Below are 56538 nucleotides of genomic sequence, written 5' to 3'. Positions count from 1 at the left end.
GTACCTATAGGGAGATCCAAGATCCGCTGTGGAGGCGTGGTGGACGAGCAAGCCGATGAACCATACAACACATGTGATGACCGGCGCGGAGGGAGAAGTCCACTACGGCCGCCTCGCTTCCACGTTACTGGGGAACACTTTGTAGAGCACGCTCACTCTCTCATATCACTTACCCCGCCCGACCATCACATGTGAGCGTGACGGTGCTTGTACAGTTCGAACGTACCATCTTAGAACCTAGGAAAACTATTAACGACACACTCTTGCTTCGAGGTGTACTGTTCGAATGTGGCGGTAATTATCCACCAAACGTTCATGTTATTCGCCCCTCTTCTGAACTATCTTCTTTTACAGAGAGAAACAGCGAACACTACCGGCCAATAAACATCATTCTGAGTTTAATTCTTCCCCTCCATCTGTAATCGTTTCTATCGGTCTAGTGATTTGGTCAGTCTCCGTTTTAATAGCGTTCTCTTCCGGTTGGCCATCGAAATCGCCATTGGAAAATTTCTCCAGAACACGCTGTCGATCGTCATCAGTTACTGCATTCATAGCCTGACGGCTCGGACCTGTGACGTCGTCGTACTGGTTAGGGAATTTTGAGCGCACGATCCGATTATCGAGAAGTGGTTGATCAATCTGGTTAGGAGATATATTGGCGTCACTGCAGAACTCATGGACGTGCTTCACCGCTTCATCAATCCACTCTTCGTCTGGTCTTGCTTCTAACGCTCCGTTCGTCCCGGTATAGCGAAGCATCAGCCTCCCGTTGTGGGCCCCGTATTTGAAGTTAGGGGCCTCTCCGGCCAATTCCATCAGTTCATAACAGTAATCGTTACTTGGTTTTTCCTCAAAGACATTATCTCGAACCTGATTATAGTCAACACCAGCCGCAGACACCTTTGATCGAGCCCGAACTGCATCTCTGAGATATTCCACGCGATCTTCCTTGTCCATCAAATACCAATCAAGGCTAGAGTCTATCTCCTGATTTTGAACCAGTTCTTCTGCTCGTTCCGGTGTTGCATATACTCCATCACTCGTCTCTACGGACACGAAGCCGAGACGTTCGATAACACGATCTGCGAAGTCATTTCGAACGTCCTCAGAATGCACATCTAGTACCCTATCGACAACTTCTCTAATTGTCTTGATATTGTAGTAATCACGATCGTCAGTCTTCTTCAACTGTTCAACGACAGCACCAACCCGATCTTCAGAAACCATGTCTACGCCATCCTGCAACTGTTCGTAGTAGCGGCGAACACGGGCTGCTTGGCCACCATCCCGGTATTCGTCCAATGCGACTGCTACGTATTCACCGATCACGCCTCGAACCTTTCCCTCTTGATCGTAGACGTATTGTTCGAGTGCATCCTGTACATCCTCGGCAACCCGATACGTGAGCTTGACCGTTTCACTACTGGTGGAGGTGTGATTCCCGTTCAATGAAGAACCGTCAGTCAGGAGTCCCACCTCATCTAAATCAGCACGCAAGTCAGCTTCGAGTTCATCCAGATCGTCACGGAAACGTTCCGGTCGATATCGTGGTGGGAGATACTCAAGGATTGCCTGCTCTGCGTTTCGGCCCTTATCGCCGCCGTTTACGTGTCCTTCTCGCTCACACCAGTCATCGAAGTCAGTTACGGCTGTCGCCGGAACCTGCCGGCTCAACTGTGGACGACGACTCATCTGACCCACCACCTCAACACTCGTAGACGATTACGGAGTGAACCAAGCTGGTTCTTTTCTACTTCTTCTCGAATCCAGCTAGTAGTAAGTAATCGATATGGTCCTTTACAGAAAGAAGAAGGCAGGCAACCTCTCGGCAATGGCTTCCGGTCGTTGAGGAACGAACTCACGAAATCGGCCGCATAACGCCCATGAGACGAGGCCGTTACCACCGGCTGTGATTCTGCTACGGACCTTTTCCGACTTTCTTCATCGAAACCAGTTCGAGACGGACTAGCCGTGGTCGTGAGTCGGACCCCGGTATGGTTTGCAGACCGAACCGTGGCTTGTTCACAATGAAGGAGCGCCTCGATGAAATATTCCCCAACTAACAGGAACTTATCAGCAATGCTAAGAAAGGTTAATATATGGTATGGGGTCGGAGGGATTTGAACCCCCGATCGACTGATATCTCCGGTGCGCCTCGGAACTCCAGAGGGTCGTCAACGCAGTCGATGATCAGTCGACCGCTCGGTATATCAGCTGGAGTTTCGTCCCGGGCGCGTAGCCTCTGGAGTCAGTCGCCATCCCTGACTTGGCCACGACCCCGCAGGCATTCGTTGGTCCATCCGCATTAAAGGGGTTTCGATTGCTTACTCGCGGTCGGTGTCCGACCAGTCACAACCCTGACACTTCCACCCGGTGACGAACGCGGTCACGCTGGGCATGTAGCCGACTTCGAGCACGTCGCCGCCACACTCCGGACACTCGCGGTCGGCGGCTTCGATGGCTTCGGCGTCCATTACGTCCTCATCCTCGATCAACTCGGCGAGGGAGTTCGGCGTAACCATCCGGCCCTGCACGACGCGGTTGTCTGGCATACGCGATGCAACTCGGTCCGGCGGGGTAAGCTTTCCCGTCCGGGTCACAGCCACGGTTCGCGGGTGTCGTCGGCCTCGCCGGGGTAGCCGTAGGAGGGCTCGTCGGACGGCGAGTCGCCCGCGCCGTCGGTCGCGAGCGCGCCGGCGCCACCGCCGGCCACCCCGGAGTCGTCGGTCGCCCCCGCCGCTTCGGTCTCGGTGACCGTCCCGTCGACGACGTCGTCGGTGTCATCGTCCTCGCTGGCATCGCCCGGGTCGAACGCGAGCAGCGTGGTGACTCCGAGCACTGCCAGCGGGGCGTTGCCGGGCGCGAGGCCGAGCAGGCTCAGCGGCAGCACGCCCAGCGCGACCGCGCTCCCGAACCGGAAGCGGTCGATGTCGACCACGCCGCGGAGCCACGGCGAGGTCAACGCGACCAACAGCGCGAACCCGACCCCGGTCGCGGCCGCGCCCGTGGCCCGGAGGATGAGTCCGTAGTTCACGATCCCCACCTCGAACCCGGACGGTTCGAAGGTCGCGATCATCCCGAGACCGACGATGACGCCGGGTCCGGGCAGATACTCTCCGATGCGGGAACTCGCGGTCTTCGCGGCGATCGCCAGCATGACCAGCGCGGCGAAGCGCTTGAACGTCTCGGTGTCGAGCACGCTCTCGATGGTCGGCGCGAACGCGGCTTCGAGGGCCGCGAGCGCGATGACCCCGACGCCGACCGTCAGGACGATTCCGGCCTGCTCGCGAGGCGTGCCGTCCATCTCGGCGAGGATGACCGCGACCGTGGCGCTCCCGCCGAAGACGAGGAGCCCGACCTGCAGGACGCCGGTGACGGTGTCGACGCCCCCCGCAAGCACCAGCGCCGGGAAGATGCCGTCTAACAGCGGGAGACCCATGACGGTGGCGAGCAGTTTCGTCGCGCCACCTACCTGCCGCTCCAGGCGAAGTGCGACCGGGTGCTGTGAACTACTCATGACCCGCTAGCTGGGGTGGCCGTAACCATCGGCCGAGTGGTGGTCGCGGTATCTGGGGCGGAGGTCTCGGGCGTCAGTCCGCCGTCGTCCCGCGAGAAGGTTCCCTACCAGTGTAAAAATCGACGTGCATGTCCATTTAAATGGAGCGCCGGAGTCGGAACTCGTCTGACCGGCAATGCACGGTGCAGTGGGACTGGCAGAGTCCATACCTCTACCGAATCGCGTTTTGAGCATAAAAGTTGCGTGAGAGTGAACCTCAGGCGAAACAATACTGTAGATTTACCCCCGATCTAATTGAACAATCGAAGTTCCGGCCGCATTTATTTCTACGATAATAACTTAGAGTAGAAGTACCCCATGTTTTTCAAAGTCAATTCATATTCATGTACAATCTCGGAGTGAGAACCCGCCGAAGGGACAGCATCTCGCAACGTTTTTGAGTCGGGGGTGCGTTCGGCTTATATGGCGAGAGATTCTCACCCCGAAGGGCAGTACACCGACAAGCTGCGCGTCCCCGAGGCACTGACGTTCGACGACGTGTTACTCCGACCGAAAGAGAGCCGCGTCGAACCCGACGACGCCGACGTGAGCACGAAGGTCTCGACGAACGTCGAGCTCGAAGTGCCGGTCCTCTCGGCGGCGATGGACACGGTGACCCGGAGCGAACTCGCGATCGCGATGGCCCGCCACGGCGGACTCGGCGTGCTCCACCGGAACATGGACGTCGACGAGGTCGTCGCCGAAGTCGAGCGCGTCAAGCGCGCCGACGAGCTCATCATCCGCGACGTCGTGACCGCCAGCCCCGACCAGACCGTCCGGGCGGTCGATCGGATGATGGAGTCCGAGGGTGTCTCCGGCGCCCCCGTCGTCGACGAGGACGACGAGGTGCTGGGGATCATCTCCGGGACGGACATCCGCCCGTATCTGGAGGTCGGCGAGTCCGACGAGGTCCGCGAGGCGATGACCGACGAGGTCATCACCGCCGGCGAGGACGTGACCGCCCGCGAGGCGCTCGAACTGATGTACGAACACAAGATCGAGCGCGTCCCGGTCGTCGACGAGGAAAACCGACTGCTCGGGCTGGTCACGATGCAGGGCATCCTCCAGCGCCGGGAGTACGGCAACGCCGCCCGCGACGAGACGGGTCGGCTCCGGTGTGGCGTCGCCGTCGGCCCGTTCGAGACCGACCGCGCGGTCGCGGTCGACGAGGCCGACGCCGACGTGCTGTTCATCGACTGTGCGCACGCGCACAACCGCAACGTCATCGACGGCGCCCGCGAGATCAAAGCCGAGGTCGAGGCCGACGTGGTCGTCGGCAACATCGGCACCCGCGAGGCCGCCGAGGAGATCGTCGACTTCGCCGACGGGCTCAAGGTCGGGATCGGCCCGGGCTCGATCTGCACGACCCGAGTCGTCTCGGGCGCGGGGATGCCCCAGATCACCGCGGTCGCCGAGGTCGCGGACGTCGCCGCCGGCCGCGACGTGCCGGTGATCGCCGACGGCGGCATCCGGTACTCCGGGGACGCGATCAAGGCGATCGCCGCCGGCGCCGACGCGGTCATGCTCGGCTCGTACTTCGCGGGCACCGACGAGGCGCCGGGGCGAGTCATCACCATCGACGGTAAAAAGTACAAGCAGTACAGGGGCATGGGGTCGGTCGGCGCGATGGCGTCGGGCGACGGCGACCGCTATCTCAAAGACGAGCCCGAGGACGACGACGAGTACGTCCCCGAGGGCGTCGAGGCCGCAAAGCCCTACAAGGGGAGTCTGGAGAGCGAACTCCACCAACTCGTCGGCGGGATGCAGTCCGGGATGGGCTACGTCGGCGCGGCGACGATCCCGGAGTTCAAAGAGCGCTCGGAGTTCGTTCGCGTCTCGGCGGCCGGCCAACAGGAGAGCCACCCCCACGACGTGATGATCACCGACGAGGCGCCCAACTACAGCCCGGGCGAGTGAGCGACCTCCGAGGCGACGCGGTCTGAGAGCGCGGCCGAACTCCCGTCGAGGAGCGAAGCGTTTTCGGCGTCGGACCCCTCGGTCCGCCCGTGATCCTCATCGTCTGCGGGCCGCCGGGCGCGGGCAAGACCACGATCGCGACCGGACTGTTCGACCGACTCGACGACGGCGACTTCGAACTTGTCCACTCCGAGGACTTCTCGTGGAACACCTACGATCGGCTGTACGATCGGGTGAGCGCCCATCAGAGCGCCGACTGGCTCCTCGACGGCACCTTCTACGACCGGGCGACACGCGAGCGGTTCCGAACCCTCCCCGACGCCCATCTGGTGTCGGTCGCGGCGAGTCTGGAGACTTGCCTGAAGCGAAACCGAAACCGCGAGGACTCGATCGATCGCCGGGGCGTCCACGCGATGCATGCCGACTTCGAGGTGCCCCGCGACCCGGATCTGACACTCGACACCGAGCGACGGTCGGTCGAGGACGCGATCGACGCGCTGGCGCGGTACGTCCGGCGGACCCGGTCGTGAGACCGACCGCACCCGTCGGTCGAAACACTCTCCGCCGTACGATAATTTAAGTATGCTTAGTCCTAAGACCGTCGACAGATGGCGATTTCGAATATCTCGGGGCCCCTTCTCGTCTACGCGCTCGCGTTCGGAACTGCCGCGGTAGCGTGCGGGGTGAGCGTCCTGCGCGCCCGCAAGGTCGAAGACCCCGAGACGAGGCGAGGGCTCACCTGGCTGTTCGCCACCACCGGCGGCTGGGCGGCGTTTCAGGTCGGAACTCTCGTCGCGCCGACGCCGGACCTGATGTATCTCTCCTATCTCCTGAGCCTCACCGTCGGTCTCGCGACGGTCGGGGGATGGCTGTACTTCTGTTCGGCGTACACCGACCGGATGTTCCACCGCAAGTCCGCGTACCGACGCGGCGCGCTCGCGGCGTATCTCTCGATCGTGGCGGTGAAAGCGACCAACCCGATCCACCAACTCTACTTCACTACCGAAGTCGTCGACGCTCCGTTCACCCACCTCGCGGTGTCTCACGGCACCCTCCACTGGATCGTCTCCGGACTGTCGTACGCGCTGGTCGCGGTCGGGTTCTTCATGCTGCTGGAGATGTTCCTCGAAGTCGACTACGACACCCGAGGGCTCGGCGGGGTGGCGGCCCTCACCGGCCTCCCGGTCGTCTTCGACGTCGTCGGGGCCGCGACGCCGATCCTCCTCGACATCAACTACGAGCCGATCGGCGTCGCGGTGTTCGCGATCGGCGTGCTCTACCTCTTCGAGGAGCGATTCCTCGCGATCCAGCTCACCGACGGTGTCGACGACGCGGTCGTCTATCTCGACACTGACGGCCACATCCGGGACTTCAACGGGTCCGCCCTCGAAATCTTCCCTGAGCTGTCCGACCACCGCGAGGACCCGATCTCGACCGCGCTTCCGGGGATCTCGGCGGTGCTCGGCGACGAGGAGCCGATTCTCGAATGCGACAGCGAGGACGGAACCCGGTACTACCTCGTCAGCGACACCGCCTTCTCGCTCGGGCAGGCCGACATCGGCCAGCTCGTCGTGTTCACCGACGTGACCGAGACCGAGCGCCAGCGCCGGGACCTCGACCGCCAGAACGAACAGCTCGAGGGCTTTGCGGCCGCGATCAGACACGAACTGCTCAACACCCTCCAGATCGTCGCGGGACAGGTGTCGATCGCGAGCCGGTCGCTCGACGACGGCGACGTCTCGGCCGCCCGCGAGTCGCTCCGGTCGGCGTCGTCGGCCGGCGACCGGATGGAGAACATCGTCGAGGACCTCTCGGCGCTCGCGAGACACGGTCAGACGGTCGAGCGCACCCAGTGGGTCGATCTCGACGCGGCGGTCTCGACCGCGTGGAACCGCGTCGAGGCCGAGGACCTCTCGCTGTCGGTCGACGGAGAGGGCGAGATCGAGGCCGACGCCGGCCGACTGGCGGCGCTGTTGCGAAACGCGTTCACGTTCGCGGCGCACAACGACGCCGACGAGGTGACGGTCTCGCTCCGCGAGGACGGGTTCGCCGTCACCGACGACGGCGACCCGCCCGGCGACGCCACCGCCGAGGAGTTCATGGAGTACGGCGGCGCGGTCCCCGACTCGGAGGCCGGGATGACCCTGCCGAATCTGAAGACGATCGCGCGGGTCCACGGTTGGAACTCGACGATCGACACCGACTACACCGACGGGGTCCGGATCGTGATCTCGGACGCCTCCGTGTCGCAGGCCGCCCCGCAGGCGGCCTGACCCGCGGACGGGGCCGCGGCGAGTCACTCCGTCTCGGATCCGGCGCTTACCGGCGGCGATACGTGCTCGCCCAACTCCGCCATCACTTTCGCCTCCGCGCGGGTCAGGTGTTTCCACCCGGTCGTCGGCGCGATTCCAACGTCGTCGGCGATGTTCTCGATGGTGGTCTCGCGTTTGTGCTGGTAGTAGCCCGACCCGATGGCGGTCGCCAGCACCTCGCGTTGGCGGTCCGTGAGTTCGTCGAGGACGGTCGAGAGCTGGATCTGTTCGGCGCCGTCGACCGCTCCCAGCGACACGTCCCGGACGAGTTCGACGTCGTTGTCGCCCTCTTCCAGCGACGCGATGATCTCGCCGAGGTAGTCGGAGTCTTGGAGGTACAGCGTCCAGCGCTCCCATCCAGCCGTGATCGTCGTTCCGGTACGGAAGTGGATCCCCATGTCGGTCAGCCGCTGAGCGATGCTGTCCCACCGGTCGCTGTCGAACGTGAGCGCGACGAGGACCCGGGGCACGTCGAGCGGCGTGAGTCGATCCACCGCCAGGTCGTGACCGTCGCGGGCATCCAGCTGGCGCTCGTGCTCGTCGGGAACGTCACCGTCGAGATCGTCTTCGGGATCCAGGGGCTCGGCCAACTGCTCGTCGACTCGATCCTCGACCGGAACTACCCGGTCACGCAGGCGGTCATCCTCGTGGTCGCTGGCGTGATGGTGACGACGAATCTGCTCGTCGACCTGACCTACACCGTCATCGACCCGCGAATCGGCTACGGGGGTGAGAGCGCGTGACCGGTCCGAACGACGCCCGCGAGGGCTCCGGGGACGGCTGGACGGCCAGCCCCGATTTCGACGGGCGAACGCGATCGGACGGCGGGACGACCGACTCGGGTGTCGGCTCCGATCCCGAACCGGCGAGCGTGCCCCCGGAGTACCGCGACAACGAGGAGTACGTCGAGGAGCACAAGTCGACGCTCGAACGGCTCAAAGACGGTCTGCTGGCCGACAAGATGGCGCTGTTCGGGGCCGGGGTGGTGTTGGTCTTCGTGTTCGCGGCCGTCTTCGCGCCGATGGCCGCGCCGTACGACCCCGAGGCGACCTACACCTTCATGCAACCGCCGGACAGCCACTCGGAGGGCGACTTCGACGGCGACGGCGCGACCGAGCGTGTCTGGCACCCTCTCGGGACCGACTCGTTCGGCCACGACGTGCTCTCGCGGATCGTCTTCGGCGCGCGTCTCGCTGATGGTGGCGCTCGCCACGGTCGCGGTGGCGTTCTCGATCGGGACGACGATCGGCCTGCTCGCGGGGTTCCACGGCGGGGGGATCGACAGCGTCCTGATGCGGTACGTCGACTTCCAGTGGGCGTTCCCCGAACTGATCCTCGCGGTCGGCATCATCGCCGTGACCGGGGGCCTCGGCGTGCTCAACGTCGTCATCGCGATCGGGATCGCGTACATCGACGACTTCGCGCGGCTGGTCCGGGGGGAAGTCCTCTTGATCCGCGAAGAGGAGTACGTCATGGCCGCCCGGGCGGTGGGGATGGGCGACCGCCGCATCATGGTCCGCGAGATCCTGCCGAACGCGGTCGCGCCCCTCATCTTCCAGGGGACCTTGATGATCCCGCTCGCCATCCTCGCGGAAGCGGGCCTCTCGTTTCTGGGCCTCGGAGTCACGCCCACGACGCCGACGTGGGGGCTGTTGCTGTCGGACGGCCGGCAGTTCATCGATCAGGCGTGGTGGATCAGCGTCATGCCCGGACTGGCGATCATGGTCACCGTCCTCGCGTTCAACATGCTCGGGGACGGACTCCGAGACATCTTCGACGTCAGCGAAGCGGGGGTCGACGACTAATGACGCTGTTGTCGGTCGAAGGCCTCCGGACCCAGTTCCCGACCCAGCGCGGGGTCGTCGAGGCCGTAAACGACGTCGACCTCACGATCGAGTCCGGGGAGATCGTCGGGTTGGTCGGCGAGTCGGGGTCGGGCAAGACCGTCTTCGCAGAGAGCGTCGTCGGAATCGTCGAGGAGCCCGGAGAGATCGTCGGCGGCGACGTGCGACTCCACGGCGAGTCGCTGCTCGACAAGTTCGAGGCCGAACTCCGAGAGATCCGGGGCGGCACCATCTCGATGGTGTTTCAGGACCCGATGAACAGCCTGAACCCGACCCTGACCGTCGGCGAGCAGATCGCCGAGGCGGTACGACTCCACCAGGACGTCGGCGAGTCGGTCCGCCTGCCGGCCGAGGTCAAGCGCAAGATTCTGGGGGTCGCGAAGAACGGCGAGGCGTGGCGACGCGCCATCGAAATGCTGGAAGCGGTCGAGATCCCCGAGCCCGAGAGCCGGGCCGAGGACTTCCCCCACGAGTTCTCAGGCGGGATGCGCCAGCGCGCGATGATCGCGATGGCGCTGGCGAACAACCCGTCGCTGCTGATCGCCGACGAGCCGACCACGGCGCTCGACGTGACCATCCAGGCTCAGATTCTCGACGAGCTCCGGGACCTCAAGGACGCCTTCGACGCGTCGATCCTCATCATCACGCACGACCTCGGCGTGGTCGCGGAGGTCTGCGATCGGGTGAGCGTGATGTACGCCGGCGAGATCGTCGAGCGCGCGCCGGCGGCGGAGCTGTTCGGGAACCCCCGACACCCCTACACGCAGGGGCTCATCGCGAGCACGCCCCGAATCGACGATCCCCGCGACCGACTCGAACCGATCGGGGGGACCGTCCCCGAACTCGTGGACATCCCGTACGCCTGCCACTTCGCGCCGCGGTGTCCGGAAGCCCGGCCGGAGTGTTACGAGATACACCCGGAGTTTCGGCCGGTCGGACGAGTGCTCGCGCCCGCGGACGGTGGCTCCGATCGGGGCCGCGACTCGCGACCGGACCACGAGGCGGCCTGCCTCCGGCGCGGCCCCGAGGAGGACCGACTATGACGGCCCAGACCACCGAAACCAGCGGCGAGTCGAGCACAGAGAGCGACCCCGTCCTATCGGTCTCCGGCCTCAAAAAGTACTTCGACCAGTCCCAGGGCGTCCTCGACAGGCTCGTCGGCCACACCGGAACGGTGAAAGCGGTCGACGGCGTCGACCTGACTCTCCGGGAGGGCGAGACGCTGGCGGTCGTCGGCGAGTCGGGGTGCGGGAAGTCGACGCTGGCCCAGACCGTCCTCAATCTCCACCGACCGACCGCAGGGTCGGTCCGGTACCGCGGCGACGACATCGCGGGGCTCACCGGCCGGGAGATGCGGCCGTATCGGCGCGAGATGCAGGTCGTGTTTCAGGACCCGCTCGCGTCGCTCAACCCCAGACAGACCGTCGGGGAAATTCTGACAGCCCCGCTCGAAGTCCACGACATCGGAGCGAGCGACGACGATCGGCTCGCGCGAGCGAAAGAACTGCTCGAACGCGTCGGTCTCAAGCCCGCCCACGTAGACCGCTATCCGCGCCAGTTCTCGGGCGGGCAACAACAGCGGATCGCGGTCGCGCGGGCGCTGGCGGTCGAACCTGACGTGCTGGTGGCCGACGAGCCCGTCTCGGCGCTCGACGTCTCGGTGCAGGCCCAGATCCTCAATCTGCTCGAAGAACTCCAGGCCGACCTCGGGCTGTCGCTGCTTTTCATCACGCACGACCTGAGCGTAGTCCGTCACATCGCCGACCGAGTGGCGGTGATGTATCTCGGGAAGATCGTAGAGACCGCGCCGGCCGCGACCCTCTTCGAGGACCCCGACCACCCCTACACCGAGTCGCTGCTCTCGGCGGTGCCCCGGATCGACCCGGACGACCGTCCGAACCGCATCATCCTCGAAGGGACGGTCCCGTCGCCGCTCGATCCGCCGTCCGGGTGTCGGTTCCACACGCGCTGTCCGGCGGTGATACCGTCTTCGGACTGGCGGGGCACTCAGGCGCAGTTCCGGGCGGCGTTCACGTTCCGAAATCGGGTGCTCGACGGCGAACTCGACCCGGACGCGGCCCGGACGCGGTTAGAGTCCGAGGACCGGGACCCGACCGAGGAGAACGTGAGCGCGTACCTCGTGGCGCAGGCGCTCCCCGGCGACCCGGCCGACCTGCCGTCGAAACCGGCCGACGCGGTCCGATCGGCCGCCGACGCGCTCGCCGCCGGGGACCACGAGCGGGCCGAGCAGGCCGTGACTGACGCCTTTCGATCGCCGTGCGACCAACAGGTCCCCCGCGACGTCGAGACGGGCGATCGACTCGTCGCGTGTCACCGGTACGACCCCGACGCGCCCGGCGGGACCGAGTGGTAGTCTCGCCGGCGGTCGCGACCGGCGGCCGGGGTCGCCCTCAGTCGAAGATCCGTCCCTTCGAGTCCTCGCTGAACCCATCGCTGGCCGCTTTCGCGGCGTCGTAGACGCGACGGAGCTCCGCGACCGGCTCGTCGTGGTAGTCGACCCGGAGGTCGTGATACGCCTCGGTCCGTGGAGCCGTCACCAGCACGGCGGCCGAGGAGTGGCCCCGCTCGTCGCCGCCGCCGGCCTTTCCGGCCGCGAGAGCGTCGATCAGTCCGGCGACGACGTCCTCGCGGTCGTCGGCCGACTCCTCGTACCCCGAGATCGCGGCGTCGAGGGTCTCCGGGCCGGTCAACATGTTACCCGCCGCCGTGATGCCCTCGTCCTCGCGGACTCGATGACCGAACCAGCCGTCGCAGTTGTCCCCCGAGAAGGCAAAGGCGTTGCCTCGCGCATCGAGCCCGTGGACCTGTCGGTTCTGGCTGTGGTCGTCCGCCGCGAGGAGCCCCTCTACCGCGTGGTCGATCGGCATATCGCCGAGCAGTTCGACGCCGCGCCTGCCGAGTCGGACGTTGACGAAGCTCTGCGTGCTGATGACGCCGTCGCGGCCGACGTGCGGGGCCAGCGCGCCGACCGCGGGGGCGTCGGTGGCGACGCCGACGCCGAAGATCGGGCCGCGGTCTCGCTGTTCGCCGACGCAGATAGAGAAGGTCATACGCGGGGTGCGAGAGCCAGTCACAAATTTGACGACCCGAATATATCCGGGCAACTGTCGATCGCGTTCGGTGAGGGGGGTCGATTTCGCCCACAGGTGAGCAGGGACGCAAGCGGCGCTCGTCGGATTACTCCCCGGCGACGCGGCGTCGAACGCGATGGCGCCGGCTCGTGAGGTGGTAGACCCTCAGAACACGGGCCGGGCGCGATTTGAACACGCGACCGTCTGATTAAGAGTCAGACGCTCTGCCTAACTGAGCTACCGGCCCAACGCATTCACGACTTGCCGCGTCGGACGTAAATACGTTTCCGTTTTCTCGGCCTGTTACCCCTTTCGATTCGAACCGAAACTCCGCGACGGAGACGCTACGAATCGGTACCGGCGGCCCTTTCATTACCAAGAATTGGATCGTAAATAGGTGGCCGATACGTCGCTCGGCCCTATAGTTCGGGACTGTTAAGTGTGGTCCGAGGCTACCGGTCAGTAACATGAGCGCCGGGATCACTATCTCCTCGATGTCCGATTACGCTATTCTGGGGTGTGGGAGCGTCGGACACGCGGTTGCCGAGGAGCTCGTCGAACAGGGCAAAGACGTTCTCATCATCGACCGCGACGAGGACCGCGTCGAAGCCCTGCGCGATCAGGACCTGAACGCTCGCACCGCCGACATCCGCGAGGACGACATCTACGAAACCATCTCGGACAACGAGGTGGTCTTGATCCTCTCGTCGGACGTCGAGGCCAACAAGGCGGCGGTCCGGAACATCCGGGAGAACGACGGCGACCAGTTCGTGGTAGTCCGGGCCAGCGACCCCGTCTCGGAGGACGAGCTCACCGAACTCGGTGCCGACGTGGTCATCAACCCCTCGACGGTGATCGCCGACTCCGCGCTCCGGGCGCTCGAAACCGGCGAGCTCGAGTACAAGGCCGACCAGCTCGCGTCGGTCATCGAAGACGCCGGCGACCGGCTCGCCATCGTCACCCACGACAACCCCGACCCCGATTCGATCGCGAGCGCGGTCGCGCTCCAGGCGATCGCCGACAGCCTCGGCGTCGGCGCCGACATCCTCTACATCGGCGACATCGGCCACCAGGAGAACCGCGCGTTCGTCAACCTGCTCGGCATCGAGTTGCTCTCGTACGACGAGGTCGACGTCGACGAGTACGACACTATCGCGCTCGTCGACCACGCCAAGGCGACCGAGGCCACCTTCGACCGGCCGGTCGACATCTTCATCGACCACTTCGAGCCCGACGAGGCCTACGAGGCGGAGTTCGTCGACATCCGCCCGAGCGTGAGCGCGACCTCCACCATCCTCACGAAGTACGTTCAGGAGTTCGACATCAACGTCTCCGAGGAGGTCGCGACCGCGCTGTTGTACGGCATCCGCGCCGAGACCCTCGACTTCAAACGCGACACCACCCCGGCCGACCTGACCGCCGCCGCCTTCCTCTACCCGTTCGCGAACCACGACACCCTCGAACAGGTCGAGTCGCCGTCGATGTCCCCAGAGACCCTCGACGTGCTCGCGGAGGCCATCACCAACCGCGAGGTCCAGGGGAGCCACCTCGTGAGCAACGCGGGGTTCATCCGCGATCGGGACGCGCTCACGCAGGCGGCCTCCCACCTGCTGAATCTGGAAGGCATCACGACGACGGCCGTCTTCGGGATCGCCGACGACACCATCTACCTCGCGGCCCGGTCGAAAGACATCCGGATGAACATCGGGAAGGTGCTCCAGGACGCGTTCAGCGAGATCGGCGAGGCCGCCGGTCACTCGACGCAGGCCAGCGTCGAGATTCCGCTGGGCATCTTCACCGGCATCGAGACCACCGACGACAACCGCGACACCCTGCTCGGGCTGACCGAGGAGGCGGTCAAGCGAAAGCTGTTCGACGCGATGGGCGTCGAGAGCGGCGAGGGGAGCAACGGGAGCTAGGGCGGGCGAACCCCCGGCGCTCACTCCCCGGATTCGAGTTCGTCGACCAGTTCGCAGACGCCCGCGACCGCCGCCTCCACGAGCGCCTCGCCCTTCTCCTCGGTGGCGACGGTCGGGTCGCCGATGTTGCCCGCAGGCGTGAGTTCGGCCATGTCCGCCGCGGTGAGCGCCCACCCGACCTCGTTGTCCCCGAGCGCGTCGTAGTCGGTCAGGGCCAGCGATTCCTCGGGCGGTTCGACCGCCTCCGCGGCGTCCATGTCGACCAGCTCGGGAAACAGGTCGAGCATGATGCTCGTCTCGAACTCCGAGGCGTGAAAGGAGACGTCGCCGGTCCGGATCTCCTCGGCGACATCCCCAAAGAGGTTGACGAGCGGAACGTGGAACGCTTCGACGTCGCGCTCGGTCCGGAGTTCGCGGACCACGACCTCCAGCTCGGGGTCCTGTGCGAGGTAGTGGCCGTTGAGCAACAGGACGTTCTCGATCCCCCAGTCGGCGGCCGACGCACAGACGTCGAAGACGTACCGCTGGAAGGTCTCGGTCGAGACCGTGAACGTCCCGGGTTTGAACGTGTGGTGGGGGCTGACGCCGTACCAGATCGGCGGCGCCAGCAGTGCGGGACTGCGCTCGGCGATCAGTTCGCCGATGGCCTCGGGCATGAACACGTCGACGCCGAGGGGCATGTGGGTGCCGTGCTGTTCGGTGCTTCCCACCGGCACCAACAGCGTGGTGGTGCGTTCGAGCGCCGTCTCGATCTCGCGCCAGGTCATCTCGGCGACGCGAGTCGTCTCGGGCGCGCCGTCCTCGTCGGCTTCGGGAGTCGGGTCGCTGGTCATACCGGCGCTTCGGAGTGCTCCGACAAAACTGGCACGGCGATCGGTCGGGGCTCCCGACCACCGCCGACTCACAAATACCGCGAGACGAAGGCCCTGTGTTCGGCCGCGCGCTCGTCGCGTTCGGTCGGGGTGGCGTCCTCGTGCCACAGCGGGAGGCAGGCCATCGCGTCGATCCGGCACGCGAGCCGGTAGGCGTCGATCCGCTCCTCGACGGCCGCGTCGAAGGCCCACCCGTCGCGACGGTCGGCGTAGGCCCGCCGGAAGGCCGCCCGGAGCGCCGCGGTCCGGCGCTCGCCGTCGTCTTCGGGCCTCAGCAAGTGCGATTCCGCCGTCGCGAGGTTGTAGGCCGGATCGCCCGACAGGAGGTTCGCCCAGTCGAGCACCGCCCGGGTCGCGCCCGTCTCGGGATCGACGAGCAGGTTCCCGTAGCGGTAGTCCCAGTGGCAGTAGGTCGGCGCCTCGGGCGCCGGGAGCCCGGAGATTAGCTCACGGACGCGCTCGCGGAGGTCGGGGACGAGGTCCGCAAACCGCCCGGGCTCGTCGGCCCGGTCGGGGTACCACCCGCCGTCGGCGATGCCGTCGAGGGCCTCCTCGCAGTCGTCGACCAGCCACTCGCGGAAGTCGGCGTATCGCGGGTGGGCGTCGGCGTCGAGGACGGCGAGTTCGCCGTCCCGGACGCCGACCCGGCCGACCGCCGGCAGGGGGCCGAGGTCGTGGAGTTCGGCGAGATTCCGGCCCGCCTCGCGGACGACTCGCTCGCGGGCGCCGGCCGAGAGCTCTCCCGGTCGCCCTTCGAAGTTGTCGCCGCCGACGTGGTCTGCGAGGTAAAACGGCGCCGGATACTCCCCGTGGCGGTCGCGGTAGCCGACAACCGACGAAACCGGAATCTCGGTCGTCCGCCCGATCAGTTCGAGCAGTCGGGGCTCCGACCGGGCGATCTCCGGCGGGACGAAATCGGCGGTCGTCGCCTTCAGGACGACGAGGCGGGACCCGTCGGGCGATCTGACTCCGAGGGTCGCGACGAAATCGGTTCCGTGGTCGCTCCGGTCGACGGACTCGACGGTCCAGTCGGGCTCGATCGCCCGTACCATGCCTCCCACCGCGGCGTCCGACACGTCACCGTCGACGGGTGACTGGCTCGTCATGGGCGCTCTACTCGGCCGGCCGACAGAAACGTTGGGGTGGCTTGCGAACTGGTCCCACGGTCGAGCGGACTCCGCTCCGGGCGGGCTCAGACCGCCGCCTCTTGCTCGTCGGCCTCGGGGCGCTGGAGTCGCTCGATGATGTCGTTGATCAGCACCACGTCGCCGACCGCCCGTACCCACCGGTAGGGTATCATCACGCCGTTTCGGCGTCCGACGACGTCCGAGAACAGTTCGCGGTTGAGTTCGCCCACGGCGAGTCCGGTCACGGTGTTGCCGTTCACGTCCAGACGGACGTCTTCGATCTCCCCGACGAAGACGCCGTTGTTGGAGTACACCTCCCGACCGACCAGCGTGGTTATCTCCTGCGGTGTTCCGTCCATGTAGAGACGGATTGTGTGGGTGGGTCTTAACTTTTGGTAGACGGCGGGGCGGACTCGTCGCCGAATCAGGCGGTCGGCAGGTCGTCCAGCGCGGTCCCGAGGGCGTCGAGCCCGGCCCGGACGGCCGCGGGCTCGCCCGCCACGCTGAGTCTAAACCGTTCGTCGACGTCGAAGAACCGCCCCGGGACCACCAGCACCCCCCGATCCCACGCGGCGTCGACGACGGCGTCGCCGTCGGCCGCCGCGTGTTCGAGGAAGGCGTACGAACAGCCGGGTTCGACGGTTCCCGAGAGATCCTCGCGCGCGTCGAGGAACTCGACCAGCGCCTCGCGGTTGGTCCGGACGCGCTCGCGTGCGTCGGCGGCCAGTTCGTCGGCGCTCGCCAGCGCCCGCCGGGCCAACTGCCGACTCGGCTCCGCGACGGCGTGGACGTGGCGGCTCGCCGACCGGGCCGCCTCGACGAACTGCCTGTCGGCGACGAGCCACCCGATCCGCAGTCCACCGAAGCCGAGGAACTTGGTCAGCGAGTTCGTGACGACCGTGTTCGGCAGGCCGACCGCCGAGGGGCCGCCGAACGGGCCCTCGCCCGCACGGTCGTCGAACGGGGCGTACACCTCGTCGACCAACAGGGAGACGCCCTCGTCTTCGACGGCCCCCGCGACGTCGGCCAGCGTCTGGCGGTCGGCCCGTCGCCCGCTGGGGTTGTGGCGGTTGGTGGCGACGACCAGCGCGGTGTTCTCGCGGACCGCCGCCCCGACGCGCTCGGCGTCGAGCGGGTAGCCCGCCTCGGCGGGCCGGCGGAACCGATCGACGGTCGCGCCGAACCCCCGTGGCGTCGCGAGCAGGGGCTCGTAGCCGGGTTTCTCGACCAGTACGCGGTGGGCCGACGCGTCCGCCTCCTCGTCGGGCGTCTCGTCGTCGGCGGCGATCCGGAGCGCGGCCGAGGACGCGAGCGCGTTCGCCTGGGTCGCGCCCGCCGTCACGAGCACGTTCTCGGGCTCGACGCCGTACTCGTCGGCCAGCTGGGCTTCGAGACTGCGGTCCGCGGGCGGATCGGGGCGTTCGGTCAGGTCCGCCGGAATCACCGCCGACCGGTCGTCGGGCGTCCGCCGGAGGTCGCTGGAGCCGAGGTCGTGGTCGGCCGCCTCCGGGCGGCCGGCGATCCACTCGATGTACTCGATGTCGGGAAGCACGTCCCGGCTTCGAGGCTCGGGCAGTTCAACGTTCGGGACCGCGCTCGGCGCCGCCGACCGGTGAGATACATTCACGAACGAACCCCTCATAGTAGTCTTTTCCACCCTCGGGGATCGACCTCGACTCGATGGACGCTCAGACTGAAGGCTACGCCGCCGCGGTCAGTTCCGAAACGGAGACGTACCTCGATCGGGTCGCCGACTGCGCGGGTCGGTTGCCGGGCGCGATCAACGCGTACGGGGTCGACGACGACGCGTTCGCGACTGCGGTCGACGACATCGCGGCCGCGGAGTCCGACTGCGACGACGCGCTCCGGGAACTCCGGAGGCTCCTCTCCGAGCGGTCCCGGCCGAACTACACCGACGTCTACCTCCGGGCCGACGACGTCGCGCGCCTCTACGCCGCGGTCGACGAGATCCCGAACGCCGTCGAGCGCTTCGCGCGCGAACTCCGGGCGATCGCGCCTTCCCTCGGCGGCGCGCGGGCGATCGTCGAGGAGATGGCGTCGCTGGCCGTCGAGGCGACGGAGGCACTGGCGGCCGCGACCGGCGAGTACGTCGAGAGCCTGCTCGTCGAAGGCGGGACCGCGAGCGTCGGACCCGCCGTCGAGGAGATCCGCGCGCTCGAGAGCGCGGCCGACCGACTCAAGTACGAGGGACTCGCCGCGGCGTTCGACGAGGCGGCGACCCCAGACGCGCTGGTCGTCCGGGAACTCGTGGTCGGCCTCGACGCGGCGATCGACGCGGTCGAAGACGCCGCCGATCAACTGCTCGTGTTGCGAAGCGGCAAGCCCTGATTCGGGCCGACCCGTGGGGTCGGACGGTCGCCCGCCGGGACCGTAGAACTAAGTCGGACCGCTCGGAAGCGCCGAGTACAATGGCCGACGGCGACGACGAGGAGCTCGCGGACGTACGAGAGCGCAAGAAGCGCGCGCTGGTCGAAGAGCACGGACTCGGGACGCCGCCCTCGCCCGTCTACGTCGACGGCTCGCAGAACTTCGAGCAGACGGTCGCGGCCCACGACGTCGTGTTGGTCCACTACTACGCCGGTCGGGGCGCGGGCCAGCGCGTCCACCCGATCGTGGAGTCGGTCGCCCGCGAGACGTTCGCGGCGGTGGCGAAGGTCAACGTCGTCCACCACCAGAAGCTCGCGCTCGAACGGGGCGTCGAGGGGACCCCGACCTTCGACGTGTTCGCGGGCGGCGAGCGCGTCCAGCGCGTCGAAGGCGCTCCCGACAAGGCCGAACTGATCGAGATGGTCGGCGAGTACACCGACTGAGCTCCGGCCCGTGGGTGGGGGCCGCACACCGCAACATCTTTTAGGCCGGCCTAATCTAAATTAGGGTAGCCTAAACCATGGCCGAACCACTCGACCGACTCCGCGAACAGATCGACGACCGAGCCGACGAGGACGGGGAGTTCTACGTCGCGTGTGCCGACACCGATCGGCGGCCGACGCCGCTCGCCGGCCGGCGATTTCCCTCGGAGTCGGCCGCTCGCGAGGCCGCCGACCGGGCCGCGACGTATCGCGCGCTCCTCCGGGAGTCCGACCCCGCGCTCCCCGAGTACCGGCTCGCGGTGTACGAGACCCCGCGGGACGCCCCCACGATGGTCTCGACCCGCGAACCCGCCGCCGGGCGCCGGTCGAACGGCCTGCCCCGGAGCTCCCGATCGGTCACGCTCTCGGGCGAGCGCGAGCGCGAGTGGCTCCGGATGGACAACGCCCCGCTGGTCCACGTCCGTCACGACGGCGAACCGCTCGACGACGACGCGGTCGCGCGCCAGCTCGACGCCAAGCTATGACCGTCGAACTCCGCACCCACGCCGCGCGCGACCGGGCGGCCGCCGAGTCCGACCGGATCGAGCGGAAGGTCGCGGCCTTCGAGTCGTTCGAGCGCCGGGTCCGAGACGTCTCGGCCGAGGCGGCCGGGCGCGCCGGATCGTCGGCGCCGGCCGGACCGTCGACCGGGGGCGCGCTCGCGGTCGGGACGCCGACGGACGGCGCCGCGACCGACCCCGTCCGCGAGGCGTTCGAGGAGACGGTGTTGGCTCTCGCCGACGCCGACGCCACCGCGGAGGCGATGGCCGACGAGCTCTCACCGGACCTCGCGGCGGCCCTCTCGCCGGCCGGCGCCGGCTTCGCGCCCGGGCTCAAGACCCGGCTCCTCGAACGGGTCGGCGAGCGACAGTCCGAGTGTCGACTGCTCGCCGACGCGGTCGCGGCCGAGCGCGATCGGCTCGGGGCGCTCGGCGACGACCTCGACGACGTGACGGCGTGGCTCGCCGAGGCCGACGAGACTTCGCTCCTCGAACTCGGCTTCGAGGAGCTCCGGGCCCGCCACGATCAGCTCGCGGCCCATCGGGAGACCTGCGACGAGCTCGCCCGCGAGCGCCAGCGGTCGCTCGACGACATCCGGTACGGCGGCGCGATCGGGATCCGCGAGCGCGAGGTACTCGATCTCCTGTACGCCGACTTCCCGGTCGACCATCCGGTGTTGGCCGACATCGCCGCCCTCGACTCGCTGCTCGACGACTGTCAGCGCGCGGTCCGGCGCCACCTCTGTGCGCGGGTCTGAGCCCTCGCTTTCCTGTCGTGTCACCGTCGGTGTCGATGCGGAAACCGAAACCGCTTACCCGCTGGTGTGTCGGGTTCGGTGCGATGGCCGACCGCCTCGAAACCCTCCACCGCCGAATCGACGCCCTGACCGACCCCGACGGCGAGTACGCCGTCGTCTGCCCGCTGTCGGGCAAGCGACCCGTGCCGGTCCGGGACGCGTCGTTCGGGACCCCGGACGACGCCGAGGCCGCCGCCGACCTCGTGATCGACTACCGCGAACTGCTCCGGTCGGTCGACCCGCATCTGGAGCACGTTCCGATCGTGGCGGGCGAGGTCGGCGCCGACCCGCTGGCGCTGGCCGACTCCGATCGGGGTTCGGCTCGGTCGCGCACCGTCGTCCTGTCGGGCGAGGGCGACGGCGAGTGGCTCACCGTCGACGGCGCGCCGGTGGTCGAGGTCCGGCGGGACGGCGAACCGCTCGACGACGCCAGCGTCTCGCGCCAGCTCCGGTCGGGGCTCTAGAGCCGATCGGAGTCGCGGATCTCCCGGCGTAGCTCCGGGATCAGATCGAGCGCCGGGTCGGTGTCGCCGAGGACGAACAGCGCGTGGTACCGGACGAACGACTGAACCGGGGCGACGACGATCGCCATCACGGCCCCCATCGCGAGCAAAAACGCCGAGACGACCGCGACGACGACCGCGAGCGCGACCGGGTTCGACGCCAGAACCGCGAGATCGAGCGCGGGCCGGACGAACCACGCGACGAGCGCGACCGGCGCCAGCAGGATCGCGCCCACCGCGCTCCCGACGACCGACGCGACGATCCCCGCCCCGATCCCGAGGACGATCCGGACCGCGGCGTAGACGCCGTACTGCTTCCACTCGCCGGTCAACGTCGACCAGAACCGCCGCCACCCCGCGAGCACGCCGTCGTTCCGGTGGATCATCACCGGGACGACGAAGTGGGTGGTGAACACGTCGATCGCGGCGGCGGCCGCGCCCAGCGCCACGACGAACGGAATCGACAGCGCGAGCAGGCCGAGCGACACCCGCGGCTCGCCCCCGACCGCCGACAGCACGGCCAGAACGAGGCCGACGAACGGCACCACCGCGAGCATCCCGAGGACGATCCGGAAGCCGAACAGCCGGAGCCCCCGGCCCAAGTGGCGGCCGACGTACTCCCGAATCCGGACCCGGCGGCGCCGAAGCGACTCCACGAAGACGAACTCCATCACCGAGCCGACGAACGCGTACAGCGCCGCGAAGACGAGACTGATCGCAAGGATCGCGAGCGCCGCCGTCAGGATCGTCTCCGAGGAGTACGGCACCTGGAGGCCCGCGCCGAGCTGGCCCGGCGCGGTCACCGTCGTCCCGCCCGACGAGCCGCTGGCGGTCGCCGACGGCCCGGAGCCGGCGCCGGCGATGAAAAACGCCACGAACGCGAGCGCGAGCCACTGGCGGGCGTCGACCGGGAGAAACAACGCCTTCGTCGCGTCGAGCGCGTCGTCGACCGCCTCGACCGCGTGCCACGTCATGGGACGGGGTACGAAGCCGACCGAGAAAACTGTCGGGGTTGACAGGTGGATTCGGGCTCAGACGCCGCCGATTTCGCCGAGCCCGCTGTCGATGAGTTGGATGAGCACCGCCGCGATGCCCGTCCGCGACGACCAGATCGCCGTCTCCTCGTCGAGTTCCAGATCGTCGCGCTCGTCGCGGACGCTCAAAAGCACCGTCGCGCCGTCGACGACCACCACCCGATCGACCGGCCCGTCGTCGTGGGGGTGGTCGGCCGGGAAGTGGTAGACCGAGACGTCGGTGTCTCCGAACCGGTCTTCGAGGGCGTCGGCGCCGACCGCGTTCACCGCCACGCCGTCGGCCGCCCGCTCGACGAGCAGGTCGGCGACGGCGTCCTCGAGCGGGCCGGCGTCGGCGCCGACCGCGAACAGGATCCGGTCCTCGGCGTCGTCGAGCAGTTGGGCGATCCGGCCGTTGATGCTCGCCCGGCCGTGGACCGTCCAGATGTCCTCGCGGCGCTCGCCGGTGTCCCCGCGCTCCTGGCGGGCGGTTTCGAGGTAGTCGAACGCCTGCTCTTGGGTGCGCTCGAACTCGCCGCGGAGGTGGGCGCGCGCGGCGTCGAGGCTCACCGGCCGGTACTGGATCGGCTTGGACTGTTGGACCTCGACGAGCCCCCGGTCCTGGAGGGACTCGGCGGCGCCGTACACCTGCGACCGGGGCACGTCGGTGACCCGGTGGACGTCACGGGCGGTCCCGGTGCCGAGCCGCTGGAGCGCCGCGAACACCTTCGCCTCGTAGTTCGACAGCCCCAGCCGTTCGAGGGCCTCGATGGCGTCTGCTTCCTCCATCAGTCGTCGTCGACACCCCCGTTGGCGACCGCCGCGGTCGGGCCCGACGATTCGGAGAGGTCAGGCCCGAGGTAGCGCGCCCACAGCGTCAGCAGGCTCGGCAGTACGAAGACGCTGGCGAGGAACGCGTAGATGATGGTGAGCCCGGTGATGATGCCGAACTGCTGGAGCGCGGGCAGGATGGCGAAGTACAGCACGCCGAACCCGCCGACCGTGGTCGCCGCGCTCCCCAGCAGCGCGCCGCCGGTGCCGGTGACGCTCTTGTGCAGCGCCGCGTCGACCGATCCCCGGCGCTCGAGTTCGACGTTGAACCGCTCGCTGAGGTGGATGCTGTAGGCGACGCCCAGCCCGACCGTGAGGCTGGTGATCATCCCCGTCAGGACGTTGAACGGCATCCCGAGCAGGTACATCGACCCGAGGATCCACGAGACGCTGAACGCGACCGGGAGCAGGGTGACCGCCCCGAGCACGGCGCTCCCGTGGGCCAGCCGGTAGGCGATCATCAGGAACGCGAACACCGCGACCAGCGTGATGAGCAGGCTCTCGATCACCGTATCGAGGAGCTCTTGCTGGACGATTTCGAACGTGATCGGCTGGCCGGTGGCGGTCGCGGTCAGGCCGTCGCCGTCGATCTCCTCGGCCACGGCCCGCATCTGGTCGGTGACGTCGGCCGACGACGCCCCGCCTTTCACGGAGACGACCATCCGGACCGCGCGGTACTCGCCGTCCTCGCGGTGGATCACGCCTTCCGCCTCGTCGGGCGCGACCGCGAACAGTTCGTCGAAGACGCCCTCGACGTTCCTGTCTGGCACGCCGTCGCCGTCGGTGTCGGCGGCCGCGAGCGTCGCGTTGAACGTCTCGTTCCGGGCGGCGACGCTGTCGATCACCGACGCCGGACTCCGGATCCGGGCCTCGTCGTTCGAGAGGACGACCGCGACGTCGGTCTCGGCCGCCCGGTCGTTGGCCCGCTGGAGTCGATCGAGCGCCTGTGGCGTCGCCACGTCGCCCTCGACCAGAATCTGGGCCTCGGAGTCCTCGCGGATGAAGTTCTCGTTGACGTATTCGAGGTTGGCCTTCGCGGTGTACTCGCCCGGCCGGAACGGCTCGGGGAGGTTGTCCATCCAGCCGGGCGGGTCCTCGGCGAGGAAGTCCTCCTGGCTGAAGCTGGTGTCGACCTGCGTCGCGCCGTACGCGCCGCCGGCCGAGAGCACGAGCGTGATCGCGAGCACGACGATCGGAGCCTTGCGCGCGGCGACCGCCCCGCCCGAGAGGAGCGAGCCGAGCGCGCCGCCGCCGGTGCCGAACGCCCGCTTGCGCCGGTCGAACCCGCGCGATTCGAGGAAGCCGTCGATCTCGACCTTGAGCGCGGGCACGAGCCCGCCGAAGATGATCATCGCGGCGACGATGCCGACCGAACTCACCACGCCGAAGTCCTGGATCGGCGGGAGCGGGCTCACGAGGTTCGACAGGAAGCCGATGACCGTGGTGGCGGTCACCCACACGAGCGCGACGCCGACGCTGGCGAGCGCGACCCGCATCGACCCGCGAACGCCGCCGTCGACGTCCGTGTCACCGAGGCTCCCCTGCTCGGCGCGCTCCTCGCGGTGGCGCATGAAGACGTGGATCGCGTAGTCGATCGACAGCCCGATGAGCAACACCGGGACCGCGATGAAGATCTGGTTGAACGTGATCTCCATCCAGCCCATGAAGCCGAACGTCCAGACCAGCACCACCAGGATGCCGAACACCCCGAGCGCGATGTCGAGGAGATCGCGGTACGCGACCAGCAGGGTCAGGACCACGAACAGCAGGGCCATCGGACCGACGATCGCGATGCTGTCGGCCATCGACTGGTCGGTCTCCTCGCTGATGATGCCCGACCCGAACACGAGCACGTCGTAGTCGGTCGAGGACGCGACGATCTGCTCGATGGCGTTCTGGGAGTCGACGATGCGGTCGCTCGCCATTCCCTGAACCGTCTGGCTCTCCTGGCTCTGGAACACCAACAGCATCGTGGCGTTGGCCTCGCCGCTGTCGGGGTCGTAGGAGGTCGGCATGAACGAGAACGCCTGTCCGCCCGAGCCGTCGTCGCTCTCGGTCAGCACCGCCGAGACCGACTCGTCGATCTCCGAGTCGTTCATCGACCGGAGCTGTTCGAGCTGTTCGTCGAGGGTCGGCTGGGAACCGTTCTGGAGCTGTTCGCGCTGGTCGGCCAGCCGCTCGCCCCGGTCGCCGAGTTCGGCGAACTCCTCGCGGAGGACGCCGGGCAGGCCCCGTTCGTACACCTGCTCGAAGCCGTCTTCGACGGCGCCGGCGCGTTCGCGGTACGTCGATTCGTCGATCTCGTCGCGCTGATAGGTGGCGTTGAGCTGATCGAGCTGGGTCTGGAGGGTCCGGACCTGCGCGATCTGGCGGTCGAAGCGCGCCGACTGGGTGTCGGTCAGCGTCTCGTCAGCCCGACCGCGGATCGCGGCCAACTGCTCGTCGAGTCGGGCCGCACGCTGGCGGTACGTCGAGTCGTTCAGTTCGCCCTGCGCCCGCGAGCGGTTCAGCCGGTCGTACTCGCGCTGGACCTCGCGGGTCTCGTTGAGCAGATTCCCGAGGCTCTCGACGGTGGCGTTGAGCCGGGCCTGCTCGCGCTGAATCTCGGCTCCCTCGCGCCTGATCTCGGCCGCCCGCTCGCGCTGGATCGCGACCGTCGCGACGATGTTCGCGACGCCGGTCGTCCGGGTCCCGTTCGCCAGCGTCCGGTTGACCGTCCGGTTGGCCCGGAGCGACTGTTGGAGTTCGAGCGATTCGGTCAGCGCGTCCTTCGAGAGGACGTCGTCCCCGCGGAGGATGAGCTGGACCGTCGTGGTGTTGTCCTGCCCCGACGAGAAGTTCGCGTCGATGTACTCGAGCTTCTCGGCGGCGGTGCTGTCGCTCTGGAACTGATCGAGCGACGAGGACTGTTCGACCATCGGCGCGCCCGTCCCGACGAGCACCGTCGCGACGAGCAACACCGCGATGACCGCGCGGCTGTGCTCGGTGACCGCCGAGAAGAGGTCACGTCCGTTCAAAGCGTCTCCCTCCGTATCGCTGTTTGTAGGATCATACTATCAGTGATGTTGTTAGTAGCATACTAACAGCACGACCATAAATCACGCGGATCGGGACCGTCGGCCCGACCCGACGTTTCGACCCGTCAAAAGCCCGTTAGATCGCACGTCGGATCTTTCATCAGATCTTTGAAGCTCGAGCGTCCTACACGCCGGTGATGAACACCCTCGAGATCGGAGCCCGACTGATCGCGGGCGTGGGTCTCATCCTGGCGAACGGCTTTTTCGTCGCGATCGAGTTCGCCCTGACCCGCGCCCGGCAGTTCACCGAAGCCGAGTTCGTCGATCAGACCCCCGCGCTGGAGCGCGCCTGGGAGATGACCCAGAACCTCGAAATATATCTGACGACGTGTCAGGTTGGTATCACGGCGTCGAGCATCGCGGTCGGCATCGTCGCCGAGCCCGCGCTGGCGGCTATCTTCGAGCCGCTGTTCGAAAACACCGTTCTGGCCACCGTCGGGTCCGGCGCGATACTCGCGTTCCTCCTCATCAACCTCGTCCACCTGACCCACGGCGAGCAGACCCCGACGTACCTCGGCGTCGAGCGCTCCCGGCTGGTGTGTCGGTACGGCGCGACCCCGCTGTACTGGTTCAACCGTCTCATCTCGCCGCTCATCACCCTCGGCGACGGGGTCGCGAAGTGGACGCTCCGGCTGTTCGGCATCGAGATGACCGGCGCGTGGCTCGAGACCGAGACGGACGCGATCGAGTCGCGGGCCGACCTCCGCAACCGGCTCGGATCGGTGCTCGAACGCGGCGACCTCCCCGCCGAGCGCCGCGACGAGGTGATGAACGCGCTCCGAATCGGCGAGCAGTCGGTCCGGGAGGTGATGGTCCGGCCCGAGGAGATCGTCGCGCTCTCGACCGCGGACGACTCCGCGGAGAACTTCCGGCGGCTCGAAGAGCATCCCCACACCCGGTACCCGCTCGTCGGTGAGGCGGTGACCGACTTTCTGGGTGTCGTCTACTCGCCGGTGTTGCTCAGGCACCGCGACGAACTCGCGACCGGCGAGATCGACTTCGCCGAACTGGCGGCCCCGCCGATGACGCTCTCGCCCGACGCGGACGTCAGCGACGCCATCGACCAGTTCCAGACCGAGAGTCAGGAGCTGGCGCTCGTGATCGAGGACGGCGAGGTGGTCGGGCTGGTCACCGTGACCGACCTGCTGGAGTCGGTGACCGGCGATATCGAGGACCCGATCGACCAAGAACAGTTCGACGCGGCCGAGCGCTGAGTCGGCACCCGCTCGGGTGGTCCGGCACCCGCCGACCGCGAGCTACCCCTCGATCGTTCCCGACGAGAGCTCCGCCAGCGTCCCCTCGACGGTGTACTCGGGGGTCTCGATCCGGATCGGCGAGTCGGCGGCCACGTCGTAGAACCCGAGGTGGAGCTCGTAGCTGCCGTCGGGCGCGATGTCGGTCGACTCCATCTGGCCGGTCGGGTCGTGGTGGCCCCACGCGACGCCGCCCGCCGCCGCGGGCGAGACCTCGCCGGCGACGACCCAGCGGTCGGGCATCCGCGTCGTGTCGCTGCCCGCCATGGGGTAGTCGCGGTCGTTCCACTCCCGGAACCCCTCGTCGATGACGTAGACGTTCTCGTAGCCGTCCTCGATGAGCTGGGCCGCCCGCATCGACGAGAGGTGGTGGGGACACCCGCAGTAACAGACGATGCGGTCGTCGGTCGGCCAGTCGCCGACCGGGTCGTCCTCGCTTCGACGACTCTCGGCCGCGGGGCTCAGGACCGCCCCGTAGACGTGGGCGTTCCCGTAGGCGGTCTCGCTCCGGGCGTCGGCGAACCGCGCGTTCCCGGTGGCGTACCAGTAGTAGGTGTCTTCGATCGGCGCGAGCGGCACCGCGGTGCCCTCGACGTCGGTGGTCTCGTAGGCGTCGGTGTCGATCGACCGCTCGTCGGGCGTCGAGTCGAACGCCGGCGGGTAGCCGTCGTCGGGGTCGTCGTCCGACGGGAGGTCGTCGCCGTGCTTCGGTCCGCTCGGACTGTCGGCGCCGCTCAGACACCCCGCAATCGAAGACAGGGTGGCCGCGCTGGCCGCGAGAAACGTGCGACGGTGCATCTGTAACCGGAGGTTGGGCACCCCGAGCCATTAACGTTCCCGACTCCGCGGCCCCGGTCCGAGCCATCGCCGCCGGCTACTCTGCGTCGACGGCGGCGTCGAACAGGTCCCGAAACCGCGCCTCCGTCTCGTCGGTGATCGCCTGCCGGACCACGAAGTACGCGCCACAGGCGTCCCGATCGCGGACGATCGGCACGACGGAGTCGAGCAGGCGGTACACCGCGTCCTCGCGCCCGTACATCAACAGGACGTTGAGGCTGTCGAACACCACCCAGCCGCCCCGCGAGACGTATTCGAGCGCCCGCGACAGCCGCATGCTGATGCCGGTGAGGTCGCTCGGTCCGACCGGGTCGGTCGTCCAGAGCCGACCGTCGTACTCGGAGGGCGACCCGGTGATCGGGATCACGCCGACCGCGTTCGGATCCCGGCCCCGCCGCTCGACCAGCGACTCGATCTTCCGGGGCGAGGCGGTCGCCGACACCACCAGCAGGTTCTCGAACGCGCCGTCCGGGAGCGTCGCGAGCGGCGGCTCCATCGAGGGGCTCGCGACCAGCGCCTGCTCGCCCGGGTCGAGCGAGAACCGCCCGGAGTCACTCCTCGGCACGCTCGAATCCCCCCGTCGGCTCGTCGGGCGCCGACGCGCCGAGGTCGTCCGAGACGTCGGCCACTCGCCCGGCGTCGTCGAACCGGACGAACGGTCGGGCGAACGTCCACGTCGCGGCCGCGAGCGAGAGCGCTCCGGCGAGGTCCAGCGCGGCCGAGACCACGCCGAACTCGAAGACGCTGAACGCGACGTGCGAGGCGGTGGTCGCGACGAGCGCGGCGGTCAGAAGTGCCAGTCCGCCGGTGTGGGCCACGTAGCGCCCGTAGGCCACCAGCGGGTACGCGAGAAGCAGGCTCGCGATCACCAGCGCGGCCGTCTGGGCGGCGACCCCGACCGTCACGAGGTCGCTCACAGTTTCCTCCGTCCGGTGAGCAACACGAGCAGGCGTGCGGCCGCGACCAGCACGCCGCCCGTCGCGACGGTGGACGTGACGAGGACGTACGCCGGCGAAACGGACGCGTCGAGCGCCCAGATCAGGTCCAGTCCGACGGCCGCGACCACGACCACCGGAATCGGCCTGAGCACCTCGCCGAACGGGGCGCCGCGAAAGCCCCGTGCCGCCACCAGCGAGAGCGGGAACGACGCCGCGAGGACGAGCACCGTCGCCACCGACAGGAGGTGTTCGATCGCCATTCGTGCGTGGGTTTCCGGTACGGTCCCAAATAACCCGGGGAAGGCGCGTACGGCCCCGCCGGTCGCGCTTCCGGGACCCTCACGTTCAACTGTCGGCACCCCGAACCCGCCGCCATGAGCCCCGACGCCCGACGCTACTTCGCCGCGCGCGAGACGGTCGGCCCCTCGCTCGCGCCCGACGGTCGGCTGGCGTTTCTCGCCGACACCACCGGAACCGCACAGGTCTGGACGCTCGACGAGCCCGGAGAGTGGCCCGCCAGCGCACCGTCTACGACGAGCGCGTCTCGTTCGCCGCGTGGTCGCCCGGCGGCGACGCCCTCGCGTTCGGGAAGGACGCGGGCGCCGACGAGCACGACCAGCTGTTCGTGCTCGACCCCGCCGACGAGTCGGTCGAGCGGCTGACCGACCGCCCCGACGCCATCCACCTGTGGGGCGCCTGGAGCCCCGACGGCGACCGACTCGCCTTCGCGGCCAACCGCCGGGCGGGCTCGCGCTTCGACGTGTACGCGATGGAGCCCGACGCCGACGAGCCGACGCTCGTCCGGGAGGCCGACGAGTCGGGGATCCGGTCGGTCGAGGGGTGGAGCCCGTCCGGAGACCGCCTGCTGGTGAGCCGGGCCCGCGCCAGTTCCGACGGCGACCTCTACGCGGTCGCGGTCGACTCCGGGGAGCGTCGCCACCTCACGCCCCACGACGGGCGGGTCCGGTACCACCAGCCGACGTTCGGGCCCGACGGCGACGCGGTCTACTGCCTGAGCGACGCGAACGCCGACACCCGAGAGCTGGTCCGGATCGACCTCGAAACGCAGGCGACCGAGACCGTGGTCTCGGGCGGCGAGTGGAGCCTCGACGGCTTCGCGCTCGACGCCGGCTCGGGCCGGCTCGCGGCGTCCCGGAACGTCGACGGCTACGGGGAGCTTCGGGTGGGCGAGCTGACCGGCCCGACCGACGCCGACCTCGAAGCGGTCGACGTTCCCGACGGCGTGGTCCACGAAGTCGCGATGGGACCGGCCGGCGACCGCGTCGCCGCAACCGTCTCGGCGCCGGCGCTGAACCACTCGGTGTTCGTGGTCGACGCGACGGCCACCGACGCCGATGGCGACGCGCCGCCGGTCGAGCGCTGGACTCGGCCGTCGCCGGGCGGCGTGTCGCTCGATCGCTACCAGTCGCCGGAACTGCTCCGATACGAGACGTTCGACGGCCGCGAGATCCCCGCGTACTTCACGCTCCCCGAGGGCGACCCCGACGGCGCGCGCGGCGCGCCGGTCGTCGTCGACATCCACGGTGGCCCCCACCACCAGCGTCGGCCGTGGTTCCGGCCGATCCGCCAGTACCTCCTCGACTCGGGGTACGCCGTCTTCGAGCCCAACGTCCGGGGGTCGTCGGGGTACGGCGCCGAGTACGCCGCGCTCGACGACGTCGAAAACCGGATGGACTCGGTGCGCGACGTCGCCGAGGCCGTTGGGTGGCTCCGGGACCATCCGGAGATCGACGGCGAGCGGATCGTCGCGTACGGACGGTCGTACGGCGGGTTCATGGTGCTTTCGGCGATCACCGAGTACCCCGACCTCTGGGCGGCCGCGGTCGACTTCGTCGGGATCGCCGACTGGGAGACCTTCCTCGAAAACACCGGCGACTGGCGCCGCTCGCACCGCGAGGCCGAGTACGGCTCGCTCGAGGACGACCGCGAGTTCCTCCGGTCGATCAGCCCGATCCACTCGGTCGAGGCGATCGAGTGTCCGCTTTTCGTCCAGCACGGCGAGAACGACCCCCGCGTCCCCGTCGGCGAGGCCCGCCAGATCGCCGCGGAGGTGCGCGAGCAGGGCGTCCCGGTCGAGACGCTGCTCTTCGACGACGAGGGCCACCACACCACGAAGCTCCAGAACCGCGTCGAACTGTTCGAGCGCATCGGGGCGTTTCTCGACGAGCACGTCGCGTAACCGGGGGCTCACTCGGCGACGACGAGCCAGTGGTCGTCGTCCCGGCGCTCCAGAACCGCCGGCTCGCCCATTCGGACGACGTACCCCGTGACGGTGCGTTCGATCTCGTGGTCGGCCCGCACGCCCACGAGGTTCCCGAGGAGCCGGGCCGACGGCGGCTTTTGGGCCGCGCCGCAGTCGTAGATCGTGAGGAGGTCGGTCTCGCGCTCGTCGTACACCACGATGTAGGCGTGTCGGGGGAGCCGCCACCCGTCCTCGCCGACCGGCACCAGCGTGTTCACGCCGGTAGTAGTTTCGCCGCGCGTAAAAACCCACAACCGGCCCGCCGGGCCGCTTCGGACCTCACTCGGCGTTCGCTTCGAGCGACTCCGAGCCCTCGCCGTCGTTCATCATCTCGGCGTCCTCTCGGACTCCCCGGACGTCGTCGAAAAGCTCCTGATGGTGGGCCGCGATGTCGGTCGTCGTCAAGATCCCTTTCAGTTCGTCGCCGTCGGTCACCGGGAGGTGTTTGGTCGCGTTGTCCTTCATCAGCGCGACCGCCTGTCCGACACTCGCGTCGGGATCGACCGTCACGACGGGGTGGCTCACGACGTTCTCCAGCGGTATCTTTTCGAACGGTTGGCTGGACGCGACGCCGGCGTACAGGACGTCGGACTTGGTGGCGATCCCGACGGGCTTGCCCTCCTGAGTCACGATGACGCTACCGACGCTGTGGCGGAGCATCCGGGCGGCCGCCTGCTGGATCGTGGCGTCGCTCTCGACGGTGACGACCGCCTCGGACATCAGGTCTCGAACGATCATGTGTGGGGGTCCGCACCGAGGTGTTAAAAATCCTCTCGGTACTCCTGTCGGCCGAGAGCGGGACGCAGGCGTCGATTGCTGACACGATTCGTCTCTCCGGGTGGCTCCGAACCGAGCCCACTCACGGACTTGGGAAGAACTATACGGCGGGAATCTGTCCACTCGGCTAGGACGGATTCACCGTGGTTCCAGACCTCGCAACCGACGGACGACTCGCAGCGTACTTTCACGCCGCGCCCGACGCGATCGTGATCGTGGACGGCGACGGCGAGATAGTCCGTGCGAACGAACGCGTCGAAGACGTGTTCGGGTACGACCGCCGCGAGCTGGAGGGCGAACCGGTCGAGCGACTCATGCCCGCCGAGTTCCGGAGCCGCCACGCCGAGGCGCGTCGCGCGTACTTCGAGAATCCCGAGCGGCGGGCGATGGGCGCCGGGCTGACCCTTCGAGGCCGGCGCCGCGACGGCTCGACGTTTCCGGTCGACATCAGCCTCAGTCCGATGACCGACGACGGGGAGACGAGGGTGATGGCGGTCATCCGCGACATCACCGAACGCACCCGGCTCCAGCGCAAGTACCGCACGCTGCTGGAAGCCGCGCCCGACGCCGCGTTCGTCGTCGAGGCCGACACCGACGCGATCATCGAAGTGAACCAGCAGGCGACGGCGCTCGTGGACGCTCCCGAAGAGAAACTGATCGGACAGGATCGCTTGGCGCTGTTTCCGGAGGCCCACCGCGATCAGTGCGCAGAGCTGTTCGACCGGGAGTTCGAGTCCGGGGACGCGGTCTTCAGCCGATTGCCCGACGGCTCGCCCCTCCGGATCGAGACGACCGAGGGCGACCGAGTCCCCGTCGAGATAAGCGCCCGAACCGCCGACCTCGACGACCGGCGGGTCGTCATCGCGATGGTCCGGGACATCTCGAAGCGTCGGGCCTCCGAACGGGACCTGAAACGCCAGCTCGAACGGTTCAAGAAGATCTCCGAGATCCTCTCGCACGACCTCCGGAACCCCCTGAACGTGGCGGAGGGCCACGTCGAGTTCGCGTGCGAACACGAGGACGTCTCGTACCTCGAAGCGGTCTCGGACGCCCACGAACGGATGGAGCGGCTCATCGACGACACGCTGTCGATCATCCGCGAGGGGTACGGCGCCGAGTCGATCGAGTCGATCGAACTCGCGTCGGTGGCGACCGAGTGCTGGGAGCACGTCGCGACCGCCGACGCGACGCTCCGGATCGAGTCGGACCGCTCGATCCGGGCAGATCCGCGACGGATCAGCCACGTCTTCGAGAACCTCTTTCGCAACGCCGTCGAACACGGCGGTAGCGAGGTCTCGATCCGGGTCGGGGCGCTCGCCGACGGGTTCTACGTCGAGGACGACGGGCCGGGAGTCCCGCCGGAAGAGCGAGACGACGTGTTCGATCCCGGCTTTACGACCACCGACGACGGCACCGGACTCGGACTCGACATCGTCGCCGAGATCGCCGACGCCCACGGCTGGGCGATCGACGTCGTCGACGGCCGCGACGGCGGCGCGCGCTTCGAGATCACCGGCGTCGAGTGACTCACTCGACGTCCGGCAGTTCGGCCGCGACCTCCGAGAGCGCCTCCTTCCTGCTGTCGTCGTCCATCTCGCCGTCGGTCAGCGCCGCGAGCAGCGACGGGAGCGAGGCGACGTACTCCCCGCCGCCCGCGTGCTGGACGAACCCGCGCTGGCGGAGCCGGCGATTGTGGTTGTACGCGATCTCGCGGTCGTCGGCGCCGCCGGCCGCGACGTGGGCCTCGACCGGCGTCCCCGGACCCTCCCGGAGGTAGTACGCCAGCATTCCGCGCTCGACCGGTTCGAGGGCGTCTAGCTCCTCCCGGATCGCATCGAGGGGGTCGCGGTCGCCGTCCGCGTCGTCGCCGCCGTCGGCGTCGGCCGGCGGGTCGTCGGATTCTGCGGACTCGTAACTGCCGAGCGCGGCCTGCTGGCCGCCGTCGGCGCCGACGTAGGGGTTCGCGCGCCGGTTCCGGGAGGTGTCGAGCATCGCCTTCGCGAACTGGTCGGCGACCGCCTCCATCTCGCGGGCCTCCTCTAGCTGTCGTTCGAGGTCCTCGATCCGGTCGTCTCTCTCTGCGATCTCCATCCGGAGGCGTTCGAGCTCGTCTTCGCGCTGGCTCTCGGCCTCGCTGATCTCCCGGAGGTCGCTGACGAGGTCGTCGCTCACCGACTTGAGGTCCGGGCGCTCGAAGTCCTCCAGCCCTGGGGTCGCGCCGGCGTCGAACGTCTGCTTGCGGTGGAACTGAACCCGGCGGGTCTCCTCGGACCAGTCGGTGGTGAGAAACGCTTCGCCGTCGTCCATGTCCTCTATGGCGTCGGCGTAGTCGCTTCCGAGGATGCGCCCGACGACTTTCGTGTCGTTGTTCCAGGTGAGCCGGTGCCAGACGAGCCAGTCACACTGGGTGATGAAGTCTTTTTTCACGTCGGCGGGGCGCTGGCTGATGCCCGCGACCCCGAGGCCGTGTTTGCGCCCGCGCTTGCCGATCTTGATGAGCATCCTGCCACACTCGTCCATCCCGCCGCCCTCGGGGATGTACTCGTGGACCTCCTCGACCACGAGCAAGAACGGCTTTTTGAGCTTCTTCTCCTTGGCGAACAGCTGGCGCGCGACAGCGGTCAGCAGGTCCTTGGCGTCGCTCTCGTTCAGATACCCCGAGACGTCGAGGATGATGGGGACGTTGTCCTCGAGCGCGAGGGTGGCGAGCCGTTCGGCGTGCTCGGCGTCGACCTGAATGTCACACTCCTCGTCGGCGCCGGCGTGGAGCAGTTCGTACTCCTCTTTGAGCCCGTAGTACTCGCCGTCGACGTCCACGATCATCACCGGATAGCCGCCGTCGAGGAGCTTCTCGACGACGACGCTCGCGGTGTTCGACTTTCCGGAACCGGACTTGCCCGTGATGAACGCCCGGCCGGTCAGCACCTCGACGACCGGGAGCTCGACCGGGTCGCCCGGCGTGCCGGCGTCTCCGCCGACGCCCTCGCTCACGTCCGCGACCGCCATGCGTTCCTGCGACATCTCTCGGTCGTGACCTGACGCCCGGACCCTATAACTGTCCGGGCTCGGGGCGCGGTCGGTCGGCGGTTAGGCGCTCGGGTCCGAGCGCACCGACAACAGTCCGCCGAAGACGGTCGCGACCGCGGCGAACCCACACAGCACCACGAAGAGCACGGTGGGGTCGAACAGTTCGAGCACGAACCCCGCGATCCCCGCCCCGGCGGCGCCGATGCCGAACACACCGAGGTAGGTGTACCCGTACGACAGCCCGCGAGTCCCCGCGGGCGTGTACTGGGCGACCGCCGCCTGATACAGCGGCTGGACGACGAACAGCGCGAACCCGAGCGCGGCGCTCGCCGCCAGCAGTGTAATCAGCCCGGCGTTGAGCGCGGGGATGTACAGGAGCGCGATGACAGCCAGCGCGGCGAACGCCCCGGTGATCCCGCGCTCGACGCGGATGCGGTCGGTGAGCATCCCGCCGACGTACTGGCCGCCGATCCCGATCATCAGCAGGCCCGAGTAGACGTACCGGGAGGGTTCGATCTCCCGGCCCCCGAGTTCGACGGGATCGAACAGCGACTGGTTCGCGAGCATCTCCGGCAGGAACGTGAGGACGCCGCGGTAGTAGAGCCCAGAGCACATCACGACGACGAACACGAGGACGAACGCGCCCGAGAACAGCGTCTTCGAGTCGCCGACGAACTCCGCGAGCGACGAGACGCCGCCGTCGGCTCGGGCGTCGCCCCCGTCGGTGGCGGAGGCGTCGACGCCCGCGGTCTCGTCGAACTCGACGGTCAGCGCGAACACCACCGCGATCGCCGCCGGCACGGCCAGCAGGCCGACCACGAGCCGCCAGTCGAAAAACAGCAACAGCACCGCGGTCGTCAGCGGGCCGAGCGCGATGCCGAGGTTCCCGGCCATCCCGTGGTAGGCGAACGCCGACCCCTGCTGGGAGACGCCCTTGCTGATGAGCGACAGCCCCGAGGGGTGATAGACGCTCGCGGCGATCCCCCAGAGCACGAGCGCCGCGGCGATCACCGGCACGCTCGGCGCGAGGCTCAACAGGACGAACGACCCGCCCATCCCGACCAGACACGCGATGATGAGCCGGCGCGAGCCGTAGGCGTCGGCGAGCAAGCCGCCGGGTAGCGCGCCGAGTCCGAACAGCGCGTAGCCGGCCGAGACGACCAGCCCCATCGTCCCCGGGTTCACCTCGAACAGGTCGAGCCAGATGGTCACGAGGATCGGGATCGACAGCTCGTAGGTGTGGACCATCCCGTGGGCGACCATCACCAGCCCGACGATCGAGCGGTCGTTGCGGTTCATCGACGCACGCCTCCGACCGGATCCGTCGCTCCGCGTTCGCCTGTACGTCGAGCGACCGTGTCACGACTCGTCCGATTCACGCTTTGTCACACCGGAGTCTTGTCGTCGTCGCTCTTGAGTCTGGCCGTTCCGGCAGGCGTCAGAAGTCCGCCAGCGACGATTGACCCGCTGGATCGGCGTCGGTTTCCGCGTCGGTGGGTCCGTTCGAGTCGTCGTCGAGATCTGGGGAATCCGACGCATCGAAGGAGTCGGCAACGCCGGTGCGCTCGGCGTCGCCGTCCGGCGCGCTCTGGCCGCCCCACCCGCCGAGACTCGTCTGCTCGCCCGCGGCGAACGAGAGGTTCGAGACCCGGACGCCGACCTTCCGAACCGACGCGTCGTCGAACTCCCCGAGCAGTTCCACCGCGACCTCCTCGACCAGCTCCGGGTCGTCGACCGGGCCGGGAAGCGATGTCGCGCGCGTGTTCACGTCGAACGGCGGGGTCACCGCCTTGATGGCGATGGTCCGGTAGAGCGCGCCTTTCTGCCGGGCGCGGTCGGCGACGGCCTCCGCGAGCGTCCGGACGCGCTCGCGCTTGCGGTCGGGGTCGTCGGTCGCCTCGGTGAACGCCGACTCCCGCGAGAGGCTCTTCGGTCGGCCTCGCGGGGTGACCTCCCGGTCGTCTTCGCCGCGCGCCCGCCGGTACAGCTCCGCGCCGCGCTCGCCGAACCGGGCTTCGAGCGCGTCGGGGTCCGCGCCCGCGAGGTCCCCCGCGGTCTCGATTCCCAGCTCCCGGAGCTCGCGGGCCGTGACCGGGCCGACGCCGTGAATCTCGCCCGCGTCGAGGGGCGCGAGAAACGACCGGACCTCCCCGGGCTCGACGACCACGAGCCCGTCGGGCTTGTCGTGGTCGCTCGCGATCTTGGCGGCCGACATGTTGGGCGCGACCCCCACGCTCGCGGTGACGCCGACCTCGCGGTCGATGCGGTTCTTGACGTGGCGCGCGAACCCCTCGGCGACCGTCCACGCGGTCCGGTCGGTCACGTCGAGGTACGCCTCGTCGATGCTGACCTCGCGGACCACGTCCGCCGAGTCGTGGAGGATCTCTTTGACCTCCTCGCCGACCGACTCGTAGTAGTCGATGTCCACCGGTCGGTAGTGGCCCGTCGCCGCCGGGTCGAGGTCGGGATCGGTCTCGGCCGCCGCCCGCCGCGGAAGTCGGTCGAGGGCCTCGCCGATGGCCTGTGCGCTCTCGACGCCGTACTCGCGGGCCTCGTAGCTTGCGGTCGCGACCGCGCCGTGGCTCTCGCCGGGGTCGTAGCCCATCCCGACGACGACCGGTTCGCCCCGGAGTTCGGGCTCCCGGCGGCGCTCGCACGCCGCGTAGAAGCAGTCCATGTCGACGTGGAGGACGATGGCGTCGCGCCCGTCGCCGTCGGGCGTTCCGGGCAGTCGCGACCCGCCGGTCATGTGCGGGAGTAGGCGGCCGCGACCGGATAAATGGACCGCTCGCCGGTGTCGTGGCCGCCCGTCCGGGCGACGGGCGTGTCGGGTCGGATCCGGTCGGGTCGAGTCGGGTCGGGTCCGGTCGCCGCCGAGGGCGTTCACGCGAGGTCGCCGTCCCGCAGGAGGTCGGCGACGACGTGGACGTACAGCACGACTGCGGTGAAGCGGGCGTAGACCGGGTCGTAGAGCGCGATCGCGCCGACGAGCGCCCCGCCGACGAGCGCGTGGCTCAGCAGTCGGTGGGTCTCTAACGTGGTCGTGTCGACGCCGTCGAACACCCGCTCTTGCTGGGTGAACGCGAACGCCGGATCGCCGACGCACCGCCGGAGGTGCGACCAGTCGCCGGCGTGGTACCGCGCGATGAGAAAGTGATCGAGGTCGACGAAGACGCTGAGTCCGACCCCGTAGACGAAGAGTCCGACCGCCTCTACGGTTCCGAGCGGGAGCGCGACGGACAGCGCGCCGGCGGTGAGAGCGCCGAGGACCGCGTGTTCGGGCGACTTCATCTCGCCGACGTTCGGAGTCCTTCCAGTTAGTTCGCCGGGGTTCGGCTCGGAGCGCCCACAGCGTCGGCGAGTGGCGGCGACTGGCGGCCCGACAGCGATCGGTCCACCGGGTGTGACCGTTCAACAAACGCCACGGAGTCCGGAAAACATCGGTCAAATTTATGAGAGTTTGCGATCAGTCGGAGGTATGGAACGTGACGTGTCGTCAGTCCGGGACGACTTTCCGGTGCTGGATCGACGGGTGGACGACGAGCCGCTGACGTACCTCGACAACGCGGCGACGACCCAGACGCCCCGCGAGGTGTACGAGGTCTACGAGGAGTTTTACGCCGGCTACAACGCGAACGTCCACCGCGGGATCCACGCGCTGAGCCACGAGGCCTCGGTGGCCTACGAGGCGGCCCACGACCGACTCGCCGAGTTCGTGGGCGCGAGCGGCGGCCGCGAGGAGATGATATTCACGAAAAACACCACCGAAGCCATCAACCTCGTGGCCTACGGGCTCGGGCTGAACGAACTCGGCCCCGGCGACGAGGTGGTGCTGACCGAGATGGAGCACCACGCCTCGCTGGTGACGTGGCAACAGGTCGCAAAGCGAACCGGCGCCGACGTCCGGTACATCCGCGTCGACGACGACGGCACCCTCGACATGGACCACGCCAAGGAGCTGATCGGCCCGGACACCGCGGTCGTCTCGGTGACCCACGTCTCGAACACGCTCGGGACGGTCAACCCCGTGGCGGCGCTCGCGGAGTTGGCCCACGACGCGGGCGCGTACATCCTCGTCGACGGCGCCCAGTCGGTGCCGACCCGGCCGGTCGACGTCGAGGCGATGGACGCCGACTTCCTCGCGTTCTCGGGCCACAAGATGGCCGGACCGACCGGCATCGGCGGGCTGTACGGCAAGCGCCACCTCCTCGAAGAGATGGAGCCGTTCCTCTACGGCGGCGAGATGATCCGCAACGTCACCTTCCACGAGTCGACCTGGAACGAGCTCCCGTGGAAGTTCGAGGCCGGGACCCCGCCCATCGCGGCGGGCATCGCGCTCGGAGCCGCCGCCGACTACCTCGACGACATCGGGATGGACGCCGTTCGGGACCACGAGAACGAACTCGCCCAGTACCTGCTCGAACGCCTCGACGCCCGCGACGACGTCGAGACCTACGGCCCGCCCGCGGGCGAGGAGCGGTCGGGGCTGGTCGCGTTCAACCTCGACGGCGTCCACGGTCACGACCTCTCGTCGCTCCTGAACGACCGCGGGATCGCCATCCGGGCGGGCGACCACTGCACCCAGCCGCTCCACGACAAGCTCGACGTGCCGGGGTCGGTCCGGGCCTCCTTCTACGTCTACAACACCACAGCGGAGATCGACCGGCTACTCGACGCCCTCGACGGCGCGCGCGACCGCCTCGAGGAGTATCTGGAAGACCGGTATCACGACCGCATCGCCGACCACTACCGGCGGCCACGGAACGCGGGCGGCCTCGAGGACCCCACGTTCACCAAACACTCCGCAGAGACTTCCTGTGGCGACGAGGGCGAGTTCCACGTCTCGGTCGGGTCCGACGGCACCATCGAGGAACTCAGCTTCGAGAGCGAGAGCTGTGCGGTCAGTACCGCGGTCGCCAGCCTCCTCACCGAGCACCTCGCCGGCGAGCCCGTCGAGACCGCCGCGACGCTCGACGGGACGGCGGTCGAACTTCTCGACGGACAGTTCCCCGATCTCCGGCGCGAGTGCGTGACCGGGCCCGAGCGGGTGATCCGGGAAGGCGCCCGCGAGCATCTCGACGCGAGCGCGGAGTCGGCGCCCGCCGACGACTGACCCCTACTCGTCTAACAACTGGAGGTCCTCGGCGACGAGGTCCGCCAGCGTGTCCGCGAGGTCGGGGTCGACCTCCGCGACCGGGTCGCCGCCGTGTCGACGGTCGTTGTGGCGCGCGAGCGTCGCTTCGAGCTCCGGAAGCGGGACCCGGCTGGTGGTCTCGCACTCCGAGCAGACGATCGGCACGTCGGGGACGTCCTCGTCGGTGTCACTCGCCATCGTGTGTGTGCTCGGCGCGCAGTACCAAAATCGGGTCGGTTCGAGCGCCGGGTCCGGTCGCTGGGTCGTCGGACCGACGCGCGGTGGCGAGCGTCCGGGCCTCCCCGGACTGTCGCCGTCGGCAAATTCCCACGACAGCGACAAGACTATGTGGTGTGGTCTCAAGGAACTACTCGTATCGCCATGCAACCGTGCCAGAACTGCCAGACGGTCATCGACGAGTACATCTTGGATAAACAACTCGAACCGCTGCGCGATCTCACGGTCGACGATTTCAACGTCTGTGCCGACTGCGCGACGGTCGTCGACGACGCCTGCGTGGCGTGTGGCGGCGCGGTCTACGTCCCCCGAAGCCACGCGACGGCCCCCGACTACTGTCCGGCGTGTCGGTCCGACCACATCGAGCGCACGGGACGCGACCCCGGCTGGAGCCTCGATACGCCCTCGAGCTGAGCGAGCCCGCCCCGACGGCTCGCCCCCGCTTTTTTCGAACACCCCGGGCCGGCGCTACGTGGCGTCCGGCTCGGTCAGCGCCCCCAACAGGTACTCGGCCCGCTCGGCGTCGAGCGGCTCGTTTGCGTTCCCGCAGTGGGGCGACTGGACGCAGGCCGGACACCCGCCGGTCGAGTCGCAGTCACACCCGCCGATCATCTCGGCGGTGGTCGAAAGGAGCGACTCGACGGTCTCGTAGCCCTCCCGGACCAGTCCGACGCCGCCGGGGTAGCCGTCGTAGACGAAGATCGTGCTCTGGTCGGTGTGGGGGTGGCGGGGCGTCGACAGGCCGCCGATGTCGCCCCGATCGCAGAGGAGTTCGAGCGGGAACAGCGAGATCAGCCCGTGCTCGGCGGCGTGGATGGCGCCGGGGAAGTCCCCGCGCTCGCGCACCTCGGCCTCGACGTCGGCGGGGACGGTGAAGTACAGCGCCGTCGTGGACAGCGACAGCTCCGGGAGGTCGAGCGACTCGCGAGCCAGCGCGTCGCCGGTGGTCCCGTCCCGGCGCTCGAACCCGGTGATCTGCTTGCGCATCGTGACGTCCGCGAGCCGGACCGGGACGTCCTCGCGGGTCGAGAGGCGCTTCTCGCGGCGGTCGGCTTCGACGGTGATGGCCTTCTCGTGGAGGACCTTGGTGTAGTAGTCGGCCCACGTCGGCGTGAGTTCGGCGACGCCGGCGTCGAGGTCCAACTCGACCACCTCGTAGGCCTGCCCCTGGTGGTAGTAGATCGCGCCGGGGTGGGCGTCGGTCAGCGCGTCGCCAAATGGTAGGGTCGCGACGGTCTCGCCGTTCCTGCGGTCGAGCAGGTTCACCTCGCGGTCGTCGATGGTCCGGAGGCTCGTCTCGTGTTGGGGACTGCCGCCGCCGTCGTACGTCCACCGGACTCCCTCGGCGGTGGTGCGGCGCTCGAGTTCGCCCGCGTCTTCGAGCCCCGCGACCAGATCCGAAAACTCCTCGCCGAAGAAGCGCTCGTCGGCGGGTTCGAGCCACGTCTCGCGAGCCGCCGAGCGGACGTGATCGGGCATCAGTTCGTCGTTCGCGGGGTTCACGACCGCGCGCTCGGGGTCGCCGTCGAACAGCTCGTCGGGATCGCTCATCAGGTACTGGTCGAGCTGGTCCTCGCCCGCGACCAGCCCCACCAGCGCGGGGTCCTCGCCCCGGCCGGCGCGGCCGGCCTGCTGGAACGCCGCCATCCGAGTGCCGGGGTAGCCGTCGAGCAGGACGGCGTCGAGCCCGCCGATGTCGACCCCGAGCTCCAAGGCGTTCGTGCTCCAGACGCCCGGAATCTCGCCGTCCCGGAGCCCGTCTTCGATCTCGCTTCGTCGGTCGCGACCCAGCGCGGCCTGATACGCGGTCACGTCGGGCGCGAGGTCCCCGCGACCGCGCTCGCGGAGTTCGTCGGCGCTCTCCATCGCGTACCGCTCGGCGGCCTGTCGCGCCCGGGTGAACGTCAGCGTCTGGTAGCCCTTCGAGACGAGGTCGGCGAACAGCCGCTTGGTCTCGGTGTGGCTCGACGTGCGGCGGCCGCTGGCTCCCGCCGCGGGGTTCTCGTACTCGGGCGGGTTCCACAACACCCAGTGGGTCGGGCCGGTCGCGCTCGCGTCCTCGTCGACGAGCCGGAACGACGATTCGGGCTCGCCGGTCACGCTCGCGGCGTGCTCGACCGGGTTGCCGATGGTGGCCGAACAGCAGACGAAATCGGGGTCCGAATCGTAGCGCTCACAGACCCGCCGGAGCCGGCGTACCACGAGCGAGACGTGGCTCCCGAACACCCCGCGGTACTCGTGGACCTCGTCGAGCACCACCGTTTCGAGGCCCTTGAAGAACCAGTCCCAGAGCCGGTAGGCGTGGGGCAACAGCGCGTAGTGGAGCATGTCCGGGGTCACGAGCAGGACGGTCGGCCGGCGGTCCCGGACCGCCTCTTTGTCCGTCCGGTCGAGCCGACCGGTGTATCGCTCGACCGAGACGCGGCTCCCGAACCCGAGGTCGCGCGCGAGCCCCGACAGCGTCTCGTGCTGGTCGTTGATGAGCGCGACCTGCGGGGCGACGTAGAGAGTCCGCCCGCCGTGATCCATCGCGCGCTCGAACGCGGGGACGGTGTAGGTCAGGCTCTTGCCGCTGGCGGTCGGCGTGGCGACGACGGCGTTCGCCCCGCCGCGGACCGCCTCGACCGCCGCGGCCTGATGGCGGTAGAGCGCCTCGATCCCGCGGTCGGCGAGCGCCGACTCCAGTCGCGATTCGAGCGCCACGTCGCGGGTCTCGCCCGCCCGTCCGGGTCGGGTGCGGTGGGCCGCGATCTGGCCGTCGTAGTAGGGGCGCTCGCGGAGCCACTCGATTGTCTCGTCCACGTCCGGGCGGTAGGGGCCGGTCGTCTAACGCCTTTCGCCCCGGAGCGACCGCGATCGCCCGAGGCGGGCCGAACCCTTTTAATCGGGCGCCGAGATGTCGGCGCATGGACCAACCGACCGCAACGAAGCGATGCGAGCGCGTCCTCGACGCGGTCGGCGACGCGGTCATCGCCGACCGGGAGTTCCTCGAAACCGTCCTCACCGGGATCCTCGCCCGGGGCCACGTCCTGCTGGAGGACGTGCCCGGCACGGGCAAGACCCTGACCGCCCGGAGCTTCGCCGACGCGCTCGGACTCTCGTTTTCGCGCATCCAGTTCACTCCCGACCTCCTCCCGGCCGACATCACCGGCTCGAACGTGTACAACGAGGGGACCGGCGACTTCGAGTTCTCGCCCGGCCCCGTCTTCGCGAACGTGGTGCTGGCCGACGAGATCAACCGCGCGCCGCCCAAGACTCAGGCCGCGCTCCTCGAAGCCATGGGGGAAGGACAGGTCACCGTCGACGGCGACACCCACCGGCTCCCCGAGCCGTTCTTCGTGCTCGCGACCCAGAATCCGGTCGAACAGCAGGGCACCTTCGGCCTGCCGGAGGCCCAGCGCGACCGGTTCATCGTCAAGACCGAGATGGGCTACCCCGACTTCGACGGCGAGCGCGAACTCATCGACCGGCGGGCCGACCGGGTCGCGAAGGCCCCGAGCGTCGAGGCGGTCCTGCAGGGCCGGGAGGTCCCCGAGATCCAACGGGTGCTCGAAGGCATCCGGGTCGACGACAAGCTCCGGGACTACGTGGTCGCGCTCGGGCGGGCGACCCGAGAGGACGACCGGATCGACGTCGGCGTCTCGCCGCGCGGAGTCCAGCGGCTGTTCGAGGCCGCCCGCGCCGGCGCGGTCGTCAACGGCCGCGACTACGTGGTGCCCGACGACGTCAAGCGGGTCGCGCGGCCGGCGCTCGCCCATCGGCTGGTGCTGACCGACGAGGCGGGCGTCCGGGGCGTCGACCGGGAGGCGGTCGTCGCCGACGTGCTCGATCGGGTCGACGTGCCCGCTGTCACGCCCACCTGAGCGGCGCGCCGAACGTCATCGGGGCGGCTCCCGCGGGCCGGGAACCGCCGCAACTCGTTTTTCGCCCCGTTCGAATCGCCGTCCATGGTCGAGAAAGCGAGACGCGCGAAGGTCGGACCCGCGCGTGCGGACCCGGACCGGACGTGGGAGGTGTTCGCCCGCGACGAGGCCGGCGACGACCCGCGGTACGTCGGGCGGGTTCGGGCGGGCGACGCCGACGCGGCCCACGCGGAGGCGAGTCGGCTGTTCTGCTGGTACGCCGCGGAGGTGTGGGTGGTTCCGTCGGCGGCGATCCGGACGTATGCGGTCGACGCCGCCGGCGAATCCGAGTCGGCGCTCCCGGAGACCGGCGACGAGGGCCGGACCCACGAGCTGTAAGTCCGCGCGACCGGCGGCCGGCTCACCGGAGCGCCGCCACCAGCAGGACGATCGCGCCGACCGCGCCGACGAGCGCGACGGTCACGCCGCCGACCGCCGTCGGCGCCGCCGACGGGATCGCGTCCGCCACGCCGTCGGCGGCCGCGAGCGCGAGCCCCCCGACCGCGACCGTTCCGACCGCGTGCAACAGTTCGGCGCGGCGGGTGTCGGCTCGCCGACCGACCTCGGCGCCGAGCGTCGTCGCGAACTCCCCCGCGTCCCAGATGACGAGCGCGAGCGCGAGCCCCGCGAGCACCGTCCAGAGGGGCACGTCAAGCGTCCCCGCGAACGCCGCCGCGACGAACAGCCCGCCGGCCGCGAGCGACGGCCCGGCGACCGCGTCGGCGACGAGCCCGATCGCGAAGCAAAACCAGAGGGCGAACACGCCGAGCGCCGCCAGAAACGCCACCAGCGCGGCGAGCCCGACGACGACGGTCTCGGCGCCGTAGAAGTCGACGACTCCCCCAGAGAGCCGGCGGAACTGGTCGGCGAGCGCCGCGTCGAGCCGCCCGGCGACGAACGCGACCAGTCCGTCGACGACCCGTTCGCCGGCGACCCACGACGCGGCGGCGATCGCGACGCCCGCGGCGTGCGGCGCGTAGCCGACGAGCAGGTCGGCGGTCGGCGTGCGGGCCGACCCTCTCACGAGCGCGACCGCGACCGCGACCGCGAGCGCGCCGACGGTCAGCCCGACGAGGGCGCGGCGAAGCCCGGTGTCGGTGGTCACGTCGACGAGCGGATCGAAGGCGGCGGGCGGGAGCGCCGCGCGGAGGGCGTCGGTCGGGACCGCGACGCCGACGAGGAGTGCGATCGGGAGCGCGGCCAGCGCCGCGGTCGCGACCCAGACCGCCGCGCGGTCGAGGGCGTCCGCGACGGCCGCCACTTCGAGGTCGCCGACCGTCGCCCCGCCCGCGAGTTCGCGGATCGGGAGCGCCCGGAGCGCCCGGTAGGTCGCGAACGCCGCGGCCGCGACCACCGCGGCGAACGACCCGATCTCCGGGTCGGACGCGGCGGGGGCGAACAGCCAGCCCGACGCCCCGGTCGCGACCCGGTCGACGATCCGGTCGACCGCCACCAGATCGTACTCCGTCGCGAGGGCGGTGGCCGCGAGCCCGACGGCGACCGCAACCGGGACGACGGCGGTCCGGACCACCAGCCCCCAGCACCGCCCCAGCGTCTCGCCGGTGGCGACCCGCCGGACCGACGCGGCCGCGCCGAAGACCGCGAGCGTACAGCCACAGAGCACCGCCGCGATCCCGAGGAGCCGGAGGCTCTGGCCCGCCACCCGGGTCGGGTTCGGTGCGGGGAACACCGCCGCGAACTCGACGAGCAGTTCGTAGCCGATCCCGGCCGCGACAGCGCCGACCGCGGGCACGACGAGGAGGCTCGCCGCCAGCGTCCCGGAGACCCGCCACGAGTCGAGGTCCAACAGCCAGAGCGCGGCCGCGAGCCCGACCGCGCCCGCCCCGGCGACCGGCACGCCGGCGCCGACCCCCGCGAGCCGGCTCAGGAGCGCGACGCCACAGACGGTGCCGAGTCCGGCGATCGCGGTGCTCGTTCGGGTCGGGGCCCAGTTTCGCTCCGGGACGGTGTCGGTCGGGCTGTCGGGCGCACGATCGGGAGTAGCGTCTGTCATGAGTGTGCGAGGAGCGTCCGTAGCGATCGTTCGAGCGCGACGTCGAGCGGGTCGGCGACATCCCAGTCGACCGTCGACGCGCCGGTCGCCCGGAGGTCCCAGAGCCGTAGCGTCCGTCTGGCGGCCGCGACCGTCCGGCCCGGCGAGTCGTCGCCGGTCACGTCGGGGCTGAGGACCGCCAGTTCGTGACCCCGGACCGCAAGCGACTCCGCGAGCGACTCGGGCCAGCCGTCGAGCGCCGGCGAGACCAGCACGACCTGCGAGTCCGCCGGCAGTCGGGCCAACAGCCGGCGGATCACGGGGTCGGTCCGACCGCCGTCCGGGGCCGCCGCGCCGGGGGCGTCGGCCGCATCGTCCGGGCGCTCGGCCGTCGGCTCCCGGGGCCCGGCGGCCGGCGCGGCCAGCGAGCCGTCGGACTCGTCGGTCGGGACCGATCCGGGGTCGTCGCGCTCGGCCGCGCGCCCGACCGCCGCGAAGACCCGCCGGGCGCTCCCGACCCCGTCGTCGGTGCCGACCCACGGGAGGCCGTCGGGCGGGAGCGCGCCCTCGTAGTCGCCGTCCCGGAGCCCGACCGCGGTGACGGTCGTCGCCACGCCCGCCGCGGTGAGCGCGTCGTACAGGCGTTCGGCCGCGTACGCCGACAGCTCGGCGCCGTTCGGGTAGCCGGCCCGGGCGGTCGCCCGCGCGACGGGACGGGCGTCCACGACGACCACGGTCCGAGCCGCCCGCTCCTCGCGGAACCGGACCGTCGTGAGGTCGCCGGTCTTGCCGAACCGCCGCCAGTCGATCCGGCTCAGCGAGTCGCCCGGCCGGTACTCCCGGGTCGAGTGAAACTCGATGCCCTCCCCGCCCGAGTCGGTCGTGTGGGTGCCGACCCGGCGGGGCGACGGGCTCGCGAACGGCGGCTCGGACACTCCGAGCGAGCACGAGAGGGTGTCGGCGCCCGACGCCTCGACCGCGACGGTCGCCCGGTCGGTCCCGCTCAGCGTCCGGACCCGGATCGCGGGGTCGCCGAACGCGTGGTCCCCGCGGGTGGCGACGACCGAGTACGTCGCCGTCGCGGTCTCGCCCGGCCGGAGCGCGAGCGCGGCGCGCGGCGACCCCTCGACCACCCGTAGCTCGTCGGGGACCGCGTCGACGAGCCGGAGGTCCGCGAGCGCCGACTCGCCCTCGTTGCGGACGGTGAGTTTCACCTCGACGGTCGCGCCCGGTGGCGGCTCTGCGGGCGAGAACGACCGCTCGACGCTCGGCGCGGGCGCGTCCGACAGCGCCGAGAGCGCGCCGTACGCGACGTAGCTCAGCGGGACGACCGACGCCGCCAACAGCCGCGGTTCGGCGTACAGCAGGCTGATCGCGGTCAGCAGGAGCGTCCCGGCGAGGCCGCCCCGCCACCGCGGGACGCGCTCGCGGGTCACGTCGCCTCACCTCCGTCTCCGGTCGATCCGGCGTCGAAGGGGTCCTCGAGCGCCGCGACCGTGCGCTCGATGCGGCGCCGGCGCTCGGCCTCGGGGTCGAGCCACTTTCGGAGCCGGGCCCCGAGCGGGAACGCCGGCCCGCCCTCGGTGGCGAGAAATGCCGCGGCGGTCTGGTCGGCGGTCCACGCGCCGGTCTCGACCGCCCGGGTCGCCGCCTCGGGCGAGCAGTCAGCCCGGCGGGCGTGAGCCGCCTCCGCGGTCCCCGCGAGGGTCGCCCGGACCGACGCCAGCGCCGCCGGGTCGCCCGCGACCGCGTCGGCGACGCGCTCGTCGAGGGTCCGACCGGTCCGGGGGCGATCGGCGGCGGTGACGCGCTCGGGCGGGTCGCCGACCCCTTCGAACGGCGCCGACGGCCCGACGGGAGCCGGCGGGCGAGCCGACCCCGACCGGGCGCTCCACGCGGCGTAGAGCCCGACGACCGCGCCGAGCGCGAGCAGGAGTCGCCGAGGGTCGCGAGATTCGAGGCGGGCGGCGACCGCGGCCACCTGCTCGGCCGCGACGTCGGGCGCGAAGACGACGACCGCGGTGGCCGCGGTCAGGAGCGCGCCGAGGCCCCCGAGCAGACGCCGGCCCATCAGTCCTCACCCCCCGCGCCGTCGGCGTCGGCGTCATCTTCGGGCCGGGTCGCCGCCTCGATGGCCGCCAGCGCGTCCTCGACGCGGGCGAGTCGGTCGGCCGGCGAGCGAGCGCCGTACTCGACGTCCCGGAACGCGTCTCTGAGCGTCGCCACCGCGTCGGCCGGGAGGTCGTCGACCCGGACGGCGTGGACCGCGAGCTCGCCGGGGGTCATCGCGGCCGGCCGGCGCACCGAGACGGCGCCGAGGAACTCGCGCCACGCCTCCCGGAGCGTCCGATAGGAGTCCTCGTCGGTGGTTTCGGCGTCGTCGTCGGCGGCCGGGGTGCCGGCGCGGTCCTCGACCGACCGGCGAACCCGCGACCGCATCGCTTCGATCCGCTCGCCCAGCCACGCCCGGAGCCGCGCGAGCAGTTCGCGGACGGTCGTCTCGCGGGCCACGAGCTCCCGGAGCGCGGCCGCGACCGACGCGATCGCTTCTTCGAGGAACGCCGCGATCCCGAACAGCGCGGCGACCGCGAGCCGCGGCAGGGCGGTCGTCGCGGCGAGCACGACGCCCGCGACGCGTCGGGGCGTCACGCCCCGTCGAGCCGCGAACAAGGCCAGCCCGCCGACCGCGAGCGCGACCCCGAGCAGGACGCCCGCGAGGTTCGCGAACAGCCCCGAGACGGTCTCCCGGGCGGTCTGGCCGTCGGCCGAGACGACGACGTCGGCGCTCGACGCGAACGGGAGCCGGGCGGTCGCGGTGCCGTCGACGCCGGTTGTCAGGTCGGCGCCGCCGACCGCCACCGACGCGTTCGCCACCGGCTCGCCGTCGTAGTTCGCCGACACCTCGACGCCGGTGGCCGGCAGGGCGACCGGGAGCGACGGCTCGGCGGTGACGTTCAGCGCCGGGAGTTCGACGGTCGTCTCGCCCGACACCGGGCCGCGCGAGGCCGCGACCGTGACGGGACCGGGCGAGTCGGGGAGTCGGATCTCTGCCCGTCCCCGGCGGTCGGTCTCGGCGACTCGCTCGCCGCCGACCCGCACGTCGGCGTTCCGGAGCGGGACGTCGTCGACCGTCGCGGTCACGACCACCTCGCCGCCGGTGACGATCTCGCTCGACACGGTCAGCGTGGCGTTGGTCTCGAGCGCGTACGATCGAGAACCGTTGGTCTCGTTGGCGACCGAGAGCGCGCCGGGCGGCGTCGAGACCGAGGCGGGGCGGTCGAACGCCAGCGACCCCATCGCGGCGGTCCGGGAGACCTCGCGTACCGTCACGGTGAGATTCCGGGCGTAGGGGACCTCGCCAGACACTCGTCCCGCGTCGTCGGTCGTTCCGACCTGCTCGCCGTTGAACAGGACCTCCACGCCCGACGCCGGCGATCCGTCGCGAGCGACGGTCGCGGTCACGGTCGCGCCCGGCACCGGCGTGCGGTTGAGCGAAACGTCGTAGCCGGCGGCGGCCGTCTCGTCGGCCCCGTCGGTTTTTTCGGAGTTGTCGGTCTCTTCGGTCTCTTCGGTCTCTTCGGTCTCGTCGGTCTCGTCGGTCTCGTCGGTCTCGTCGGTCTTTTCGGAGTTGTCGGTCTCGTCAGTGTCGTCGGTGTCCTCGGCGTCGTCGGTCGTTTCGCCCGGTTCGCTCGATCCGTCGCCGGTGGTCTCGGTCGCTTCTCCGCCGGTCGTCTCGTCCGATCCGCTCTCTTCTCCGCCGGACTCGCCCGACTGCGTCCCGCCGGCGTCGTCCGTCGTCGCGCCCGAGCCGTCGGGCGTGCCGGTCGACGCCCCCGGGTCGGTCGCGGTCCCGGGTTCGCCGTCGGCCGTCCCGTCCGACCCGCCCTCGGTCGCCGGGCCCGCCGTCGAGCCGCCGGCGGTGGCGTCGGCCGTCGCGCCGGTGGCGGTGCCGACACCGTCCCCGCCCGTCTGGCCCGCCCCGGGCGTCACGGTGCCCTCCGCGGAGAACGTCTCGTTCGGGCTCCCCTCCTCGACGGGGTCGTAGTCGGTCTCGCCGGTCCGGTTTTCGAGCGCGGCCTGTTCGGCCCGGAGTCGGTCGCTCCCCGGCGTGGGGTCGAACCGGACCCACCCGACCTCCGGGAAGTACACCTCGACCCACGCGTGGGCGTTCATCCCCCGGACTTCGTAGGTGTTTGGCCCGACCTGCTGGCCGGTCGAGTAGCCGACGACGTACCGGGCGGGGACGCCCTGGGACCGGAGCATCGCTGTCATCGAGGTCGCGAAGTACTCGCAGTAGCCTTGCTCCATCTCGAAGACGAACTCGGCGGCCGCGTCCTCGCCGGGGCGGCTGGCGTTCAGCGAGTAGCTCTTGTTCGCTTCGAGCCACGATTCGATCCGGGTCGCGGTCCCGTACGGCGAGTCGGCGTCGGCGGTCAGGTTCGCGGTGAACGGGGCGAGCCGGCGCTCGGTGTCCTCGGGCAGGGCGGTGTACCGCGACTCGATCTCGTCGGGGTACTCGCGGCCCGCGGTGCGGAGCAACGTCGGGTCCTGCGGAGGTCGGTGGCTCACGCCCGCGTAGGTCGTGCCCGCCGGCAGGGCCGTCTCGCTGGCGAACGCACGGCGGTCGGTGACGAGCGGCGAGTCGACGCCCGAGATCGACTCGGGACGCCAGACGCTCGGGAGCGCGGTCGCCGACTGATTGAGTCGGACCCGGTACTCGACGCGCTCGCCGGCGATTCCCTCGCCGCCGAGCGGCCCGGTGTACGGTCGGGGCTCGCCGGATCGCTCCCAGCCAGCACCGGTGTAGGTGTCGTACGCGCCGGTCCGCCAGTAGCTCTTCGCGCTGGCTCGGACGGTGAAGTGGACCGCGGCGTTCTGCGATCGGAAGGCGCTGGCGCCGTCGCTCGCCAGCGGCCCGCCCACGTCGGTTCGCTCGCCGGGATTGAGCGCGCCGAGGCTCCCGCCCCCGGAGAGCGCGTCGGCGCCGCCACCGCTACCGGCGGGCGCGGCGTCGTACGGGTCGGCGTTCGGTTGCGGGACGGTCGAGCCCAGCGGCGAGTCGCCCAGCCCCGACGAGGAGACCGCCGGCACGACTATCGCGGCGAGCGCGATGGCCACGACACAGCACACGACCAACAGCGTCCGGAGGCGGTCGCGCGACTGCTCGTCGTCGGGCACCAGCGAGGGCGACGTGTCGGTCATGTCGGGTGCGGACCCGGCCCCGGGTCGATCGCGTCGGGGCCGAGAGGTACGGGTGCAAACTCCGAGGACACACGTAAAAAGATTGGTGAATGTGGGAGTCGTTGCCGAGTCGATCGCTCGCGTCCGGCGGTCGTTTAAGTGCTTTTGGCGATAAGGAGAATATACGAGCCGAGGTCGATCCGGGTTCTACTGGTCTCGCGTCCCCTCGAAGCCGCCGCTCCGCCCGTCGCCGGACCCTCGGGTTTCGAGGCTCGGGAGGTTCGGGTCGCGGTAGGGGTTGTGGCCGTGGACCGCCTCGTCGAGCCCCCGCTCGTCGATCTGGTCTCTCAGGACCCGTCGGAGCCGGTTCAGGCTCGTGATGTCGATGCCGTGTTTTTCGGCGAGGTCGGCGAACGCCGGATCGTCGGTGATCGAGTCGAACTGATCGTAGAGGGCTTCGAGGCGCTCGGGCGGGAGGCTCCCGATCCACTCGGCGTCGTGGAGCCCGAGGTACCGCTCGCGCTCGGTGTCGACGACGTGGCGGATCGTGACGAGCGCGACCTTCGGGATCGCCCGCTGGCTCCCGAACGCGGTGAGATCGAGGTCGGCCATCACGCCGATGACCCGGTCGCGTTGCCACGGCGTCAGCGACAGGTCGTTGCAGAGGGCGTGGGTGATCCGGAGCTTGTCGAGGCGGTGCATCCGCTCGCTGTGGCCGGCCATCGCCGCGTGGCGCTCCTCGTGGAGTCGGCGGACGCTGTCGGAGAGGTCCGCGTCGGGCGAGCGCGCACGGCCGATCTGGGTCGCGGCCGGCGTCACCGGCCCCCACTGACGGACGATGCCGTCGCGCTGGAGGTCCGCGCGCGCGACCGCGCCGTCGCCGGCACGCCGGCTGAAGTGGCGATCGTCCGCGGGGTCGTGTTGCCACGTCGGAAGCGCCGCGTCGGAGTCGCTCTCGGTCATCACCCACCTCTAGCGGCGCGACGCGGTTTAAATATACGGCTCGTCGAACCGTCGAACGCCGTGGCTCGGCGGGCGATTGCTCCGGGAGAACGGCGATCCGTTTCGCCTCGTATCTACACCTTATCGCCAGAACCACTTAAACGAACCGCGATCAGCGAGTCGATTCGGACTCGTCGAACGCCGCACGGAGGTGGTCGGCGATCTCGGCGATGGCCTCGCGGGCGCGGTCGATCTCCTCGGTCATGGTCGCGAAGCCGTGGATCATGTCGTCGTAGTTGACGTGGCGGACGTCGACGCCGTCGGCCGCCAACTGGTCGGCGTAGTTCGCGCCGCCGTCCCGGAGCGGGTCGAAGCCCGCGGTGAGGACCGTCGCCGGCGGGACCCCCGAGAGGTCACAGGCGTTCGACGGGTCGGCGTAGGGGTTGCGCTCGTGGACGTCGCTCTCGAAGTAGCAGTCACGGAACCACTCTAGATCCCCCCGCTCTAAGACCCGACCGCCGTGTTTCTCGACCGACTCCTGACCGTCCTCGACGCCGACGCCGGGGTACAGAAGCGCCTGATAGTCGATATCGGGGCCCGCCTTCTCGGCCGCCATCAGGGACGCGACGGCCGCCAGCGCGCCGCCCGCGCTGTCGCCCGCGACCGCCAGCCGACCGTCGCCGGCGAGCGCGTCGGTGTTGTCGGCCGCCCACTTCGTCGCGGCGTAGGCGTCCTCGACCGCCGCCGGGAACGGGTGCTCGGGCGCGAGCCGGTAGTCGACCGCCATCACCACGCAGTCGCTCTCGCGGGTCAGATGGCGACACAGTAGATCGTGGCTCGCCAGATCGCCGATGACGTACCCGCCGCCGTGGAAGTAGACCACCGTCGGGAACGGCCCCTCGCCGGTGGGCCGGTAGAGTCGGACCGGGAGGTCGCCGCCGGGCCCCGGGATCGTCCGATCGACGGTCCGGCCGACCGACGGGGGGTTCCGGTTCTGAACCCAGTTCGTGAGCCGCATCAGGAGGCGCAAGCGGCCGAGCCCGACCTCTCGGATCGGGGCGAGGCCGAGCTGCTCGCGCCGGTCGAGCATCGCCCGCGCCTGCGGGTGGATCTCGTCGGCTTCCATACCGGCTCTGCGGGCCGTTCTGTCAAAAAGTCGGCGATCGGTGAACCGACCCGAGATCCGACCGCGCGGCGTTCGAGCCCGTCACGTCCCTGCGTCAGCGAGACGAGTCAGCCCTCGGGGTCGTAGAACTCCGCCCGGAGGTCGTCGTCGTCGAGTTCGGTCGCCGTCTCCGAGAGGCGGGTGCGAAGTTCGGCGAGCTCCTCGGTGAGTTCGACGTACTCGTCGTTGGCTTCGAGCTCTTCGGGGGCCTTCTTGGCTTCGATCGCGGCCTTCTTGTTCGCCAGCGACAGGAACCGCCGCATCTGAGCGTCGTAGGTGGTGCGCCGCACCAGCGTCTCGACGGTCTCGAGGAGCTCTTCGGCGTTCGACACCGGCTTTTCGAGGTACGCGTCGAAGCCGAGTTCGAGGATGTCGAAGTCGGGTTCGACCGCCGAGACCAGCGCGACCCGGCAGGTGAGCCCCCGATCGTGGATCTCGTCGAGCACGTCCTCGCCCGAGATGTCGGGCATCCGCCGGTCGAGGAGCACGACGTCGACCTCGGCGTCGAGCTTGTCGAGCGCCTCGGAACCGCTGTAGGCGGTCCGGACCGCGTACTCCTCTTCGAGCCACTGTGCGTACGCGTCGGTGATCGGCCGCTCGTCGTCGGCTATCAGGACTGTCGCTTGCTGGGGCATGGAACCGGTCTCGTTCTGACTCCCTGTTGATTCACTCATACTCTGTGATCGTAACCTCTCTGGCCGCTCGGTTTCGCGACGCGGCCGATCGACCGCATCCGCGCGTGACTGACACCGAACATGATCAGCTCGACTCCGTCTCGAACGGCGATTTGGCGGTCTCGGGCTCGTAACCGCTCAGGAAGACGAGGTTCCCTCGACCGACCTGGACCCGAGTGATGAGGCCTTTGTCCTCCATCTTCGAGAGCTTTCGGCTGACGGTGGATTTCGACCAGTCGGTCTCCTCGGTCACGTCGGTCTGTTTCATCCGACCGCCGTAACTGGTGAGTAGCTCGCGGATGCGGTCCTCGTCGGTGAGCATCGCGTCGTTCGGCACGTCGTCGACCGCGTTTCCGGCGGGCGAGTCGGAGGGGCTCGCCGGGCCGTCGGTGGTCGGTCGTTGCGTCGAGTTCTCGCCGTTCGACGCGGCGGCGTCTCCGCCCGAGAACAGCGACGACAGCGAGTCCCGGATGGCATCGAACACGCCGCCGTCGGTGTCGTCGATCTCGACGTCCGTGTCGTGGTTCTGGGTGTGGTCGCTGGTCGCGGTCCGGTCGCCGTACGTCTCGGTCACCGACCACTCCTCGCCGTCCGGGGACACCTCCACGACCGCGTCGAACAGCGTTTCGAGCGTGTTGATCGTCTTTTCGTCGTGAACGTCCGGATCCATGTGGTAGACCCCGATGGCGTCGACGGCCCCGACCCGGTGGGTCAGGATGTGGAGATACCGGAACGCGGTGTCGAAGTCCACGTACTCGAGCAGGACGGTCAGCGTCTGGACCGACACCACCGTCTGGTTGCCGTTGTCCTGCCACCGGGTCAGCTGCTCGCTCAGCGGCGCGATGATGTCCATCGGCTGGTTCGGGTCGACCCGGCCGACCGACACGCGCTCGGGAAGCGAGTCTTCCCCGTCGGGCCGCGTCTCGACCGTGTTGGCGTGGATGAACGCGAGTTCCGCGGGAAGCATCCCGACGTGTTCGCGCCAGTTTGCCACCCACGTCTCGGGCGGCGGCGTGTAGGTCACGGCGGCGACGTTGGTCCGCGCGGGCGGTTCTACGGCCGCGAGCAGTTCGAGACAGGCTCGGTTGCCTGTCGGCGTTAACGGAGCCAGCAGGAGCACGTTCGAGGACTGTTCGAGCTGTCTCCTGTCGGATGTGTTTATATTCATTCGTTGTAGGTCGTGTCCTCGTTCGTTCGGGGGGAGATGTCGCAGACAGTTCGCCAAGTACCTGCCCTAACGCTATCGAACGTATTAATCTATCCTTCCCGTACTTGAGTCCGGTACGTTCTATTGAACGATACCGGCGTTCTCCGACCCGCCGTCGCGGGTGACGGGTCGAGAACGCGGTGGCGGTACTGAATCCAACCACGCCGAAGAATAAAAGAACACGGGGAGCCACGAGACCCCCACACTCAAACCGGACGAGCACCAATTCGAGCCCGATGAACGCAGTCATCCTCGCGGCGGGTGAAGGCACGCGGATCCGCCCGCTGTCGGCGTCGCTCCCGAAACCGATGTTGCCGGTCGCCGACCGGCCGCTGGCCGCCCACGCCGCGGCCGCCGCCGTCCGGGCCGGCGCCGACCAACTCGTTTTCGTCGTCGGCTACGAGGCCGACGCAGTCCGGACGTACTTCGGCGACGACTACGAGGGCGTGCCGGTCAGCTACGCGGTCCAACACGAGCAGGCCGGGACCGCCGACGCGGTCCGGGCCGCCCGCGACCATCTCGACGGCGAGTTCGTCGTGCTCAACGGCGACAACCTCTACGATCCCGGCGCCGTCGACGCGCTGTTCGCCGACGGCCCGACCATCGGCGCGGTCCGGGTCGACGACCCGTCGAACTACGGCGTGCTCTCGACCCGCGACGGGCTCGTCACCGACGTGGTCGAAAAGCCCACGGATCCGCCGACGACGCTGGCGAACGCCGGCGCGTACGCGTTCCCCGCGGAGGCGACCGCGTGGCTCGACGTCCCCGCGAGCGAGCG

51 protein-coding genes, 2 tRNA genes and 3 pseudogenes are annotated in these 56538 nt (G+C 69.3%); 22 read left to right on the top strand and 34 right to left on the bottom strand.

Translation table 11 applies throughout. The features are described 5' to 3' along the window. Window positions 1-387 precede the first annotated feature (387 nt). The 4 genes from EPL04_RS06045 to EPL04_RS06035 form a co-directional block, all read right to left on the bottom strand. Entirely contained in the window at window positions 388-1692 is a 1305-nt protein-coding gene (locus EPL04_RS06045) for a hypothetical protein (RefSeq protein ID WP_134670411.1), read from the bottom strand. Between the two features lie 413 nt (window positions 1693-2105). After that, a tRNA-Trp gene (locus EPL04_RS18685) sits at window positions 2106-2280 on the bottom strand. Between the two features lie 44 nt (window positions 2281-2324). Beyond that, on the bottom strand, window positions 2325-2552 hold the full coding sequence (locus EPL04_RS06040) for a DUF5795 family protein (RefSeq protein ID WP_134670409.1): 228 nt from the start codon (window positions 2550-2552) through the stop codon (window positions 2325-2327). A gap of 44 nt (window positions 2553-2596) precedes the next feature. Further along, window positions 2597-3517, bottom strand: coding sequence for a DUF5794 domain-containing protein (locus EPL04_RS06035; protein WP_134670407.1), 921 nt, complete (start codon window positions 3515-3517; stop codon window positions 2597-2599). A gap of 462 nt (window positions 3518-3979) precedes the next feature. Here EPL04_RS06035 and guaB point away from each other — a divergent pair, with 462 nt between their 5' ends. From guaB to EPL04_RS06020, 3 genes are all read left to right on the top strand, one after another. Next, complete coding sequence (gene guaB / locus EPL04_RS06030; protein WP_134670405.1) at window positions 3980-5473, top strand: IMP dehydrogenase; 1494 nt, start codon at window positions 3980-3982, stop codon at window positions 5471-5473. Between the two features lie 89 nt (window positions 5474-5562). Next, window positions 5563-6003, top strand: coding sequence for an AAA family ATPase (locus EPL04_RS06025; protein ID WP_134670403.1), 441 nt, complete (start codon window positions 5563-5565; stop codon window positions 6001-6003). A 78-nt stretch (window positions 6004-6081) separates the two neighbouring features. Then, on the top strand, window positions 6082-7746 hold the full coding sequence (locus EPL04_RS06020; RefSeq protein ID WP_134670401.1) for a sensor histidine kinase: 1665 nt from the start codon (window positions 6082-6084) through the stop codon (window positions 7744-7746). A gap of 23 nt (window positions 7747-7769) precedes the next feature. Here EPL04_RS06020 and EPL04_RS06015 read toward each other — a convergent pair whose 3' ends face one another. Continuing rightward, window positions 7770-8279 (bottom strand): helix-turn-helix domain-containing protein, encoded by a 510-nt coding sequence (locus EPL04_RS06015; protein WP_245154533.1) that lies wholly within the window; start codon window positions 8277-8279, stop codon window positions 7770-7772. 6 nt (window positions 8280-8285) lie between these two features. On the opposite strand from EPL04_RS06015, the pseudogene EPL04_RS06010 reads away from it, so the two are divergent. The 5 genes and pseudogenes from EPL04_RS06010 to EPL04_RS05995 all read left to right on the top strand — a co-directional run. Beyond that, window positions 8286-8528: pseudogene (locus tag EPL04_RS06010) on the top strand (ABC transporter permease subunit); the annotation flags it as partial. A 218-nt stretch (window positions 8529-8746) separates the two neighbouring features. Beyond that, window positions 8747-8797 (top strand): annotated as a pseudogene (locus tag EPL04_RS19415) (hypothetical protein); the annotation flags it as partial. Window positions 8798-8981: 184 nt separating this feature from the next. Further along, window positions 8982-9590 (top strand): ABC transporter permease, encoded by a 609-nt coding sequence (locus EPL04_RS19160; RefSeq protein WP_245154531.1) that lies wholly within the window; start codon window positions 8982-8984, stop codon window positions 9588-9590. Beyond that, on the top strand, window positions 9590-10672 hold the full coding sequence (locus EPL04_RS06000; protein WP_134670397.1) for an ABC transporter ATP-binding protein: 1083 nt from the start codon (window positions 9590-9592) through the stop codon (window positions 10670-10672). The genes EPL04_RS19160 and EPL04_RS06000 overlap by 1 nt, the downstream gene beginning before the upstream one ends. After that, window positions 10669-12003 (top strand): ABC transporter ATP-binding protein, encoded by a 1335-nt coding sequence (locus EPL04_RS05995; protein ID WP_134670395.1) that lies wholly within the window; start codon window positions 10669-10671, stop codon window positions 12001-12003. Before EPL04_RS06000 ends, EPL04_RS05995 begins: the two co-directional genes overlap by 4 nt. A 37-nt stretch (window positions 12004-12040) precedes the next feature. Here EPL04_RS05995 and EPL04_RS05990 read toward each other — a convergent pair whose 3' ends face one another. Further along, window positions 12041-12700 (bottom strand): DUF1028 domain-containing protein, encoded by a 660-nt coding sequence (locus EPL04_RS05990; protein WP_134670393.1) that lies wholly within the window; start codon window positions 12698-12700, stop codon window positions 12041-12043. A gap of 194 nt (window positions 12701-12894) precedes the next feature. Beyond that, window positions 12895-12968 (bottom strand) — tRNA-Lys (locus EPL04_RS05985). A gap of 220 nt (window positions 12969-13188) precedes the next feature. Here EPL04_RS05985 and EPL04_RS05980 point away from each other — a divergent pair. Then, window positions 13189-14640, top strand: a complete 1452-nt coding sequence (locus EPL04_RS05980; RefSeq protein WP_134670391.1) for a DHH family phosphoesterase — start codon at window positions 13189-13191, stop codon at window positions 14638-14640. Between the two features lie 20 nt (window positions 14641-14660). Here the strand turns inward: EPL04_RS05980 and EPL04_RS05975 are convergent, their stop codons facing one another. From EPL04_RS05975 to EPL04_RS05960, 4 genes are all read right to left on the bottom strand, one after another. Next, window positions 14661-15473, bottom strand: a complete 813-nt coding sequence (locus tag EPL04_RS05975; protein ID WP_134670389.1) for a creatininase family protein — start codon at window positions 15471-15473, stop codon at window positions 14661-14663. Between the two features lie 68 nt (window positions 15474-15541). Beyond that, a complete protein-coding gene (locus tag EPL04_RS05970) occupies window positions 15542-16618 on the bottom strand; it encodes a phosphotransferase family protein (RefSeq protein WP_245154530.1) in 1077 nt (358 codons plus the stop codon). Between the two features lie 86 nt (window positions 16619-16704). Next, the gene (locus tag EPL04_RS05965; RefSeq protein WP_134670388.1) at window positions 16705-16998 is read right to left on the bottom strand and encodes a PRC-barrel domain-containing protein; all 294 of its coding nucleotides are present in this window, start codon (window positions 16996-16998) and stop codon (window positions 16705-16707) included. Window positions 16999-17063: 65 nt separating this feature from the next. Further along, entirely contained in the window at window positions 17064-18191 is a 1128-nt protein-coding gene (locus EPL04_RS05960; RefSeq protein ID WP_134670386.1) for a pyridoxal phosphate-dependent aminotransferase, read from the bottom strand. Between the two features lie 128 nt (window positions 18192-18319). On the opposite strand from EPL04_RS05960, the gene EPL04_RS05955 reads away from it, so the two are divergent. The 5 genes from EPL04_RS05955 to EPL04_RS05935 all read left to right on the top strand — a co-directional run bounded on the left by EPL04_RS05955 (window position 18320) and on the right by EPL04_RS05935 (window position 21270). Continuing rightward, window positions 18320-18988 carry a hypothetical protein gene (locus EPL04_RS05955; RefSeq protein ID WP_134670384.1) on the top strand — a complete coding sequence of 223 codons (669 nt, stop codon included), beginning with the start codon at window positions 18320-18322 and terminating at the stop codon, window positions 18986-18988. 80 nt (window positions 18989-19068) lie between these two features. Next, complete coding sequence (locus EPL04_RS05950) at window positions 19069-19470, top strand: thioredoxin family protein (protein ID WP_134670382.1); 402 nt, start codon at window positions 19069-19071, stop codon at window positions 19468-19470. Window positions 19471-19547: 77 nt separating this feature from the next. Next, a complete protein-coding gene (locus EPL04_RS05945) occupies window positions 19548-19994 on the top strand; it encodes a DUF7552 domain-containing protein (RefSeq protein WP_134670380.1) in 447 nt (148 codons plus the stop codon). Further along, on the top strand, window positions 19991-20767 hold the full coding sequence (locus tag EPL04_RS05940) for a DUF7260 family protein (RefSeq protein ID WP_134670378.1): 777 nt from the start codon (window positions 19991-19993) through the stop codon (window positions 20765-20767). Before EPL04_RS05945 ends, EPL04_RS05940 begins: the two co-directional genes overlap by 4 nt. A gap of 83 nt (window positions 20768-20850) precedes the next feature. Further along, window positions 20851-21270: a DUF7552 domain-containing protein gene (locus EPL04_RS05935; RefSeq protein WP_134670376.1), complete on the top strand. Its 420-nt coding sequence runs from the start codon at window positions 20851-20853 to the stop codon at window positions 21268-21270. On the opposite strand, the gene EPL04_RS05930 is transcribed toward EPL04_RS05935, so the two are convergent. From EPL04_RS05930 to EPL04_RS05920, 3 genes are read right to left on the bottom strand one after another with little or no spacing between them, the layout of a single operon-like run. Beyond that, window positions 21267-22283, bottom strand: coding sequence for a DUF7544 domain-containing protein (locus EPL04_RS05930; protein WP_134670375.1), 1017 nt, complete (start codon window positions 22281-22283; stop codon window positions 21267-21269). The genes EPL04_RS05935 and EPL04_RS05930 overlap by 4 nt on opposite strands. 57 nt (window positions 22284-22340) lie before the next feature. Next, complete coding sequence (locus EPL04_RS05925) at window positions 22341-23111, bottom strand: TrmB family transcriptional regulator (protein ID WP_134670373.1); 771 nt, start codon at window positions 23109-23111, stop codon at window positions 22341-22343. After that, window positions 23111-26170, bottom strand: a complete 3060-nt coding sequence (locus EPL04_RS05920) for an MMPL family transporter (RefSeq protein ID WP_245154529.1) — start codon at window positions 26168-26170, stop codon at window positions 23111-23113. Before EPL04_RS05920 ends, EPL04_RS05925 begins: the two co-directional genes overlap by 1 nt. A gap of 197 nt (window positions 26171-26367) precedes the next feature. Between EPL04_RS05920 and EPL04_RS05915 the strand changes: the two genes are divergently transcribed. Then, window positions 26368-27444, top strand: coding sequence for a CNNM domain-containing protein (locus EPL04_RS05915; RefSeq protein ID WP_134670371.1), 1077 nt, complete (start codon window positions 26368-26370; stop codon window positions 27442-27444). A 42-nt stretch (window positions 27445-27486) separates the two neighbouring features. Here EPL04_RS05915 and EPL04_RS05910 read toward each other — a convergent pair whose 3' ends face one another. From EPL04_RS05910 to EPL04_RS05895, 4 genes are all read right to left on the bottom strand, one after another. Continuing rightward, window positions 27487-28281, bottom strand: a complete 795-nt coding sequence (locus EPL04_RS05910) for a rhodanese-like domain-containing protein (RefSeq protein ID WP_134670369.1) — start codon at window positions 28279-28281, stop codon at window positions 27487-27489. A 76-nt stretch (window positions 28282-28357) separates the two neighbouring features. Next, window positions 28358-28885, bottom strand: a complete 528-nt coding sequence (locus tag EPL04_RS05905; RefSeq protein ID WP_134670367.1) for a DUF7504 family protein — start codon at window positions 28883-28885, stop codon at window positions 28358-28360. Next, window positions 28872-29237, bottom strand: coding sequence for a hypothetical protein (locus EPL04_RS05900; RefSeq protein ID WP_134670365.1), 366 nt, complete (start codon window positions 29235-29237; stop codon window positions 28872-28874). The genes EPL04_RS05905 and EPL04_RS05900 overlap by 14 nt, the downstream gene beginning before the upstream one ends. Further along, a complete protein-coding gene (locus tag EPL04_RS05895; protein WP_134670363.1) occupies window positions 29234-29518 on the bottom strand; it encodes a hypothetical protein in 285 nt (94 codons plus the stop codon). Before EPL04_RS05895 ends, EPL04_RS05900 begins: the two co-directional genes overlap by 4 nt. Window positions 29519-29632: 114 nt before the next feature. Between EPL04_RS05895 and EPL04_RS05890 the strand changes: the two are divergent. Continuing rightward, a pseudogene (locus EPL04_RS05890) lies at window positions 29633-31458 on the top strand (S9 family peptidase). Window positions 31459-31466: 8 nt separating this feature from the next. Here the strand turns inward: EPL04_RS05890 and EPL04_RS05885 are convergent. Both EPL04_RS05885 and EPL04_RS05880 read right to left on the bottom strand, forming a co-directional pair. Beyond that, window positions 31467-31739, bottom strand: coding sequence for a hypothetical protein (locus EPL04_RS05885; protein ID WP_134670361.1), 273 nt, complete (start codon window positions 31737-31739; stop codon window positions 31467-31469). Between the two features lie 61 nt (window positions 31740-31800). Continuing rightward, window positions 31801-32259 (bottom strand): CBS domain-containing protein, encoded by a 459-nt coding sequence (locus tag EPL04_RS05880; RefSeq protein WP_134670359.1) that lies wholly within the window; start codon window positions 32257-32259, stop codon window positions 31801-31803. A 182-nt stretch (window positions 32260-32441) separates the two neighbouring features. Between EPL04_RS05880 and EPL04_RS05875 the strand changes: the two genes are divergently transcribed. After that, window positions 32442-33824, top strand: a complete 1383-nt coding sequence (locus tag EPL04_RS05875) for a sensor histidine kinase (RefSeq protein ID WP_134670357.1) — start codon at window positions 32442-32444, stop codon at window positions 33822-33824. 1 nt (window position 33825) lies between these two features. Here the strand turns inward: EPL04_RS05875 and EPL04_RS05870 are convergent, their stop codons facing one another. The 4 genes from EPL04_RS05870 to EPL04_RS05855 form a co-directional block, all read right to left on the bottom strand. Beyond that, entirely contained in the window at window positions 33826-35319 is a 1494-nt protein-coding gene (locus tag EPL04_RS05870) for a helicase HerA domain-containing protein (protein ID WP_134670355.1), read from the bottom strand. 66 nt (window positions 35320-35385) lie between these two features. Then, complete coding sequence (locus tag EPL04_RS05865) at window positions 35386-36624, bottom strand: MFS transporter (RefSeq protein WP_134670353.1); 1239 nt, start codon at window positions 36622-36624, stop codon at window positions 35386-35388. Between the two features lie 139 nt (window positions 36625-36763). Further along, window positions 36764-38074, bottom strand: coding sequence for a DNA polymerase IV (gene dinB / locus EPL04_RS05860; RefSeq protein WP_134670351.1), 1311 nt, complete (start codon window positions 38072-38074; stop codon window positions 36764-36766). A gap of 134 nt (window positions 38075-38208) precedes the next feature. Beyond that, complete coding sequence (locus EPL04_RS05855; protein WP_134670349.1) at window positions 38209-38616, bottom strand: hypothetical protein; 408 nt, start codon at window positions 38614-38616, stop codon at window positions 38209-38211. A gap of 187 nt (window positions 38617-38803) precedes the next feature. Between EPL04_RS05855 and EPL04_RS05850 the strand changes: the two genes are divergently transcribed. After that, window positions 38804-40438, top strand: a complete 1635-nt coding sequence (locus EPL04_RS05850; protein ID WP_134670347.1) for a SufS family cysteine desulfurase — start codon at window positions 38804-38806, stop codon at window positions 40436-40438. Window positions 40439-40441: 3 nt separating this feature from the next. On the opposite strand, the gene EPL04_RS05845 is transcribed toward EPL04_RS05850, so the two are convergent. Continuing rightward, the gene (locus EPL04_RS05845; protein WP_134670345.1) at window positions 40442-40657 is read right to left on the bottom strand and encodes a hypothetical protein; all 216 of its coding nucleotides are present in this window, start codon (window positions 40655-40657) and stop codon (window positions 40442-40444) included. A 183-nt stretch (window positions 40658-40840) separates the two neighbouring features. Here EPL04_RS05845 and EPL04_RS05840 point away from each other — a divergent pair, with 183 nt between their 5' ends. After that, window positions 40841-41110: a DUF7571 family protein gene (locus tag EPL04_RS05840; protein ID WP_134670343.1), complete on the top strand. Its 270-nt coding sequence runs from the start codon at window positions 40841-40843 to the stop codon at window positions 41108-41110. A gap of 54 nt (window positions 41111-41164) precedes the next feature. Here the strand turns inward: EPL04_RS05840 and EPL04_RS05835 are convergent, their stop codons facing one another. Beyond that, window positions 41165-43498, bottom strand: coding sequence for a DEAD/DEAH box helicase (locus EPL04_RS05835; protein ID WP_134670341.1), 2334 nt, complete (start codon window positions 43496-43498; stop codon window positions 41165-41167). Between the two features lie 104 nt (window positions 43499-43602). Here EPL04_RS05835 and EPL04_RS05830 point away from each other — a divergent pair, with 104 nt between their 5' ends. After that, window positions 43603-44559 (top strand): AAA family ATPase, encoded by a 957-nt coding sequence (locus tag EPL04_RS05830; RefSeq protein ID WP_134670339.1) that lies wholly within the window; start codon window positions 43603-43605, stop codon window positions 44557-44559. 84 nt (window positions 44560-44643) lie between these two features. Next, on the top strand, window positions 44644-44937 hold the full coding sequence (locus EPL04_RS05825) for an Htur_1727 family rSAM-partnered candidate RiPP (RefSeq protein WP_134670337.1): 294 nt from the start codon (window positions 44644-44646) through the stop codon (window positions 44935-44937). A gap of 22 nt (window positions 44938-44959) precedes the next feature. Here EPL04_RS05825 and EPL04_RS05820 read toward each other — a convergent pair whose 3' ends face one another. From EPL04_RS05820 to EPL04_RS05785, 8 genes are all read right to left on the bottom strand, one after another. Continuing rightward, on the bottom strand, window positions 44960-46612 hold the full coding sequence (locus EPL04_RS05820; protein ID WP_134670335.1) for a DUF7519 family protein: 1653 nt from the start codon (window positions 46610-46612) through the stop codon (window positions 44960-44962). Beyond that, window positions 46609-48027 carry a DUF58 domain-containing protein gene (locus EPL04_RS05815; RefSeq protein WP_134670333.1) on the bottom strand — a complete coding sequence of 473 codons (1419 nt, stop codon included), beginning with the start codon at window positions 48025-48027 and terminating at the stop codon, window positions 46609-46611. The genes EPL04_RS05820 and EPL04_RS05815 overlap by 4 nt, the downstream gene beginning before the upstream one ends. After that, window positions 48024-48662: a DUF7269 family protein gene (locus tag EPL04_RS05810; protein WP_134670331.1), complete on the bottom strand. Its 639-nt coding sequence runs from the start codon at window positions 48660-48662 to the stop codon at window positions 48024-48026. Before EPL04_RS05810 ends, EPL04_RS05815 begins: the two co-directional genes overlap by 4 nt. After that, window positions 48662-51793, bottom strand: coding sequence for a transglutaminase TgpA family protein (locus EPL04_RS05805; protein WP_134670329.1), 3132 nt, complete (start codon window positions 51791-51793; stop codon window positions 48662-48664). Before EPL04_RS05805 ends, EPL04_RS05810 begins: the two co-directional genes overlap by 1 nt. A gap of 186 nt (window positions 51794-51979) precedes the next feature. Further along, a complete protein-coding gene (locus tag EPL04_RS05800; RefSeq protein ID WP_134670327.1) occupies window positions 51980-52735 on the bottom strand; it encodes a DNA-directed RNA polymerase subunit epsilon in 756 nt (251 codons plus the stop codon). A 151-nt stretch (window positions 52736-52886) separates the two neighbouring features. Next, window positions 52887-53840, bottom strand: coding sequence for an alpha/beta hydrolase (locus EPL04_RS05795; protein ID WP_134670325.1), 954 nt, complete (start codon window positions 53838-53840; stop codon window positions 52887-52889). 107 nt (window positions 53841-53947) lie between these two features. Continuing rightward, window positions 53948-54514: a HalX domain-containing protein gene (locus EPL04_RS05790; protein WP_134670674.1), complete on the bottom strand. Its 567-nt coding sequence runs from the start codon at window positions 54512-54514 to the stop codon at window positions 53948-53950. Between the two features lie 124 nt (window positions 54515-54638). Further along, window positions 54639-55721: a DUF7504 family protein gene (locus EPL04_RS05785; RefSeq protein ID WP_134670323.1), complete on the bottom strand. Its 1083-nt coding sequence runs from the start codon at window positions 55719-55721 to the stop codon at window positions 54639-54641. A 275-nt stretch (window positions 55722-55996) separates the two neighbouring features. Here EPL04_RS05785 and EPL04_RS05780 point away from each other — a divergent pair. After that, window positions 55997-56538 (top strand): sugar phosphate nucleotidyltransferase (locus EPL04_RS05780; RefSeq protein ID WP_167599430.1); only part of this gene is annotated, 542 nt, incomplete at its 3' end.

This window comes from Halorussus marinus (assembly GCF_004521895.1).
Lineage (GTDB): Archaea > Halobacteriota > Halobacteria > Halobacteriales > Haladaptataceae > Halorussus > Halorussus marinus.
This window is presented reverse-complemented; position numbering and strand designations above follow the sequence as displayed.

What these genes read in the sequence shown, in the direction of transcription:
- EPL04_RS06045 (WP_134670411.1), bottom strand. Translation starts at nt 1,692, where the DNA reads ATGAGTCGTCGTCCACAGTTGAGCCGGCAGGTTCCGGCGACAGCCGTA.
- EPL04_RS06040 (WP_134670409.1), bottom strand. Translation starts at nt 2,552, where the DNA reads ATGCCAGACAACCGCGTCGTGCAGGGCCGGATGGTTACGCCGAACTCC.
- EPL04_RS06035 (WP_134670407.1), bottom strand. Translation starts at nt 3,517, where the DNA reads ATGAGTAGTTCACAGCACCCGGTCGCACTTCGCCTGGAGCGGCAGGTA.
- guaB (WP_134670405.1), top strand. Translation starts at nt 3,980, where the DNA reads ATGGCGAGAGATTCTCACCCCGAAGGGCAGTACACCGACAAGCTGCGC.
- EPL04_RS06020 (WP_134670401.1), top strand. Translation starts at nt 6,082, where the DNA reads ATGGCGATTTCGAATATCTCGGGGCCCCTTCTCGTCTACGCGCTCGCG.
- EPL04_RS19160 (WP_245154531.1), top strand. Translation starts at nt 8,982, where the DNA reads ATGGTGGCGCTCGCCACGGTCGCGGTGGCGTTCTCGATCGGGACGACG.
- EPL04_RS06000 (WP_134670397.1), top strand. Translation starts at nt 9,590, where the DNA reads ATGACGCTGTTGTCGGTCGAAGGCCTCCGGACCCAGTTCCCGACCCAG.
- EPL04_RS05995 (WP_134670395.1), top strand. Translation starts at nt 10,669, where the DNA reads ATGACGGCCCAGACCACCGAAACCAGCGGCGAGTCGAGCACAGAGAGC.
- EPL04_RS05990 (WP_134670393.1), bottom strand. Translation starts at nt 12,700, where the DNA reads ATGACCTTCTCTATCTGCGTCGGCGAACAGCGAGACCGCGGCCCGATC.
- EPL04_RS05980 (WP_134670391.1), top strand. Translation starts at nt 13,189, where the DNA reads ATGAGCGCCGGGATCACTATCTCCTCGATGTCCGATTACGCTATTCTG.
- EPL04_RS05975 (WP_134670389.1), bottom strand. Translation starts at nt 15,473, where the DNA reads ATGACCAGCGACCCGACTCCCGAAGCCGACGAGGACGGCGCGCCCGAG.
- EPL04_RS05970 (WP_245154530.1), bottom strand. Translation starts at nt 16,618, where the DNA reads ATGACGAGCCAGTCACCCGTCGACGGTGACGTGTCGGACGCCGCGGTG.
- EPL04_RS05965 (WP_134670388.1), bottom strand. Translation starts at nt 16,998, where the DNA reads ATGGACGGAACACCGCAGGAGATAACCACGCTGGTCGGTCGGGAGGTG.
- EPL04_RS05955 (WP_134670384.1), top strand. Translation starts at nt 18,320, where the DNA reads ATGGACGCTCAGACTGAAGGCTACGCCGCCGCGGTCAGTTCCGAAACG.
- EPL04_RS05950 (WP_134670382.1), top strand. Translation starts at nt 19,069, where the DNA reads ATGGCCGACGGCGACGACGAGGAGCTCGCGGACGTACGAGAGCGCAAG.
- EPL04_RS05945 (WP_134670380.1), top strand. Translation starts at nt 19,548, where the DNA reads ATGGCCGAACCACTCGACCGACTCCGCGAACAGATCGACGACCGAGCC.
- EPL04_RS05940 (WP_134670378.1), top strand. Translation starts at nt 19,991, where the DNA reads ATGACCGTCGAACTCCGCACCCACGCCGCGCGCGACCGGGCGGCCGCC.
- EPL04_RS05935 (WP_134670376.1), top strand. Translation starts at nt 20,851, where the DNA reads ATGGCCGACCGCCTCGAAACCCTCCACCGCCGAATCGACGCCCTGACC.
- EPL04_RS05930 (WP_134670375.1), bottom strand. Translation starts at nt 22,283, where the DNA reads ATGACGTGGCACGCGGTCGAGGCGGTCGACGACGCGCTCGACGCGACG.
- EPL04_RS05925 (WP_134670373.1), bottom strand. Translation starts at nt 23,111, where the DNA reads ATGGAGGAAGCAGACGCCATCGAGGCCCTCGAACGGCTGGGGCTGTCG.
- EPL04_RS05915 (WP_134670371.1), top strand. Translation starts at nt 26,368, where the DNA reads ATGAACACCCTCGAGATCGGAGCCCGACTGATCGCGGGCGTGGGTCTC.
- EPL04_RS05910 (WP_134670369.1), bottom strand. Translation starts at nt 28,281, where the DNA reads ATGCACCGTCGCACGTTTCTCGCGGCCAGCGCGGCCACCCTGTCTTCG.
- EPL04_RS05895 (WP_134670363.1), bottom strand. Translation starts at nt 29,518, where the DNA reads ATGGCGATCGAACACCTCCTGTCGGTGGCGACGGTGCTCGTCCTCGCG.
- EPL04_RS05880 (WP_134670359.1), bottom strand. Translation starts at nt 32,259, where the DNA reads ATGATCGTTCGAGACCTGATGTCCGAGGCGGTCGTCACCGTCGAGAGC.
- EPL04_RS05870 (WP_134670355.1), bottom strand. Translation starts at nt 35,319, where the DNA reads ATGTCGCAGGAACGCATGGCGGTCGCGGACGTGAGCGAGGGCGTCGGC.
- EPL04_RS05865 (WP_134670353.1), bottom strand. Translation starts at nt 36,624, where the DNA reads ATGAACCGCAACGACCGCTCGATCGTCGGGCTGGTGATGGTCGCCCAC.
- dinB (WP_134670351.1), bottom strand. Translation starts at nt 38,074, where the DNA reads ATGACCGGCGGGTCGCGACTGCCCGGAACGCCCGACGGCGACGGGCGC.
- EPL04_RS05855 (WP_134670349.1), bottom strand. Translation starts at nt 38,616, where the DNA reads ATGAAGTCGCCCGAACACGCGGTCCTCGGCGCTCTCACCGCCGGCGCG.
- EPL04_RS05850 (WP_134670347.1), top strand. Translation starts at nt 38,804, where the DNA reads ATGGAACGTGACGTGTCGTCAGTCCGGGACGACTTTCCGGTGCTGGAT.
- EPL04_RS05845 (WP_134670345.1), bottom strand. Translation starts at nt 40,657, where the DNA reads ATGGCGAGTGACACCGACGAGGACGTCCCCGACGTGCCGATCGTCTGC.
- EPL04_RS05840 (WP_134670343.1), top strand. Translation starts at nt 40,841, where the DNA reads ATGCAACCGTGCCAGAACTGCCAGACGGTCATCGACGAGTACATCTTG.
- EPL04_RS05830 (WP_134670339.1), top strand. Translation starts at nt 43,603, where the DNA reads ATGGACCAACCGACCGCAACGAAGCGATGCGAGCGCGTCCTCGACGCG.
- EPL04_RS05825 (WP_134670337.1), top strand. Translation starts at nt 44,644, where the DNA reads ATGGTCGAGAAAGCGAGACGCGCGAAGGTCGGACCCGCGCGTGCGGAC.
- EPL04_RS05820 (WP_134670335.1), bottom strand. Translation starts at nt 46,612, where the DNA reads ATGACAGACGCTACTCCCGATCGTGCGCCCGACAGCCCGACCGACACC.
- EPL04_RS05810 (WP_134670331.1), bottom strand. Translation starts at nt 48,662, where the DNA reads ATGGGCCGGCGTCTGCTCGGGGGCCTCGGCGCGCTCCTGACCGCGGCC.
- EPL04_RS05805 (WP_134670329.1), bottom strand. Translation starts at nt 51,793, where the DNA reads ATGACCGACACGTCGCCCTCGCTGGTGCCCGACGACGAGCAGTCGCGC.
- EPL04_RS05800 (WP_134670327.1), bottom strand. Translation starts at nt 52,735, where the DNA reads ATGACCGAGAGCGACTCCGACGCGGCGCTTCCGACGTGGCAACACGAC.
- EPL04_RS05795 (WP_134670325.1), bottom strand. Translation starts at nt 53,840, where the DNA reads ATGGAAGCCGACGAGATCCACCCGCAGGCGCGGGCGATGCTCGACCGG.
- EPL04_RS05790 (WP_134670674.1), bottom strand. Translation starts at nt 54,514, where the DNA reads ATGCCCCAGCAAGCGACAGTCCTGATAGCCGACGACGAGCGGCCGATC.
- EPL04_RS05785 (WP_134670323.1), bottom strand. Translation starts at nt 55,721, where the DNA reads ATGAATATAAACACATCCGACAGGAGACAGCTCGAACAGTCCTCGAAC.